Consider the following 55,005-nt stretch of genomic DNA (forward strand, 5'->3'; position numbering starts at 1 on the left):
GGTGTAGCGCTTGATGCCGTCTTTTTCCCATTCTCGGGTTTGCAGCTTACCTTCGATGTAAACTTTGGAGCCTTTACGTAGGTACTGGCTCGCCACTTCAGCTAGGCGGCCAAACATGACTACGCGGTGCCACTCAGTCCGCTCTTGATGCTGACCTGTTAGCTTATCTTTCCAAATTTCGCCGGTGGCCAGTGTAAGATTGGTTACGGCATTTCCATTGGGTGTATACCGAATATTTGGATCGCTGCCCAGATTACCGACTAAAATTGCTTTGTTAACGCCACGGCTCATTAAGTGCTCCATAATATTTGAGTTTGGATAGTAAATAAGGTAGGAGAGTATTAAAGGTTGAGTGCATTTATTTTTTCTTATGGTAGAGGTGTGTAATGGATAAAACTCTTAATGAAGGCTTTCTATTAGTAAAATTTTTCAAGGAGAAAAAATATAGAGACTTGTTAATTAAAGGGAAAATGCATATGAGATCACCTGAGTACTATAGAAAAAATACCTTGCCTGGTGTTGGTGATCCTAATGAGTCATCTATTTTTTCTATTAGAGAGAAAATCTCAAATGATAAAAAACCAGTTATCAATTTTGGATTAGTTGATAATATTTCTGGAAAAGTATCTCCGCCATTTAAGCTGATTTTTAAAAACCTTACTATGTATGATGCAGCTGTAGTGAATGGATGGATTCAGTCGTGGTTTTTAATTCCTGCAAAGTTTAGTTGCATTAATAAATTTAACCTTTTTAAAAATAATATTGAACGAATGAAAGAGGAGTTTGGTCAGTATGCCGCAATTATAGATGGAGAAGATTTTTCCAGTTTTTATAAGTTACTAGAAAAAAATTGTAGTGATCGATTAAGTTTTAGTATCGTAAAATATAGTCCTGACAGAACAGAGCATAATATTTTTTGTAAGAGTGAAGATTACTCCTATCAGAATGAGTTTAGGATAGTTATGGGGGAGTGTCCTATAATGGAAGAGAAAGATAAGGAGTTTATGGTTAAGGATGGATTTAGTAAAATTATAAGTAAAAGCCGCTATTTGCAGGCAAAATTACCTTCAGGAAAATATGAATATATTAAAATTGGTATTTAGTTAGGAGTGTTTCAGATTTAAAAGGTGCTAACTACGTACCATAAAAAAGGTAAAATAATGGCGGTCCAGCCGATTAACCAGATCAAGGTTATGCGGCAGACAAGGGAGAACATAGTCATTTTTTAATCTTGCTTAGAACTTGATTCCCTCACAAACGAGGGAGCCTGTTAATGTTTCTTGGGTTGCAGACCATTTTGCTGACGTCAGCAGAATGGTCTACAGATAGGTGCTTTTTAGGGCTGCCAGCTATAGATCAGCAGCTCTTTTGCATCAATAGGGCGCCCGCCCACTGTGTAAGAGGTTGTTAAAGGCTCCATGTGGAAGTCTTTAAACAGCTCACGAATGTCGGGGTGGTCGTTGATGCTGAGCAAGGCTTTTCCCTGCAGATTACGAAAGGTTTCGGCCAGCATCTCGTATTGCTCCCAACCGAAGTCAACACCGTAGCCGGCTACTTTCCAGTAGGGTGGATCGCAATAAAAAAAGCTAAAAGGGCGGTCATAACGCTGTATGCAGCTATGCCAATCTAAGTGTTCAATACACACCTTGCTTAGTCGCAAATGAGCTAAAGAAAGCTCTTCTTCAATTCGCAACAAGTTAATGCGCGCACCGCGAGCAGGATCTACGCCAAATGTTTGACCAACATTTTTACCACCGAACGCTAGTTTCTGCAGGTAATAAAAACGAGCTGCTCGTTGAATATCGGTGAGTGTGTCTGGGTGCTCGAGCTTGAGCCACTCAAACATTTCACGGCTAACGAGGCTCCAGCGGAATTGCTGAATAAACTCTTGCAGGTGGTGGCGAACCACGCGGTAAAGACTAGTTAGCTCACCGTTTATATCGTTGATGACTTCAGCCTTTGACGGATCTTTCATAAACAGCATGGCGGCTCCACCAGCAAAAGGCTCGATGTAGCTTTGGTGCTCGGGGAATTTGGGCAGGATCTGTTTTACTAGGCGACGTTTGCCGCCCATCCAGGGGATTATAGGTTTTGCCATTGATTGCCTCGTTACTCATGCAGTGCTTAACTCAGCACTGGGTTGGAAGCTCGAGGCCTTCGTATTTAATGCTTTGCAGCGTGGGCACTTTATCTGAAGCTGATAATTGCCGTCTGCTAGAGCGAGTAGTCTGTTGCATTTATAGCAACGGATTGATTTTAACTTATGGCTGTATGTATTCACAGTGCTTGTTTTATGTTACCTTGGCCTCGCACTTGCGCAGGTGTGAGAGGCTTCGGCTGGTTAGCAGCGCTAACTGCTAATTGGTGATCTAGTAGGGCACCCCTAGCGCCTTACTGGATCGCCTCTCTTCAATTAACTGCCAATCAGCTGGTCGCTATTAGTCAATTTCGCTACGAAAATTTCAAACCAACAACCCCAGCAATGATCAGTGCAATGCTGATTAAGCGGCCAATACTGTTACTTTCATTTAAGAACAGAATACCAACAATTACAGTGCCTACGGCGCCTATGCCAACCCAGATACCATACGCAGTCCCCATAGGTAAGGTTTTCATAGCTATACCCAGTAGCCAGAAGCTTAGACCCATAGTGGAGAGGGTAAAAATAGAAGGCAAAAGCTCAGTAAAGCCATTGGTATGCTTTAAACCGAACGCCCAGATCACTTCACAGAGACCAGCAATTATTAAAATAAACCAAGCCATATGTGCTCCTTATAGCTAGGGTCGTCCCTAGTAAATAAAGAGCGGTGAGGTCGTCCTCACATCATGAAGAGCTTACTTATAGCTTAGAAAGTATAAGTGTACTCATTGTCTGGCAACTCAATAGGCTGAACATGCTCTAAAAGCAAGAGGTCATCAAACTTGTAGCTCAGCGTTCGAATTTCAACTTTTTGAGGCTTATTTATTCTAGGTTGGTGTACAGCCTCTGTTTTCTTAGATGGGGGTTGAGGGAAGCGGTTCCTTGCATTTACAAGACTTTCACTAGCACATACCAGTACTACGAGGGCCGGCAGCGCGACCATAATCTTATTGATCATTATGTACTCCTCCATGACGCAAAGCGTGTTTTATCAGCTAGATAGTAAGCGCTTAGCTGCTTACCACCGTATTGATGAAAGCAAGCCTAACTCTACTTAGTCTCACGCGAGATTAAAACACCTGTATTGCGACTTTATGTGAAGAGTTCTATGCCTTTAGTGTTATTAAGCATATTTGCACAGTGTTCATGTACAAACTTAACTTAAATGTGCGTTTTTAGTTGGTTGGGCTGATGTTACTCATACGTTTTTTATCGAAAGCGTCTATGTGATCGCTATTTTAGTGGCTTTGAATTGCTGGATTGCCCAGATGATAGCGTGCATGCACCATATATAATGATAGGTGGGTTTTACAGGCCTAGAGAGATCACAAATCTCTAACTCGAATCCGGCTTCATGTTCATCCCAGTTTCTTATTGATTCTACGTAGCTGTACTCATCATCGAAATCGAACCCGTCAACATAAGTGACGGCGACTGACTCTTTGTCAGGAGTTAGCTCTGCATGTTTTACTATCTCGATAATGTCTTTTTTTGCAGTTTCTTGGCAGTATTCTGAAGCAACTCCAGCGACCAGTTTTTCTGTGTAATAGCCAGCATTATCAATGTTTTTGAAAAACTCAAACATGTCGTGAATGCGCGAAAAAACAAAGGTGCCCATATCGCCGCTGATGCATAAGTGACCGGGCCATGTGGTGATAAAAAAGTGTAGGTTCGAGCAGTTTGGGTTTTCAAATTTCAGTGAGCGATTTACGCCGTTGTCAGAAAGTACCGTCATTCGGTGACTTTCTACATCCTTTAAAAAGGTTTCTGTTGTTGGCTGGCTCATAGCGGCCTCACTATCTTGCATGGAAAGTAGTGCAGATTTCTTGTGGCCACCTCGGACCAGTTGCGTACGCCTTGTTTGGTTTCAAAAATATAGCCACCTGGCACCGGCCAAAAGACTAGGCCATCGTTAGATTTTTGAGCTTTGATAACGTGGCGTTTTTTGTGGCCGTAGTAGATGTCGTGCTTACTCAGTGGCATTTTCGGCCTCCTGCCGCTCGGCTTGAATGCGGCGGTATATCTCTTCACGATGGACAGGAATGTTTTCTGGAGCATCGATGCCAATGCGAACAAACTGACCTTTCACAGCTAAAACTGTGACTGTAATATCATCGGCGATCTTGAACGATTCGCCAGAGCGGCGTGTAAAAACAAGCATAGGAATATCCTTATTTCAGATGGGGAAAGGAGGGTGCTGGTTACGCCAGCGACTCGGTTTATATGATCACTGCTAGAGCAATTGGCTTCGCCCTCGATTGACCGTGTGATCTTGATCACCCCGTTATCGCACGTTTACGGGGCTGCTCACTGGCCTTTTGACGGCGTGCTGAGCGAATTAGTAATGCAGTGGCAGGCGCTGATCTCCTGCTTTAGTAGGTTACTCATCTCATGCGCGTCGCATTGCCTACCTCAGTCGTGCGTTTAAAATTACCTGCCAATCAGCCTTGGCATTCACTGCATTGGTAAGCGTAATGTTGACACCTGCCAGCGCCTATGCCGTCAGAAGCATAGCCGCCAAGCTTCCACTTCATTCAGCCTTAACCGTCCGAGGGTTTTACGCTCTGCGTTAAGCTATGTCTTTCAGTGCTACTGGGTTCCGACCATTACGCTTATCAATACACACTGGTTACGCCAGTGACTCGCCTCGATCGCGCCTGCTGAGGGAGCAGAGGACTCAAGCGCTTGGTGCTTATTAGTCTTGCTGTGCGCTACCCTAGGGGTGACTTACCTGCGCTAACACGGCAAGCAAAATCCATTTAGGCGAACACCCGCGCCAGATCTTTTCTTAGCTAATCTGGATCAGCTTGCCGCTCCAGTGTTTGTTGTATGATTGCCGCAGTTCGTCGGGGCATACGTTGTATCGGTCACTGATAACGGATAAGGCATGATCGAAGTCTGCGCCGTCGTCTAACTGAAAATTGACTGCTAACACTGCCTGCCCAAGCAGGCGCTTATAGCTAATGGCCACTGATTCGTGACTGGGTACCGCTGGCGCTGGCTGTGCGGCGGCTGGCTGTGATACTGGTTTACTAAAAACCTCGGTAACCGCTTGTTTGATAAAGGTTAAAGCTGTTGGTGCAAATAGTGGTACATGAGTAATAGCTGTCATGGTAAATGCCTTTTAATGAATGCGGGTATGAAAATTGAGCTGATTTTGGTGAGTTTTAAGTCTTTTAAAGGTTTATATAGGGAGTAGGCCTGATATAGAGCTTATATCTTCAGGCTAGGCTCTAAGGTGGATACTTATGATAGAACTACAGTTGTGGTATCTTTATAGTTTAATATCTGTTTTTTCTTGCTTTTAGTGGCTTTCATTTTGTAAAAGGATAGTTTAGTGAAAAGAAAAAATGTCATAGAGTATGCTTTAGGTTATGCTAATAACTATATTTTTATGTGTTCAGCCTATCAGTTAATGTCAGAATGGAAGGTTGCTGAAGAAGATCAGAAACATTTAGATAAGTGCCATATATATATAATAGCTACTCGCCCAAAACCATATTTTGTTTCGCATAGTTTAAAATATGCAGATGGAAAGCTTTCAGGGAAAATTGGATACAAAATTAAAGGAGCTGAATATTTTATCGATTTTGATCATATGCCATTTGAATTAGCAGATGATGCTATAGAGTTTAAATGTGAATATCCATTTCAAGAAATATGGACATATAACGCTGCAGGTGAAAGAGTTCGTTATTATCCTGTAACTCATATTGCTTCATTCATAAAATCACTGAACAGAGATTTAAGCTTTCGGCCTTCAGATGATGTAATGAGTAAATTTGAAGTTTTGTATATTGGGCAGGCTATTGGTCGAGGTGATCGTTCTGCTCAGCAACGCTTGAATAGTCATTCTACTTTTCAGAAAATCATTACTAGGTCAGCGCATGAAACTCCTGACAATGAAATAATTATATTCATGCTACAGTTCGAAGATGACCAAGTGTTTACAACTATGGATGGCCAGGCTAATGATGAGGTCAAATCTAGAGATAAAAGTGATGTTAAGCGATTAATGGAAACTATTTATAACCCTCCTAGCAAAAAACAGAAAATCGCATTAATTGAAGCGGGGTTAATCCGTTATTTTCAGCCTCATTATAATGAGATTTTTAAAATAAAATTTCCTTCTACTAAGCATAAGGTTTTAAAGTCTTGTGAGAAGCTTGATGTGTCAGCTTTGTTAGTTTCGCTTAACACATCAGACTTTGGCTTTACATTGTGGTCACCAGCAGTAGCTGCCAGTGATAATCATATAGCTAAATTCGATCTTGTAAACTTACAGGATCGTATGTCATTTTTCAGTTTAACAAATATGCCAGAGTTTCCTGGGGTAATTAAAACTGAAAGCTGATTTTTTGCAGTTGTTTTTTAGAATCAGGATTAGTTATTAGGTGAGAGTATAGGCTTGCCGTGGTGCGTGACGGGTTATCGTGACACGAGCGATGCGGTTGGTTGGCTGGCTTTCGCTGGGCACCAACCACGCGCCTACTGCCAAAGTTAAGCAAAGCTTGGCAATAATGCCGCGTGCCATTGCTTCAACACATACGCCGGTGACAGAGCGCTTACCGCCCAGCTTTACTTTTGCTAGGTTGACGTGTTTCTCTACTGTTCTTGGGCTTATCGCCATTTCGCGGGCTGCTTCTTTTGCGCTGTATTCGTTTGCCATGTAGAGCAGTGCTTTAAGTTGTTGGTCGGTTAGGTTGCTACTAGGCAGACCTTTAAAATCACCGATAACTATTTCGTGCTTTTCCATAAAACCTCCGTGATTTAGCTTTCCAAAGCACCCTGTTGCCAAGGTGCTTCAGTAAAGCGTTTAAAGATGGCCTCAGTTACTAGCGCCACTGTGGGCTGGGCGCGTGATTAGATCCCTGCAGCATTTGCTGTCTGCTGTGCCCGTACAGCGGTTTATCTATCCAGCGGGCAGGGAGCATTAGCAGGGCAACCGGTTAAACCGTTTACCGCTATCAGCAAGCTGAGGGAGCGGTAGGCGTGAATAACTAGCAGGCAGATTCGTCTGCAATAGCTGGTACCAGAGCCAGCATGGCCGTGAAAATTTATTACTCGCACTGTGCTCGTGGTGGTTCGTTACTGAACGCTGAGGATTCACGGGCGAGGGTTCCAGATTGTGTAAAGAGCAAACAGCTTGTTGGGCTGTGTTGCGATAAATTATGGATAAACCCATAAAGCGTGTCAAGGGTTTACCCATAAAAATATGGGTTTGCTCTTTAGGTTTTGAATTTCAGGCAATAAAAAACCCACCGCTGAGGGTGGGTTTGGAGGGGTTATTTGTGATTAGTCTGTTTCGTGTATTTCAAAAACTAAGCTTTGCATGCTCAAGAAGTTTAGGATGAAGTAGCACATGCTTATGATTAACAGTACAGCGCAAAAAATATCGAGCGCGGGTTGCACGTGTAGAATGACACTACCTAAGTTTAAGGTAACATTACTACTAATCGCCTGAACAGCAGTAAAGCCTGTGGTGGTAATGCCAAATACCCATAAAAAGTTTGTTCTTAAGGCGATAACTTTATTTTTAATGTTGTTGTAGATGTTTTTATTTTTTATTTTCTCGGGATTAAAGGTGCAAATAACGCCCATGCCAATCGAGAACATGATGCTCGCTGTGGTGTACAGGGTGCTAATATAACTTTTATCCACTGGTATTTTTAAGGGGTACAGCGCAGCAGATAAAATTATAGATAGCCCTAGGAAGTATAGTGCTTTACGCATTTCTCTCGAGCTCAATTATGTATTTTCTCATCTCTTGCTCCAGCTGCCTCTCGTTAATCCGGTTTTTTTCTAGTTCCTCTATATAGACAACTTTGGATTCAACTATATCTTTCCCTGAGTAGATAGTCGATGAGTTGCGGCGCTTAACTTGATAGTTATCTAAGTCTGCTACTGGCTTTAAAATGGCGCTATAAGCTTTTTTTAGGGCTTCTGGGTCATTTTTTTTAGGCTTTCTAAATTTTAGTAGTAACTCAGCAGAAACCATCTGCTCAAGCTGCTCTTCGCTTATATTTGGAGTGTCAGTAATGAAGTTTTTTACAGCCTCCAAGCTTAAGTGCCTTAGCAAGCGAGTAAGTTTGTGGGTTTTTTCATTTTCGCCTTCGCTTTGCGCGTTTATTGGATCTCTTACCTTTATGTTTTCAATGTCAGAAAGCTCAGAAATTTTTTCGCTGTTTATTTTTGGAGTGATTTCATAAAGATCGTTAAGGAACCAGTTTAAATATGTTTGCAGACCCTTAATAGTGATGTTGCCAGGCAGAGTGGTAACAATGTGGTTTTTGTATGCTGTAAAGTAAAAGTGTCTTTTGTAGATAACGCCAGGACCAAGTGGGTTGTCTTTTATATCGTCAATTTTGAAAGTGTTTTGCTCAAACAGAGCCTTGTCAATATGCTGAGCGTTGTCATCTATTGAGGCTCTCAGCAGTACGCAAAAAACAGGCATATCTAAGCCATCTTGAGCTTCGTAAAAAGAAATTAAATCCTGCTCTTGGCTGGACTTGTCAGACATATTTAAAAGCATTGCTCTGTCAGTGACTATTGAGCTGCTAAGACGATTTTTAAGCTTTTGAAATAAATCACTATGTGCTTGAGTTACAGAGCTGTTTACAATCTCGAATGCGCGTAAATTTATACTTTTAGTGGACATATCCAGCTAATCCTCCTGTTTTATTTAGCGTTCCTTTGCTGCTGTTTATGCTATAGCTGTGGTGTTCGCTAAGTGTGTTCGTGTTCTTTCTTGGCGGGAAAAATCAAAACAAATCCAGCCTTGCTATCACTACGCCACAAATCGTGGCATTTCCGTTTATTTTGATCATTTGCTCTGGCCATGCAGGGTTTAGCGCTTTTAGATAGCGCTCTTCGCCCTCGATAATGAGCTGCTTAAATGTAGCCTCGTTGCTGTCATCAAGCTTTACGACCACTAGCGAATTGTGGTCTGCGCATTTTTCTGGATCGACAAAAATAATATCGCCATCAAAGAATGATTTGCGGCTGTGCGGGTTTTCCATTGAGGCACCGCGTACTTTTAGTGCAAAGGTGTGCTCGCTATGTGGCACAGGGCAGTAGTAGTAGGTTTCCACTGGCTGATACAGGTTTATTTCTTGCCAGTTTCCTGCCTGGACCCAGCTAATGAGTGGGACTTTATCTTTTAGTTCTGGTCCAGAAAAAACATTTGCTTCGCTATCTTTCGGGCTGCCTTCTCCCGTAGCGAGCCAGTTGGGGCTTACTTGGCATGTTTTGGCTATTTGCGCAATGTAGCTTGTTGACAGTGATTTGCCTCTTTCAAGGTCAGAAATACTTGTCTGATCAATGCCTACACGCTCGGCTAACTGGGCTTGAGTTAATCGAGCTTCTCTACGCGCTTGCTTTAGTCGGTCTTTAAATTCCATCGGCCAAATATATGGGGCGTTCCATATTCTTGCAAAGGGGTTTACCCGTATGTAAAATATGGAAAAACCCATATTTAGAGTGTTTAAATTTGAATATATATCAACAGCTGGTTAAACATTTTAATAGCCAGCTTGCTACTGCAGCTGCATTAAATGTTGACCAAAGCACTGTATCTGGCTGGGTTCGCGGAAAGCACGGCATGAGCGCTATAACTGCGATTAAAGCCGAGCGTTTAACTGGCGGGGCCTTTAAAGCAACTCAACTTTGCTCCGAGCTTTCTGAGCTAGCCAGTGCTGAGATGAATTTTACTCAGAAGCAAGCCAAGTAATAAGTCGGTAGTTAGCTACTGAATAGATAAACAGTATTTGCAGACGAAAAAAAAGCCCCGTCCGACGACTAATCTAAACGGGGCTTTATGCACATAGCAGGGACTATTATGCACAAAGCGATAATACCAAGCAATCACACAGAAGTAACTATGAGCAGCCAGCAAATTGCTGAGCTGGTGGATAGTCGGCACGATAGTGTTAGACGTACCATCGAGCGTTTGGCTGGCGCAGGTGTAATTCAACTCCCACCGTTGGTGGAAGTTAAAAATCATCTAGGTCAGCAAGTTCAAACCTATCTTTTTAGCGGCGTGACAGGTAAGCGTGACTCGATTGTAGTCGTTGCCCAGTTGTCACCCACATTCACCGCCCGCTTGGTGGACCGTTGGCAAGAACTAGAAGCGCAACTGGCCAAGCCTGTTATTCCCACCAGTTTTGCTGAAGCATTACGCCTTGCAGCTGATCAACAAGAACAGATCCAGCAGCTGGAGCTTACCAATCAACAGCAAGCCAGCCGAATTGATGCGCTAGAACAATTGCTGGCAGCCGGTGTAACTGCGCCTGACTTTTGCCGCCGCTTAAATGGCGTTAACACAATGGAAATCAACGCCTACTTGCAGCGTGCTGGCTGGTTGTTTGACTCGGGCAATGGGCGCAGCCGCTGGCGTGTTGCTAGCTATGCTCGCGACAAGTACATGGCCGAGCAAGCAGTAGAAATTAAAAGCGGCACAGCAGATGCATTTAGCGCAGTTAAAGCTGTATTGCTTAAAGCTGGCGCCCAACGACTACTCAAACTTTATTTGAGCAGCAAGTTACCTATGAAGCGCAGCTGGGACGGCGAGCTAAAGCATAACTTAGTTGGCGTGGTGGGGGTGGTAGCATGAGCATGATTTTAATGGCTAAAGCCATGCAGCTAAAAGTGGGGAATCCTACGCGTAAACTGGTGCTACTAAAACTGGCTGATAACGCCAATGATCAAGGCGAGTGCTGGCCGTCATACCAGAATATTGCTGACCATTGTGAGATTAGTCGCCGTTCGGTTATTGCCCATATTAACGCCCTCGAAGGGGCTGGGCTACTGCGTAAAATAATCCGTAAAGGCACCCATCATGGCAACGCCTCAAATATCTTTGTTTTATCGTTAGATGGTGAAAAATCTGCACCACCTAAAACTAAAAATACTAATGATTTAGCTGGTGAAAATAATTCACTACCTAGTGAATATATTTCACCCCCTAGTGAACCAGATGCACTAGGGGGTAGTGAACCACGTTCACCCAGAACCAGTCACTCTTTTGAACCAGCCATAGAACCATCTATTGTCGGGCAACCCAACACCGCCGCAAAAGTGATTAAGTATTTGAATCAGCGCACCGGTTCAAAGTTTAAGCCTGTTAAGTCAAATACTCAGTTGATTAACGCACGGCTCAAAGAGGGCCACAGCCTAGAAACAGTTATTGCGGTGATTGATCGTAAGTGCGCCGAGTGGCTTAACGATCCAAAAATGAGCGCATATCTTCGCCCAAGCACGCTGTTTAGCGCCAAGAATTTTAATAACTACGCTGGCGTGATTGATAAGCCGCTGGCACCGCAAAGTACTCAGGTAGCTGATGATCTGAACGACACCAGTTGGATGAATGAACCGGAGGGCTGGTTATGAGAAGCGCCTTACAAGTAACCCAAAGCGTAATGCTGGCACCTGAACGGTACGCAACCCAGCCAGCCAAGCCGATTAGTGCAGTAGCCGATCATGAGTCGGGCTTAGTGGTTAATCGTTTGTTTCGTGAACTAAAAGCCATTTTTCCAGCATGGCGCAACGCATGGCCAACCGCTGAGGATGAGGCAGCAGCTAAGCGCAGCTGGACCAAGGCGTTTATTTCTGTGGGTTTAACTCAGCTGGAGCAGATCCACTTTGGTGTTGAGCAGTGCCGACTTAGTGGCCGCCCGTTTATGCCGTCCGTGGGCGAGTTTATCCAGTGGAGCCAGCCAACACCAGAAATGCTAGGGCTGCCCAGCGTTGAACAGGCATATCGGCAAGCGTGTGCCTTGGCCCATCCAGCCGCAGACCGCTCCCAAGCCCATGCCGCTGTTTTTCATGCTGCCAGCGAGACGGGATTGCACTTGTTGGCCAGTCAGCCCGAGTCGGTATCACGCCCAGTGTTCGATTATCACTATGGACTTGTGGTGAAAATGGTCATGCGGGGTGAGCCGCTGACTGAAACACCCAGAGCGCTACCTGCCAAGCCTGCCGAGCCAACTGATCAAGATCGCGAAAAAGGCGCCCAGGTGTTGGACGCTTTGCTTAACAAAATCAAGGGGAAACGATCATGAAGTGGAATCCGCCAACGAGCGCGCCGAAGTGCGGCGAGCAAATCATTGCCGATTTCGGCAGCCCATTCGGCTTGGATCTGGCTGTATGGGATAAGCACAAAAAAGCATGGCTTACGCCACAGCTTGGTTGGAACTTTGAGGTAAAAACGGGCAAGGAGTACCCGAGCTATCAGAACGAATACCGATCTAATGAAGATTTAGTGCGCTGGGCGCGCATCGAGGCATTTGAATGAGCAAAACCGTAGTTGTAAACCTGAGTGACGCTGAGATTAAGCGGCAAATGATGGGCGCAGCGCATACTTTGCGCGATGCCCGTTATCCTGGGGTGCGCTTTCGGTTTTTGACTGATCGAACACGGGGGAGTTGGTTTTTAATTCAAGGTGGCAAGTGGCAGCGGTTGGGAGCTTATCCGCTGCTATCTGCAAAACAAGTATTAGGTACTTTGCCTGAGCTTTTAGCGCGTAAAGCCGCGAATCTAGATCAGCGGCTTGAGCAAGGTGAGTGGCTGCATTGCGAGGGGCTCCTTAGCTGGTATCGCGACCGTGTGTTGCGTAACCGTAGCCTAAGCCTAAAGCGCAAAGCATCTGTTGAGACCATCATCGATAAGCACTTGCTGCCGTGCTTGTCTGGCGTAGCGATTGACTCAATTGATCGTGAGGTGATTGACCGACAGCTTGTATGGCCATTGCAGGAAAGCTACTCAGTTAGTTACGTGCGTCAAATCATGCGGGTCGCGCAGCAGGCATTTGCTCAGGCACTCAAGCTGAACATGATCCCTGAAAACCCACTGGCGGGCTTCAAGTTTGCAGAGTTTGTGCAGGCTAGAGAAAAGCCCAAGGCAGGCCGCTTACGCCCAACTGATTTACCTGAACTCATACAGCGACTGCAGCAGTGCTATAGCGAGCGAGTAGAGCAAGGAATGCTTGCCCTGATTATGTTGATGCATGGAACCCGTATTGGTGAAACACGCTTAGCTCGGTGGCGTGATATTAGCCTGGGCGATCGGGTGTGGTTTATTCCAGCAGAGAACACTAAAACCCGTGCAGAGCATGTGCTTCCACTGACTGAGCAGGCCTGCCAGTTATTGGTGGCTTATCGGGAGCGGATGGTGGGCCGTGATGCAGATTATTTGTTTGTGGACGGCATGGGTCAATTGCTGAATGAACGGCAAGCCAGTAGCGCATTTAAATGGATGAGCGGTGGCGATTGGAGCAGCCACGACCTACGAAAACTGGCTCGCACCTGCTGGGCAGAACTAGGTGTTGATTACTTAATTGGTGAGCGTTTGTTGAATCACCAGATGGGGGTTTTAGCGCAGACCTATGTATTGACCACCCAAGAAGAACTCAAGAGAAAGGCATTAGAGCAGTGGCATGAACGCTTAGATGAGTGTGGGTTATCTGCCTTTCAATGCGAGACAGGTATTAGATAAAGCATTAGCGGTTTTAGGGTTAAAGCCTGATTTGATGCGGGGTTTAGCATTCTAATGAATTTGCAAAGTAAGAGGCGGTAAGGCATGCAGTTTGAGCTAAAAAAAGTAAAACCTTGCCCTGCGTGTGGTGGCAGTGGTCGAGTGCGCGGCATGGTTTTAACGCTAAGTTGCCTAGATTGCGAGGGCTCGGGTTATGCCCTGATTAAGCCAGATCCAAAGCAGCGGGTTGAGAATGGATTGGCAGCGCAGCTGGGTGCTGAGCTGCGGTCGGCGATGGTGCGTATTTATCAGCTTGAGGCTGGCCAGCGAAAGGGTGAGCCGGCAGTGCATTCGGTTAACCGGTACGGTGCGGGAGGTAGTAGTTATGTCGGCGATTAAATGGCGGCCAGTGCGCGGCGCTCACAACGTGTTTGAAACCGATCGGGGGTACATAGTTGCGAAAGTGAATGTGGCCGAAAAGTACGTTTATACGGTTACAGCACCAGGCGCTAAAGAGTCGTTTGCTTATCTTGGAAGTCGTGAAGAAGTAGTGAAAGTGATTGAAGAGCACATGAAAGGAGAGGCTGAGTGATTTATTTAGAGTTGCCTTGGCCACCGCGTGAGCTTAGCCCGAATCATCGTGCGCATTATCAAGCTAAGGCTAGAGCAGTAAAAAGCTACCGCCGGTTATGCATGGCCTTTGCTTATAACGCCCGCCAAGAACTGCCGGCGGGCAAGCTGCTAATGAAAATTGAGTTTTGCCCACCAGATCGCCGCGCCCGCGATGATGACAACATGCTGGCCAGCTTTAAGGCTGGGCGAGACGGCATTGCTGATGGGCTCAAAGTTAACGACAACCGCTTTGCTACTCAGTTTGAAGTGGGTGAGCCGGTTAAAGGTGGTTTGGTAAAGGTTTTAATTGAGGTGGTTAGCTAATGGAGTTAGAGCAAGATATTGTTCCTTTAGTGATTCGCGCGCTGGCTAGTGACACTTTAATGGCGGGATCTGCATCCATTAAAGATATTGATATGCCACGCAGTACGAACCCAGACCAGTTAACTAGGCATGATTTATTTGTAGATTCCTGCATGTTTCACGCCCGAATGCGTAGAGTGCTGAGCCCGATTGAGTATGCAGTACTGGTTGCTAAGTACTCCCCGTGCTTCAAAGCAAAGTTGAAAGCAGCAAGTGAGTTGGCTGCACATATAAAGTCCCCGGCACCTGCGCGCTTTAAACATACGGCGATTATTACTTGGGCGATACCTAAGCCGCGTGGTAATGCTAAGCGTGTGAGAGCGGTTGCTTTGCCCGATAAATGGTATCTTATGGACAATTGGTGCGATGAGCCAGTGCCAGTTAAAACGCAGGAAAGGTGGCGGCGTAAAATTCTGAATTTTTTAAATACTTTAATTAATGATGCATTTAGTGTACTAGCTTGGTATTAACTATGGATGAGTTTGTTTTTGTAGATATTGCAGGAAATATTAAGACATTTTTTAATGTTGAGTCTTTAATTGAGTTTATCTCGCGCGACATATCAGTATGGATGAATTTAGCGAAGAGAAAAGAGAAGCTGGAAGGCGGTAAAAAACTATACTATATAACTCCTAAAGATATTTATAGTTATTCAGATTCAAAAAGTGCTGGGCTGCCAGGTAGCTACTCAACATTTAGAGCGGACCTTTTAAATGACATTATGCATAATAAAGTTACAATTAAAGACTTAATTAGTATATATAGAGATGAGTTTGCTGGAGATCTTGTCTTTACAGGCACAAAAGCTTTTGAGGAGCTTGAAAGAATATTACTAGAGAATGAAGGTGTTAGAGAGGCAGAAAGCTTTATTCGTGGTTTAAAGCACTTAAAAAAAGAAATTGCAAGAGCGTCTAAAAATAATGAAGACGCAAGCGATCTTGGCTTTTTTGAAGATGGTTATCTTAGTTACTTGTCAAATAGACTTTTCTCATCTGAAAACATAAATTACTCGAAAGTTCTTTCAGATATTTCAAGACTTAAGAATAATATAAAATTTGTTGATGATGAAAAAATAAGGTTTTCTAAGGAAATATCTAACCTTCATAGTGAGTATGTTCGAGAGAGAGATAGTTTGCATCATACATATACAGAGCTTTTAAGGCTTGAGGCACCTGCTTCTCACTGGGGGAATTCAGCTAAAAAATATAGACGTGCAGGTGAGGTTTGGACAGCCTTTCTTATTATTAGTGTTGTGGTGGGTTTTATAGGGTTCTCTAATCTTTTTATGTATTGGTTAGAACATGGAAGTAAGGAGATTTCCTTGATTACAGCGCAAAGCGCTATTTTTATTATGCTAGGATCAGCTGCATACTTTTACTTTGTAAGAGTCTGTTCACGTATAATATTTAGCTCATTTCACTTGATGCGTGATGCTGAAGAGCGTGAGCAACTAACGCATGTTTATTTGTCCTTGATAAAGGATGGAAGTATTGATTCTGATGCGCGGGCAATTATTTTACAGTCACTATTCAGTCGAACTGATACTGGGTTACTAGGAGGTGATTCATCGCCAACTATGCCAACTATAGATATGTTAAAGGCAATGAAAAACGATAAATGATCTACTTGACTAAAGTGATCCAGTGAGCCAATATATCTCCATAGTGCGAATTTAGCGCATAACATATTTTAAACCCTAGCCATGCAAGTGGCTGGGGTTTTTTATTGCCTATCATTTAGCCCCGCGGGGTATCGAGATGCATAAAATGCCAGATAAAGATCTAGGGTTTTGGGCGAGCATTATCGCAACAGCCCGCGAACATGGGCTAATCATGATGCTCACCTTCATAATTTCATACTTACGAATCAATCTATATAGCGATGGCCGCAGCTGGAAAGCCGAGTTGCTGGAAGCGCTGCTAGGCACTTTCGTGATCATGATGGCTGCTAATGGTTTGCAAGCTTTGCAGATTAATGATGGCTGGGCTTGGGGAATGGCAATCTTCGTCGGATTGATTGGTATTGATAAGGCTCGAGCTTTAATTGAGCAAGTAGCCAGTAAGAAATTTGGGGGATAGCATGAGTCAGTCATTAAATGAGCAGCTTCTGGCGGCAGCTAACCTAACTAATGAGCTGCTAAGCACTTTAATTGAGCAGCAGGCAGCCTTGTTGTCAGCCTTAGCTGATGAGCACGGCATTGAGCCGGAAGAGATAGTCGCTCTAGATCTTGCTGGGCGAGTAATTGATCATGGCTAAGCTTGAAATGCATCGTAGCCGCTTAGCCACTTTAAAAAAGACTAATCAAAAGCTTCCGCAGATAAAAACCTGGGGGCGTGGCAGAGGTGGCCGAGCTTGGCGTAAGCTCCGTGAGCAAATTATTCTTAGAGATAAGCAAATTTGTCAGCATTGCGGACTTCTCGCATTAGAGCCTGAAGTAGATCACATTGTGCCTTTAGCCGCAGGTGGGACAGATGCTCCAGATAATCTGCAAGTGCTATGTAAGTCACCCTGTCATGCGAATAAGACAGCACGTGAGAGCCGCGGAGACTTTAGCTAGTCGTTGATATTTCTTCTTTTTTTACTTTATTTGAGGGAGGGGGGTGCCAAAAGTCTAAAACCTTGGCCCTGTGGATACCGACCCCTAACTCATTCGCATATTTTTTCCCGTTTTTGAAATATGTTAAGTCTGTTAAGTTTCAGCTATGGGGGGCTGCATGGCGCTGACTTCCAAAAAGAAAAAATTCGCTGATGCTTTACTCGCAGGGAATACACAGAAAAATGCTGCTGTAATCGCTGGATACAGTGAAACATCTGCATCACAGGCAGGATCTAGGCTTTGTAAAGATCAAGATGTTGAGGCTTATATAAAGCGTGTGAGAGCAGCAAAAAGCTCTATAAGTACGCCAAAACAGGTCTCACAAAAAGTTAACATTCATGAGCCAAAAGTTAACAAAAAAGTTAACAAAACTGATGAAAATGTTAAGTCTGACTTAACAAGTGTTAACGCGGAAAATATAGGTGCTTTTTCTGATCCAAAAGATTATTTGCTACATGTAATGAATGATGAGCTCGAGGAGCCTCGATTACGAATTGATGCAGCCAAAAGCTTGATGCCTTATGTGCATGGGAAGGTTGCAGATCAAGGAAAAAAAGAGGCTAAACAAGAAAGAGCTAGGCATGCAGCTAAGAAATTTGCACCGAGTGCCCCACCTAAGCTAGTTGTAAATAATGGTGGTGCTAGATGAAGTGGAGTACAGCGTGCCTAGACTGGGAGAAAAGAATTGTTGCCGGTGAAAGTTTAATACCACTTGAGCCACTGTTCCCAGAAGAAGCCGAAGCTGGGCTTTCTGTTTTCAAAGAACTGAGAATTGTTGACGCACCAGGTAGCCCGATGATTTCAGAATCTTGTGCGCAATGGGTTTTTGATTTTGCGGCTGCTGTTTTCGGTGCTTATGACAGTGAAAGTGGTAGGAGGCTAATACAAGAGTTTTTCCTTCTTATACCTAAAAAAAACTCTAAGTCGACAATTGCAGCAGGGGTGATGCTAACAGCTTTAATTCGTAACTGGAGAGAGTCTGCTGAATTTATTATTTTAGCTCCTACTAAGGAAATTGCAGATAACAGCTTCATTCCAGTACGGGATATGATCCGCAAAAATGATGTTTTAACTGATCTTTTGCATATCCAAGAACACACGCGAACGATCACCCACCTTAATAATAATGCCACGTTGAAAGTTGTAGCCGCAGATGGTGACACAGTTGGTGGTAAAAAAGCCGTGGGGATTTTAGTTGATGAAGCTTGGCTATTTGGCAAGAAAAGCAAAGCAGAAGATATTATTCGTGAAGCCACAGGGGGGTTAGCTTCTAGGCCTGAAGGGTTCGTCATTTTCTTGACTACGCAATCAAACGAACCACCTGCCGGCATTTTTAAAAAGAAGCTGATGTATGCACGGGGAGTTAGGGATGGACGAATCGATGACAATCGTTTCTTACCAGTCTTGTATGAGTTCCCTAAACATATGATCGATGCTGGTGAACACAAGAAGCCAGAAAACCTAAAATTAGTTAATCCAAATCTTAATTACTCAGTAGATAGTGCTTTTTTAGAGCGTGGATATAAGCAAGCACTAGAGGATGGGGCTGACTCTCTCATTGGTTTTTTAGCTAAGCATGGCAACGTTGAAGTTGGTTTAGCCTTGTTATCTAACAATTGGTCTGGTGCAGAGTTCTGGGAGCAGCAGTCCGATGTGGAGTTGAGCTTAGAAGATATTATTGCTGAGTGCGAAGTGATTGATATTGGAATTGATGGTGGTGGGTTAGATGACCTCTTAGGGTTATATGTAATTGGGCGTAGTCGGCAAACGCGTGAGTGGTTGGGGTGGGGCCATGCATGGGCCCATGAGAGCGTATTAACTAGAAGAAAGGAAATAGCTTCGAACCTCATGGACTTCTCTGAAGCAGGAGAATTAACAATCGTTAAGCGTGTGGGGGATGATACGGAAGGAGTTGCAGAAATAGCTTACCGCATTTACTCCGCAGGCCTGCTCGATAAGATTGGGATGGATCCGGCGGGTATTGGCGGAGTGTTAGATGCCTTGATTGAGCGCGGCATTCCTCAAGAACTAATTGTAGGGGTTAGCCAAGGTTGGCGCTTGGGCGGAGCTATTAAAACTCTAGAACGAAAGCTAGCAGAAGAAACGTTTTGGCATGCTCATCAATCACTTATGAATTGGTGTTGTGGTAATGCCAAAGTGGAGCCTAGAGGCAATGCGATTCTAATTACAAAACAAGCCAGTGGTAATGCCAAAATTGACCCATTAATGGCTGCTTTTAATGCTGTTTCTTTACTCAGCGAAAACCCTGTTGCCAGTGAAAGTGTTCATGACTTTATGGCTGCTATCAGAGATCCAATTTTATGAATTTAGCCTTGTTTATTTTTCTGACGAGTGCGCTATTGGGCTTTGTCCTCTTAGTAGGTGGAGTCTATTTATTAGCAGGTATAGCTTGGGCGTTAATTACTGGTTCGTTAAGCATGTTTTGCATAGCTGGCTTCATTAAGCGAGGCATGTCAAATGGCTAAAACGTTTTCACAAACATTACTAGCATCGCTTTCTAAGCCCGTTACAGGTCAAAAGCGTTGGGTATCAGGTTCTGGTTGGTGGCCAGGCAGTTCTAGCAAACCAGTATCTGTTGATTCCGCATTACAAGTTTCAACTGTATGGGCATGTGTTCGATTGATATCAGAGACTATTGCGACCTTACCGCTTGGGATCTATAAAAGAAAAAGTGATGGGGGACGTCAGATTGATCCAAGCTTTCGTGTTCATGACTTGATTAGTAACAGCCCTAATCAGCGCATGACAGCAGTAAATTTTTGGGAGGCAGTTGTTGCTTCCATGCTCTTTAAAGGCAACGCCTATATTGAGATTAAGAGATTAAAAGACTTACCAGTAAGCTTGAATTTGTTACAAGCTGATAATGTGAAGTGGTTGGAAGAAGAAAGTAGCTGGGTTTATACAGAAAAAAATAAAAAACGATCCATAGCCTTCAGCAACTTGATGCATATTCCTGCCTTTTCTTTAGATGGAATTAATGGCTTATCTCCACTGAGATATGGGGCTGTTGTAATTGGCTCAGCTATATCAGCAGATAAAGCTGCCAGTAGCACTTTTCAAAATGGCTTGATGCCTACAGTGGCATTTAGTGTAAATCGCGTATTAACAAAAGAGCAGAGAGATGATTTTCGTGAATATGTTGAAAAACTATCAGGTGCCATGAATGCTGGGCGATCTCCAGTTCTTGAGTCTGGAGTAGAGGCTAAGCCGATCGGCATTGATCCGGCAGATGCTCAGCTATTAGAGTCACGGGGCTGGAGCGTAGAAGAAATCTGTCGTTTTTTTCGGGTGCCTCCCTGGATGGTTGGGCATACAGAAAAAAGTACCAGTTGGGGAACTGGTATTGAACAGCAAATGATTGGCTTCTTGACGTTTACTTTGGCTCCTTGGCTTGAGCGAATTGAGCAAGCTATCAATAAAAATCTTCTCACAATAGTTCAGAGGCAAACTCATTATGCAGAGTTTGCCTTAGAGGGACTGTTGCGTGCAGATAGCCAGGCGCGAGCTGATTTTTACGCGAAAATGACTACTAACGGTATTTATACTCGTGACGATTGTAGAGTTAAAGAAAACCTACCGCGAGAAGGCGGTAATGCATCTAAGTTAACTGTACAAATGAACATGACGACCTTAGATAAGCTGGGCGCTCAAAATGATGAGCAAGCAGCTAAAGCTGCCTTAAAAAGCTGGCTTTCCGCATCGGAAGATTAATTAAGGAGCAACTAGCAATGCCCAAATTTGAATTAAATCCTAAGGCCTTAGCAGCATGGAATCCTCATATTAAAGTGGCAGCTGAACAAAGTGTGAACACTATTACTATGTTTGGCGTGGTAGGTGATTCATATGACTACTGGGGAGAAACCAATAAAGGGATTACATTAGCAAGGGTAGATGCTGCATTGCGCAGCATTGGAGACAACGAAGTGGTGGTGTATATCAACAGTCCAGGCGGCGATATGTTTGAAGGGATTGCAATCTATAACCGGCTACGAGAGCACTCTCAGAAAGTGACTATTAAAGTTATTGGGTTAGCAGCATCAGCAGCGTCTATTATTGCAATGGCAGGGGCTGAACGCCTAATAGCTAAATCTGCATTTTTAATGATTCATAACTGTTGGTCTAATTTTGTAGGTAATCGTAATGATCTGCGTGACATTGCGGATCAGTTAGAAGAATTTGATATCTCGATGCGAGATGTCTACATCGATGTGTCCGGTATGTCAGAAAGTGAAGTCACTGACCTCATGGATAAAGAGTCATATTTGTCAGGAAGTAGTGCAGTTCAAAAGTCTTTGATGACAGGTGTGTTGCAGGCAGAAGAAATTGCTACAGATACTGCGCCTGCTAGCCAAGCACAAGCCTTTCAAAATATAAATGCTGCACTTGCAGAAGGAGGAGTGCCCTACAACCAACGCTTGAAAATGCTAGCTGCAATTAAAGATAACTTTTGGGGGCAAGAATCAGAGATTAGCCTTCATCCAACTACTAAACAAAAATCATCAAATGCTGCTGCTGAATTATTTATGAGCTTTTCAGATGGCTTAAAAAGCTTAGCATTTTGATCAGTCGAAACCTTACATCAAAATTCAATTTAAACCGCCAGTTAGGCGGTTTTTTTATTTAAGGGTAATAACTATGCCAGGTTTATCTGTTGAAGCTGTACGAGAAGAAATTAGCGCGACATTAAAAAAAGTAGGGGATAAATTACGTACCCAAGCTGAACATACAAATAAAGAACTAGAAAAGTATGGTCGAATGGGCGAGGAGACTCGCGCCAGTGTTGATAAGCTTTTAATGGAGCAAGGAGCCTTACAAGCACGCTTAAATGCTGCTGAACAGGCTATTGTGGCTCATGATAAAGGCCATCAAGAAGACGGCCAGATGACTTTGGGTGCACGATTAGTTTCAGCGGAAGCATTTACCCAAGTTAACTCAAGCTGGCGCGGTATTCATCGTGTATCTGCACCTCGTAGCGAAATTACGACGGCAACAGCCGGTGAACTCGTGCAACCAGATCATCGAGGATTAATTCTTCCGGCACAGCGGCGGATGACTGTACGTGATCTTATTATGCCAGGCGAAACGTCATCGAATGCTATCGAGTATGTGCAGGAAACGGGCTTTACTAATAATGCTGGTGTTGTTGCAGAGGGTGCTCAAAAACCGTACTCAGACATTGCGTTTGATCTAGTTACAACGAACGTACGAACGATTGCACACCTGTTCAAAGTTAGTCGACAGATGTTAGATGATGCACCTGCACTGCAAAGTTACATTGATGGGCGTGCCTCTTACGGCTTACAACTAGCTGAAGAAAAACAGCTTTTGTTTGGTGATGGGACTGGTCAAAACTTAAAAGGGATTGTACCAAGCGCACAAACATTTAACGCAGAGTTTGAGCCAGAGATGCAGACAGTAATTGACCGGGTTCGACTGGCTTTGCTGCAGGTGGCTTTAGCAGAGTATGCCGCAGATGGCCTTGTTTTAAACCCAGTAGACTGGGCAATGATTGAGACTACAAAGGACAAAGAAGGGCGCTATATCGTAGGTAACGCCATTAATGGTGCAACGCCAACTCTATGGAATATGCCTGTTGTTGAAACGCAAGCAATGACAAAAAGCAACTTCTTAGCTGGCGCATTCGGTATGGGGGCTCAAATTTTCGACCGTATGGAAATTGAAGTTTTGATCTCTACCGAAAATGATAAGGACTTTGAGAAAAACATGGCAACTATCCGTGCTGAAGAGCGTTTAGCTTTTGCAGTATATCGCCCAGAAGCATTTGTTACTGGATCCACAGTAATCACCCCATAAACCGTTTTATGTCTAGCGCTAGGCTAATGCTTAGCGCTGTAGAGGAGATATAAGTGGATATTAAGTGTGAAGCTTTACGACCTTTTTTATTTGAAAACCGAGTGCTGAAAGTAGGGGAAGAGTTCATCACGCGCAAAGGTCACGCTCTTGATTTAGTCAATACACACCTAGCTGTATATGTAGATGGCACAGCATTAGAGGAGCGAGAGGATGAGCATCAGTCTCAAGCAGTTAAAGAACCACCTACGTCTCGAGCTGGACGATCAGGACGAGGACGAAAACCTTCAACTAATACTGACAGCAGCAATTGATTATGCCTCTAAGTTTTTAGGGAGGCCTATTCCGTGGGAAGACAAACTTCCAGCGAGCGTCACCAGCGCGGTGCTCTTAATAGCAGCCGATCTTTATCTTAATAGAGAAGCAACAACACCATCGGGAATGAAAGAAAACCCTTTGGTAGAGAAAATGCTGCACCCCTATCGTATAGGAATAGGGATATGAGAGCTGGGCGATTAAAGCATCGAGTGATGATACAGAAGCAAGTTAGGCAGCAAGATCCAGAAACTGGTGCAATGAATCTAAGCTGGAAAAACTGGAAATCATTATGGGCTTCAATCGAGCACTTATCTGTTAAAGATAGTTTTGCAGCTCAAGCAGCTGGTGCTGAAACAGTAGCTAGAGTAGTGATTAGAGCTGGGCCAAAAATAGAACCAGGGGGGCGTATTATTCACGGAGACCATGTTTTTTCAGTAATAGGCGCTATTCCTGATGCTATATCAGGGAGTCGGTACTTAACTATTTTGGTTAAGGAGCATACATGAGTCAGCCATTTAAATTACAAGGTGTAGAAGAGGTGCTTGCTAAGCTTGAAACAGTTAAGCAGGAGGCTAAAGGTAAAAGTGCACGATTTGCTTTGCGTAAAGCCGCTCAGCTAGTTCTAGCTTCTGCTAAAAGCGGTGCTCAAGCAGTAGATAATCCAAAAACGCCCAATAATATTGCTAGCAATCTTGTTATTCGCCTCGATGGTAAACGCTTTAAAAAAACGGGAGACCATCTATTTAAAGTGGGGGTGTTAGGAGGTGCTAAGCAATATGCAGAAACAAAGGATAACGTGCGTAAAGGACGTGTAGGAAAGCGATATGCAATAGGTGGAAGCAAGAAGAATCCTGGGGGAGACACGTTTTACTGGCGTTTTTTAGAGTTTGGAACTGCCAAAATGCCACCTAAACCATTTATGCGCAAAGCGTTGGCCAGCAACATTGATAGTGCGACACAAGAGTTTTCTTTGCACTTTAAGCGAGCAATTGATCGTGCAGTTAAGCGAGCTGAAAAAGGTAAAACTCAATGATGCCACCACTATTTAAAGTTTGTGCAAGTAACCCGCATGTAGTGCGGGTTTTTGGTTTAAATCCAGTAAGAATTTTCCCTTGGGGGCAAGCTTTCGATGAGTCTGGGCTGATACCTAAAACGCCATATGCAGTATGGAGCGTAATAAATGGCACAGGACAGGCGTATTTAGAAAATCGCTCAGATTTGGATGAAATAGATACGCAAATTGATGTGTATGGGGAAAGTGAAAAAGTAGTTTTACAGGCTGCTGAAATTATCAGACAGGCAATTGAGAAAGAGAGCTACGTCACTAGCTTTGTGCCATTGGGCATTGATCAAGAAGCGCAGCTCTTGCGTTTTACTATGACAGCCACATGGCATGTTCCTAGACTATTTAGTTAATAAAATTAATAACCTGAGGGGGTTGTATGGCTATTCGTACGCAAGGCACTCAGCTATATGTGCTGTTACCAACAAAAGATGGTGCTGAAGTAATGGAGATTGAATGCATTTCAAACTTTTCTGGTGGAGGTAATCCAGCTGACCAGTTGGAGGATACATGTCTAAAGTCGAATGTTAAGAAGTTCCTTAAAGGGCAGCGAACACCAGGACAAGCTACTTTTGATGTGAGTGCAGATCCAAAGAAAGACTGCCACCATAAATTATATGAATTGTCTGAGAGTGATGAAGAGCAGCATGAAAATTTGCCGTTCGCACTGGGTTGGTCTGATGGTAAGGCAGACCCTACAGTGGCAGCAGATAGCAAAAGTTTTGAGTTGCCAGATAGTCGAACTTGGTTTTTGTTTGAAGGGTATGTTGCTGATTTTCCTTTTGACTTCCAAGGGAACTCAGTCGTTAAGACTGCGTGCTCTGTGCAGCGAACAGGTAAAGGACGCTGGATTCGTAAAAAATAATAAACTCGTTATGGGACATCCGTAATTCAACTCAGAGGCAACTATGAGCACACCACTTACCTTGGCCAGCTTGCAAAAAGCTGGCGCTTTTTTACAAGATCCACTTGTAGAAGAAACTATTAGTTGGACGAATAAAGAGGGAGAGGAAATCCAAAATACTATTTTTGTGAAGCGAGCAAGTTTTGCAACACTAGTACACGAATTTCGTCCTTTGAACTCAGAGCAAAGCGAGCTGGATCAGCATTTAGAGGCAGTAGCTCGGCGGATTGCATTTTTCATTACAGATAAACATGGGCAGCCAGTTTTTACGACTGAGGATGTACTTGGAAGTGAGAAGCAAGGCCCTATTTGTGAGTCACTTACTGCTGCTCTATTAAACGCAATTACTAAGGTTAATTTGTTGGGAAAGAGCCAGAGCTCAAGCCAGAAGAAGAAATCTGGCATGAGCTAGTTCTTAATGGGGTAGGTGGTAATACTATAGCTGAAGCAAAATCCAGAATAAGCTATCCAGAGTTTTTAGCATGGTTAGCTTACAGGGATAAAAGAGGCTCTTTGAATATAGGTCGAAGAGTCGAGCAGGCAGTGGGCCTCTTGAGTAAGCTTCTGTTGGATATGAACCAAAAAAATGATTTAAACGCGGTTGATTTTATGCCGCACGAAAATATCCGCCTTGAGCTTAGTGAAGAAGAGAATTTGATGTTAGCGATGCAGCGTTGGGATTAAATTCAAAGCTTTCTGCGTATGCCTTAGACCAGTTGGGCGTTTGACAGGTAACAATTCTGTATGGTGCGAGCCATACCGCCTGCGGCGACGACTAGCCTTACTATCATAGCTATGCCGAACCCGCAGGTTTTTTATTTAAGTGGCTTTTATATATTGAATGTAGAGTCGTTGTTATAAAAATTACTTTTAGGAGTTCAAAGTATCTATTACATAATTTATAATAAATAAATGTCTAAATAACTAAGGGATTTTACAGTCATGAGTATCAATATTTTTTCTGAGCTTTTGAATTTTTCATTTTTTGTTATTTTATTGGCTTTATTTATAGGGATTTTTTATTACCATTACTGGAACCGTTATCGCCGCTTTCCTACCTTTGATGAGTATAAAAAAGAAAATCCTGATTGTGCTAAAGGTGGAAAAATTAAATGTCACTCTTGCTCAGGTACGCATATTCAATTTAAGGGGCTCTCTAATGCTACGGATCGCCGAAAGACCCATTATTGTGTAACTTGTGGATCACCTTTATATCGAAGCTATCACTAACCGGTATTTACCTAGTAGGGCTGGCGCTGACGTTCTGCAGCACTTCAAGGCGGGTATAATATTGGGATGTAAAAAACATCGATGAAGGTTGATTTAACCCTAAAATAAGCTTGTTTAGATTTGTTGAAAACAAGAGACACGGGCGAGTAAGAAGCTAGGGTTCAGCAACTGAAGCGAAGCCAATTTTTAGCTAGCCTAGCCCAAGGCTAAGCTATTTAGATTATTAAGGTAAGTGCTTGCATGATATGTCTCCGTGACGACCAATTAAGGCTCACCAGCAAAGTGACCAAGCAATGGGTGGCGAGCTATGCACAGGTTGGTCGACCGAGATCACGGACCCGGCACACCCGAAGGTGTCCTGCGCACAGCCCGCCATAAAGCAGGCACAAAAAAACCGCTATAGCGGTGATGTGCACCGTGAGATATTCGGGCGACCAAACCCGATCACTGAATTTGCAGTGACGCGCGCACTTTATGCATGCTCGTGGATTGTTGTCAATCCTAGTTATATAGCTAGCAGGATCTAGGTGAGTTATATTCATCAAGCATTATTTACATATTATTGGGGAGTGAAAGGAATGCAGTGTCCAAAGTGTGATTATGAGCCGACTGATTATGAGCAGAAAAGAAGCAAGGATCAGTGCCCTGAATGTGGGGTTTATTACGCTAAGTTTGATGCGAAACAGGAAGCTAAGATAAAGGCAGAGAGCGAGCAGTCTCAGACGAAACTGACTCAACCCACTCCGTCGTACCAGCCAGTTAACAGAATTAGCATTAAAAATGCTAACCCAGTTGTAGTTGTTGATATTGAGATGACATTCTGGTCAATGGTTGTGTTTATGGTTAAGTGGGCGTTTGCATCAATCCCTGCATTTATCATTATTATGGCAACTGTCGTTGTTGCTTCTAACATTTTAGGTGCGCTTATTGCTGGTTAACTTTTATATATTTACAACACCCGCTTCGGCGGGTTTTTTTATGCCTGGAGTAAACCATGAGCACTAGATCGCTAGGTCAGTTAACTCTTGATCTTATTGCAAAAGTTGGCGGTTTTACTGAACCCATGGATAAAGCGGCTAGAAATGCACAGAAAAATGCAAAAGACATAGAGAACTCAGCAAATAAGGTGAAAAAATCTTCACTCGCTATGAAAACAGCATTGGCTGGTGTAGCTGCTGGGATTACCGCAAGTGCCTTTTCTGGTTGGATTAAAGGTTCGATTGATACAGCTAATGCTGCTTTAGATGTTGCTACTAAATTAGGCACAACCACGAATGAGTTAAGCAAGCTGCGCTATGCCACTGCTCAAAGTGCAGGTATGGCAAATGGCGAGTTTGATATGGCTCTTCAGCGAATGACGCGAAGAGTTGCTGAAGCAGCCAAAGGAACTGGGGCTGCAGCTAAATCAATTCAGGAGTTAGGGTTAGATGCTCAACGGCTCTCCAAGCAAGACCCAGCAAAAACCTTTGTAGAGATTGTTGATGCATTATCTGAGCTTGATGAACACTCTGAGCGAGTACGCCACTCTTTTAAATTTTTTGATTCTGGCGGAGTAAAGATTGCAGCTGCTGCAGCTAGTGGTAAAGGAGCGATTAGTGATTTGGCGGATGAGGCAGAGCGTTTAGGTGGAGTCATTGATCATGATTTCGCCATTGCTGCGACTGAGTTTAATGCCAACTTAGGAAAAATGTCTCTCATTGGACAAGGTTTGTTTAATGAAATGGCTGCTAGATTGTTGCCAACATTGAACAAGTTGTCCGATGCGCTAGGCAGTGGAGGATTAAAGACTGTCGTTGATCAAGTTGTTAGTGGTACAGAAGTTCTAGCTGGCCTATTAATGACTCGCATGGTTGCATCGCTATTAAAAACAGGCGCCGCAGCATTAGTCGCTTCTAAGGATTTTGTCAGTCTGACAGCTAGCGGAGTACGAGCACAATTAGCACTGGCTGGCACTGAGCAAGCTTCACGTAAAGCAACTTATGCACTAACTAGCTTAACTGTAACCGCCCGCGCTGCTAATGCGGCACTTGGGTTGGTTGGTGGGCCAACAGGCTTAGCTTTACTTGCTGGCTATGGCCTGTATAGCTTTGCTTCTAGTGCGAAGCAGACACGTGAAGATTTACAAAGCTTAGTGCCAGTGATGGATCAAGCGTTAGAAAAGCTATCCACGATGGGAAGAGCAGCTCAGCTAGCTGAGTTAGATAAAAAACGTGAAGAATTAAACTCGGCAAAAGCTGAGCTTGAAAAAAGTTTAGGTAATACTGAGCGAGAAATTGAGCGTCGTTTAGCTTTTGCTTATAAGTCTGGGCTTAGCCCAGATGTTAGTGGTGGAGTTGCTGCATTAGAAGCTATATCCAAAGCCAGTAAAGATGTGCGAGCAAACGTAGAGGTCGACTTTGATGCTGTTGTAAGAGCTATTGAACAAGCCGACGACGTGTCAGAGCGTGGGGCTAAAAGTTTTATTGGCCTCATTGCCCAAGTGCAAAACATGATGGGTCCTGTGCGTACGCTAGAGCAAGATTATAAGCGAATGGAAGAAGCAATTAATGGGGCAACAAGTGCAGCGAATATAAGTAGTCATGTTCTAAGCAGTGTTGGCGAGCTGTATACAAAAATGTCGGGCGATTTGCAGGAGCGGATCGCTTTACTAGGCGTTACCAGTGAAGCAGAACGCTTTGCAATTCAGTATCGCTTAGGAAAGCACTCAGAGCTTAGTGAGAACGAGGCTGAATTGCTTAAGCAAGAGTATGCAAAGTTAGATGCTAAAGCAGCATCTTTAAAGAAACAGCAAGAGGTAGAGCAGGCAGCGCAACGTTATCGTAGTGAACTAAAAAATCAGAATAAAGAGCTTGAACGAGCAAAAAAAGCATTACTTAGTCAGGTAGAGGCGCTTGAAGATCAGGCTAAAGCACTTAATTACACAAGTGAGCAGTGGACGTTATATAAATTGTCCCGCGATGGTTTGGATGAGGCTGATCTAAGACGAGCTCAATTAGCACTTGAGCTAACTAACGCTTATGAGAAACAAAAAGAAGCACTAGAGCTTATTAATTCGCTAGCCAGCCAAGAAGAGAAGTCTTTGCATCGGTTGAAAGAGCGTAAAACGTTATTAGATGAAGCTGCGTTAGCTACCAATAAATATGCACTTTCATCTAAGGATTATGCGAAAGCAATAACAGCTATTTCAAAAGACTTGATAGTTGAGGCGCCTACGTTTGATGGGTTAGACGCATCGGTAGGGGGGCCATCCGGTGAACTGCTACGCGTAGCAGACGCTGAGTCTAAGCTACGTGAATGGCATGAGAAACAGCGCTTAATACAAATGCAAGCTTATGAGCAAGGCTTAATTGATAAGCAAACTTATAGCGATCGATTAAGTGAAATTGATGAAGAAAATAGTAAAAAGTTGGCAAGTCTTCAAAAAGCATCAACCACCGCAACTTTAGCAACGTATGCCAGCATGACAGGACAAGCTGCAGAGCTATTGCGTGAGCTAGGACAGGAGGGCAGCATTGCTTACAAAGTAATGTTTGCTGCAAGTAAAGCGGCCTCAATGGCTCAGGCTATCATTAATACAGAGCAGGCTGCTACTGCTGCGTTAGCGATTGATCCTACCGGAACGCTAAGCTCTTGGACCCGCGGATTAGGTTATATGTCGGTTGGTATGATTGGTGCACAGACACTTGCAGGTATGGCACATGACGGTATTGACAAGGTTCCAGAAACAGGAACTTGGTTATTACAGAAAGGCGAGCGGGTCACCACGGCTGAAACCTCAGCAAAACTTGATCGTACCTTAAACAAGGTTCAGGAAAATACGGCAAGCCGCGTTGGTGGAGATTTTCACTTTACAACTGATATTCATGTGACAGCGGGTGTGGGCGTTTCCGAAAATGATGCTCGTCAGCAAGGAATGCAAATCGCTGAAAGTTATGCCATGCAGTTTAAACGGGCAATGCTTCAAGAGATGCGTCCGAATGGAGTGTTATTTAACTTTGTTAAAGGCGGATAGTGCATGAAAGTTTTTGAGTGGAATTTGCAGTCAGAGCCATCAGCGACAGAGCGTGTTTCGATACGCAGTGTTAGTTTTGGAGATGGGTATGAACAATCAGTTGCTGATGGTTTAAATCCAATAGCTAAAGATTGGGATCTACGATTTAAAGGAAGGATTAGTTTAATAAGAGCAATCGATACCTTTTTAGCTGAGCATATTGGAAAAGCGTTCTTATGGGAAAACCCTTTGGGTGATCAAGGAATGTATAAAAGTGAAGGTAAAAATATTGTGATGCATACGGCAAATATTGCAACGCTAACCGTCAAGTTTAAACAGTGCTTTCATCCTTAGCCTAGAGGAGTTCTTATTGATGATTACAGCAGATTATCAGTTACTAGAGCCAGGAGCTGAAGTACAACTGTTAGAGGTGGATTGCACTGGTTTCGGTGGTGATATGTTGAGATTTCATGCTCATGATGCTGGCCCTATTATTTGGCAAGGACATGTATATCAGCCGTGGCCATGCGCTTTAGAGGGGGCAGAGTTGACAGGCCACGGTGCTGCTCCCACACCGACATTATCGTTAGCCAATGTTGATTTAAGTATCACGGCTCTTTGTTTGCACTTTAATGATTTAACTCATGCAAAAGTTACTATTAGAGAAACGTTTTCACATTATTTAGATGCTGATAACTTTCCGAGCGGCAATGCTAAAGCAGACCCTGAGCAAGAAGCTATATCAATTTGGTATATCGATCATAAGGCATCTGAAAACGATGAAATGGTTGTTTTTTCATTGTCTTCTCCTGCAGATCTAGATGGGCAGATGTTGCCAGCTAGGCAAATCCACAGTTTATGTCAGTGGGCGATTACTGGTGGCTACCGGGGGCCTGACTGCGGTTATTTAGGAGCTGCAAAGTTTACTGAGACAGGGGAGGTAACAGATGATCCTGCGCTAGATAAATGTGGAGGGTGTCTACATGACTGTAAAAAACGGTTTGGTGAACATGAAGAACTGCCATTTGGTGGTTTCCCAGCCTCTTCTCTAATTAGGGCTTAGTATGCGTAAACATATTTTTAAAGCCATTTGTCGTCATGCTGAGCAAGCTTACCCAAAAGAGGCATGTGGCCTTATTATCAAGTCGGGTCGGGCGCATCACTATTTTCCTTGTACTAATATCAGCTCAGAGTCAGGTGATGAGTTTGAAATAGCACCTAGTGAGTACGTTTTAGCTGAAGCTCAAGGTGAGATTATTGGGGTTGTACATACTCATCCTGATGAAAGTAGTCGTGCATCTATCGCAGATATTGTGCGCTGCAATGAAGGTAACTTACCTTGGTATATTTTGAGTTGGCCAGAGGCAGATTTAAATATTATTCAGCCCCTTACAGGCATTCCACCGTTAGAAGGGCGCCCATTTGTTCATGGAACAAGATGTGACTGTTATGGCCTGATCCGAGACTTCTATGCATTGGAGGCAGGCATAGAGCTGCCAAACTACTTTCGTGAGGATGAGTGGTGGGAAAAAGGGCAAAACTTATATTTGGACTTATTTGAAGAGACTGGTTTTTTAGAGGTTAGTAAAGGCTCGCTTCAACGAGGTGATTTGATAATTATGCAGGTTGAATCGAAAACAGCTAATCATGGAGCCGTTTATTTAGGTGATGGCGTAATTTTGCATCACTTATATGGTCGAATGAGCGGAAAAACAGTCTATGGTGGCTATCTATATGACCGAACAATTAAGTGTGGCAGACATCGTTTATGGGAGGCTTAAGTGGTTACTATTTTATTATCAGGCTCTTTAGCTAAACGTTTTGGACGCCGCCACAAGCGCTATTTAGAAAGTGGAACACTACGAGAAGCTTTATCTGCTTTGCAGCAGACAGTAGAGGGATTCACTGAGTTTGTTAGGGAAAGTGATTTAAAAGGCATTCGTTATGCGATTTTCCGTAATCGAGAAAACATTTCAGAAGAATGTTTCTCACTAGCTGGTAGTCACGAGATTAGGATTGTTCCTGTTGTTTCGGGGAGAAAAAAAGGCGGTGTAATGCAAACAGTATTAGGCGGTGCGCTAATAGCTGCTGCGGCAGTGATGACCGGTGGGGCGTCTGCAGCATTTACTGCAGGTGGTTTGTGGGGTGGCGTAGCAATTATGGGGGCTTCATTAGCTTTAGGTGGTGCTATGCAACTATTAAGTCCTCAGCCCAAAGGTTTGAAAGGTCGTAGCGCTCCAGAAAATACTCCTTCGCATGGATTTGGTGGTCCAGTAAATACTGTTGCACAGGGATACCCTGTCCCTGTGCCTTATGGTGAGCGAGAAATTGGCGGTGCCGTCATTAGCGCTGGAATTTATCCCGAAGACAAAATGTAGCTTTCAATATTACTAAGACCCTCACATCGATGAGGGTTTTTTTATGCCTAAGAGAAATATCATGACTGTATCTGCAGTACTTAAAGGTGCAAAGAAAGGTAAGAAAAAACCACGTCAACCAGTAGAACATCCTGACACTGCACGCTCGGTTGCTTATGCTCGAGTTTTATTAGCTTTAGCTGATGGTGAGGTGGATCCAGAGATTACAGGTAAAAATATTTTACTAGATGGAACACCCATTCTAGATGAGCAGGGAAATGAAAATATTCCGGGTGTTAAGTGGGAGTTTCGGCCAGGTACGCCTCATCAGCTGCATATTGCAGGTATGCCTGTCGTTGAAAATGAAATTGGATTGGGCGTAGAACTCAAAAGTGACTCGCCTTTTGTCAAAAATATTACTAATACTCAGTTGTCAGCTATACGTCTACGTTTTTCTTGGCCGCAGCTATATGAGCAGCTAGGTAATGGTGACGTTGTTGGTTACAAAATTGTATATGCAATCGATATCGCGATTGATGATGGAAATTACCAAGAGGTTGGAAGCTATGTTATCAATGATAAAGTTACTACTGAATATCAGCGCTCTCACCGCATAGAGCTACCTAAAGCACTGACTGGCTGGCGGGTTCGAGTAAGGCGTTTAACACCTAATAAAGTAGGTGGCAAAGTAGCTGATACTATGCAGATTATTTCGCTAGCTGAAATTGTTGATGCAAAGCTTCGTTATCCCCATACAGCGTTATTATTCTTAGAGTTTGACTCAGCCCATTTTTCAGGGACAGTGCCCACAGTATCTGTTCGTAAAAAATGGAAACTAATTCGTGTTCCAAGCAATTACGATTCGATAGCTCGTACATATGATGGAGTATGGGATGGTAGTTTTGTATGGGCATACACAAATAATCCTGCTTGGATTTGGTACGATTTAGTACTTTCTGAACGTTATGGGTTAGGGCGCTGGATTAAGGCTAGCCAAGTAGATAAGTGGTCTGTCTATCGTATTGCACGTTATTGTGACGAATTAGTTCCAAATGGCAAAGGGGGTATGGAGCCACGTCATACCTTTGACTGTGTTTTTAATGATAGAAATGCAGCCTGGTCAACGTTGCGAGATATCGCAGCGGCATTCAATGGAATGACTTATTGGAATGGTGCACAGATTGCATTAGATGCTGATATGCCGCGCGCTGTTGAGTACGTTTATACCAATGCAGATGTAAAAGATGGACAGTTTCAATATGGCAGTCAAAAAGCAAATACTAAGCACTCTATTGCTTTAGTTTCATATAGCAATCCAGATAATCATTATGAGCAAGAGCCGGTAGTAGTTTCAGATGATGGCATGATTCGCCGTTATGGTATTAATCAAGTAGAAGTTACTGCTATCGGCACTACACGCGAGAGTGAAGCTCAGCGTCGTGGCAAACAACTATTGCTAACTAATAAGTTTGATCGAAGCATTTCTTTTGTGACTGGCTTAGAAGGGAAAATACCAGTACCAGGAATGGTTGTAGCTGTGGCTGATGAAAAGCTAGCTGGTCGTTCGATTGGTGGGCGCATATCTGCTGTAAGTGGACGCAAGATTACACTTGATCGTGAAGTTTCCGCCTTAGTGGGGGATAGACTCAAGCTTAACTTACCAAGTGGGCGCGCTGAGGCTAGAACTATTAGCGGTATTAAGGGGCGAGTAGTAACTGTAAACACTGTTTATAGTGAAGAGCCAAATGAGCAGGCTGTTTGGGTTTTAGAGCCCCTAGAGTTAAAGCTGCAGCAGTATCGAGTGCTGCGTGTAAAGCGTGCTAGCGGTTCTATAGAACATACTATTGAAGGCATTCAATATGAGCCAAGCAAATTTGAGCATGTAGAGCATGGTGCACGTCTAGATGAGCGGCCGATCACCGTGCGTCCACCAAGTGTTCAGGTGCCGCCAAAAAATGTAGTAATTAGTAGTTTTAGTACTGTCCATCAAGGCCAAGCAGTTACAACATTACGTGTGCAGTGGGAGCAAGTAGAAGGTGCTATTGCTTATGAGGCGCTGTGGCGAAAAGACAACGGTGACTGGGTTGCAGTACCTCGTACTTCTAGCCTTGGGTTTGAAGTGACTGGTGTATATGCTGGTAAATATGTTGCACAAGTCAGAGCAGTAAATGCTGTAGATGTACTGTCTTTGCCATCTTTTAGTGAAGAAACTTTAGTTAAAGGAAAGCAAGGAACCCCACCTCATGTTGCATTTTTAAAAACAGAATCTTTGGTTTTTGGTATCAAGTTGAACTGGGGGTTCCCAGTGCAAGGTGCACTTGATACTGAGCGAACAGAACTGCAGTACAAAGCTCAGAGTAATGAAGAGGTTCTTAGTTTAGGAAGTTTTGCCTATCCAGCAAACACGCACACATTAACAGGGCTTGGGGCTGGGCAGATATTTAACTTTAGAGCTCGTTTAGTTGATCGATCAGGAAATATTGGTCCGTGGTCAAATTGGATTTCAGGAGAGTCCAGTGCAAAGGCCGAAGAAATTTTAGACTACCTGTCAGGTGAAATTAATGAGACTCATCTTGGTAAGCATTTAAATGAAAAAATCAGCTCTATTGATCAGATTGATGAGCATTTAAAAAGTGTGGAAGCTGGTTTACAGCAAACTGAACAACTTTTACATGAAAAGATAGATTCGATTGATGCTCTCGAGTATGGACTGAAAGATCTTGATGTTGCTATACAGGAAACTGAAAAGCAATTGGGAGTTTTGGAGGGCAGTGTTGATACTAAGCTTGAAATATTTAATAAGGAGCTAGAAGAGCAGCTTTTTACTCTCAAGGAAGAAATAGAGAGTTTAGAGCAGTCAGGTCTATACGATGCTGAAATTGAATATTTGGCATCAGAAGTAGTGCTTTATGAAGGCGCTGTTTATAAAGCTAAGAAAGTCACAAAAGGCAATTTGCCAACCGATACCGTCTTTTGGGAGAAAATTGGTGACTACTCTTCAATTGATAATTTGGTAGGTGCTCTTGCAAGCCAGCTACAGGTTATTACTCAAAAAGTTAGTCAACAAGGAGAAGAGATTGCTACGCAAAGTGGCTCAATTACTAAACTATCTTCTAGCTTAAAGGTTGCCAATGAGAAAGCACAGCAAGGTATTGACGATGCCAAGGCTGCTAAGCAACTAGCAGAGACAAAAGCTGATGCCGCTGCAGTAGCAGCATTAGATACCAAAGTCACTCAGCAAGGGCAAGACATTGCATCGCAAAGCAACTCATTGACCAAGCTGACTGCTGACTTAAAAGCTACGGACAGTAAAGCACAACAAGGTATTACTGATGCGGCAGCGGCCAAAAAGCTCGCCAACACCAAGGCCGATGCCACTGCAGTAGCAGCGCTAGATACCAAGGTGACTAAGCAAGGGCAAGATATTGCATCGCAAAGCAGTTCATTAACCAAGCTGACTGCAGACTTAAAAATTATGGATGGTAAAGCAGAGCAAGGAATTGCTGATGCGGCGGCTGCCAAGAAACTGGCTGGCACCAAGGCCGATGCTGCTGTGGTTCAGGCATTGGACACCAGAGTGACTCAGCAAGGTCAAGATATTGCTTCGCAAAGCCAATCTGTGACGAGTTTGAAAGCTGCGATAGATGCTCTGCCTAATACAGGCGTAAACCTTTTAGGCGCAGAGGCATCAATGGCTGCGACTATGGATGGCACATCTATGTTCAATGCCAGTCGAGAGTTGTTGGAGATAGGATCCGGGGTTGGTGTTTTAGACGCTGCTCTTAAATTTAAGCCTGATACTGCTGATAAAGTGGCGCTGTTTAGGTATTCACGCAGCGCTAATACTTGGGCAAACATTGAAGAAGAGAAAAACTACATTATCTCCGCTTATGTCTTCAGTCCCATCAATAAGCGACTACAAATATTAGGCGTAATGGCTAATTCAGAAACGAATCCGCCGTGGTTTAATCGTTACCCCGCTGAAACTTCAGAGCGTTTTTCAGAAATTACGGGTGGTGAATGGACGAGGGTTTCTGCTGTCGTCAATGCACCTAAGGATGCCGTGATTCTGGGCATGACAATTTATATCAACGAAGAAAACTCACCGATTTCGGAGGAGAATTTTTTGTTGATTAGCCGAGTCATGGTTGAACAGCAGGTCGGAGATAACCGTACACCTTCGCCTTGGGTGCCTGGTAAAGCAGATGCTGTGTTAAATGCGAACGCTTCAGCTTTGGCAGTATTAGATGCTCAGGTAACGCAGCAGGGTAAAGAGCTTATTTCTCAGAGCGGCTCAATAACGAAGCTTTCTTCTGACTTAAAAGTTGTTGATGATAAGGCTCAGCAAGGTGTTGATGACGCTACGGCTGCTAAGGCATTAGCTGAAACGAAAGCCGATGCCACTGCGGTTCAGGCGCTGAATACGAAAGTCATTCAGCAAGGTGAAAAGATTGCGTCGCAAAGCAGTTCATTAACTAAGCTGACTGCAGACTTAAAAGCTACGGATAGTAAAGCACAGCAAGGTATTGCTGATGCAGCGGCTGCCAAAAAGCTGGCTGGTACCAAAGCTGATGCCGCTGCTGTTCAAGCACTGGATACGCAAGTCACTCAGCAAGGTGAAAAGATTGCGTCGCAAAGCAGTTCATTAACTAAGCTGACTGCAGACTTAAAAGCTACGGATAGTAAAGCACAGCAAGGAATTGCTGATGCAGCGGCCGCCAAAAAGCTGGCTGGTACCAAAGCTGATGCCGCTGCTGTTCAAGCACTGGATACGCAAGTCGCTCAGCAAGGTGAAAAGATTGCGTCGCAAAGCAGTTCATTAACTAAGCTGACTGCAGACTTAAAAGCTACGGATGGTAAAGCACAGCAAGGAATTGCTGATGCAGCGGCCGCAAAAAAGCTGGCTGACACTAAGGCCGATGCCGCTGCGGTTCAGGCACTAGACACGAAAGTCACTCAGCAAGGTCAAGATATTGCTTCTCAAAGCCAATCTGTGACGAGTTTGAAAGCTGCGATAGATGCTCTGCCTAATACAGGCGTAAACCTTTTAGGCGCAGAGGCTTCAATGGCGGCGACTATGGATGGCACATCTACGGCCTATGCCAGTCGCGAGCTGCTGGAGATAGGCGCTGGGGTTGGTGCTTTAGACGTAGCTCTTAAATTCAAGCCTAATACCGAGGAAAAAGTGGCGCTGTTTAGGTATGCGCGCAGTGCTAATACTTGGGCAAACATTGAAGAAGAGAAAAACTACATTATCTCCGCTTATGTCTTCAGCCCCATCAATAAGCGACTGCAAATATTAGGTGTAACGGCTAGTTCAGAAGAGGGGTCTCGTACTTGGTTGAATCGTTACCCTGTTGAAACTTCAGAGCGCTTCCCAGAAATTACTGGCGGTGAGTGGACGAGGGTTTCTGCTGTCGTCGATGCACCTAAGAACTCAGCAATTCTGGGTATATTAATCTATATCAACGAAGAGAAATCTCCGATTTCGGAGGAAAACTTTTTGTTGATTAGTCGAGTCATGGTTGAGCAGCAGATCGGAGATAACCGTACACCTTCGCCTTGGGTACCAGGTAAAGCAGATGCTGTATTAAATGCGAATGCTTCGGCCTTGGCAGTATTAGATGCTCAGGTAACGCAGCAGGGTAAAGATATCCTTTCTCAAGGACGCTCCTTGACTGAAATATCCGTTAAGGCGAACAAAAATACAGCAGCAATCCAACAGGTATCTAGCGCACAAGCTTCTACAAGTGGAAAGTTATCTGTAATGCATAGCGTAAAACTTGCTGTTACAGCTGATGGCCGTTATTACGCAGCAGGCATGGGGATTGGAATCGAAAATACCCCTAGTGGAATGCAGTCTCAGATGCTTTTTAGTGCGGATCGCTTTGCATTTTTTAACAATGCTAATGGAAAAGCTGTGTCTCCTGCCGTTATTCAAGGGGGGAATATTTATCTAAATAACGCTTTCATTCAAAATGCGACTATTACATCAGCCAAAATAGCAGACTCTGCAATTACTTCTGCAAAAATAGCTAATGCTTCAATTACTTCTGTAAAAATAGCTAATGCTTCAATTTCATCAGCTAAAATTGGTAATGCCGCTGTAGACACATTAAAAATTGCTGGGCGAGCTGTAACTCTGCCATATAGCGTGATTATATCAAGTCAGTATATATGGAATGTAAGCCCTAATCAGTGGAGAGAAATTGCTCGATTAGTTGTTAGGCCCAGTGGAGCCACAGCGAATATCTCTTGTAGTGTTGAATCTTATATCGTGTCAGGGGGTGATGTATGGGCGCGTATGCGTTTACGACGTTTAGAGGGAAATAAAATTCTTTGGTCTGTAGGTGGGCATGTAGGTTTGATCATTCGGTGGGGTGAAGCAGTAATTTCTTCATTTACAGTTGAGGACTCCTACAGCGGCAGTACTGCAACTTATGTTTTAGAAATGGTTCGAGATAGAGACTTATTTAACCAAGGTGCAGTAGGAACTCGCTCTATAACTTATACAGAGTTCAAACGATGAAAATGAAAAAGTTTATTGTTTATGATTCCTTAGGAAAAATTTTAAGAACAGGAACATGTCCTGAAGAGGGCTTCGAAATTCAAGCTCAAACAGATGAGTTTGTAATGGAAGGGATGGCTATAGATTCTTTTGAGTATGTTCGTGATGGGAAAATTTTACCTCGACCGACCATGAATATACATTTAAATGGAACAGTGCTTGAAGGGGTACCAATTGGCTCAAAAGTCTATGTAGATGGTGAGTTTACAGGTATCTGCGAGTCTGGCTATGTAGAGTTTAATAAATCTACTCAAGATAGCTATCAGATTAAATTTTCATTATTTCCATATCTAGATAGTGAGATAACAGTATGAATTTAAATTTGCCTAGCAAGTATCAGGATCGTCGCATAATGGACTATCCTGAGCTTTCAGAGCAGTTAGATATGCTGTGGCATGGAATGAATAATAACCCTGAAAAGCGTATTGAGCCTTTCTACTCAGCCATTAAAAAAGTAAAGGATAGCCACCCTAAGTAAAAAACGAATGATTTTAAAACCCGCTACGGCGGGTTTTTTATTGTCTATAGAAAGGTAACCTAATGCTAAAAAATGTAATCCAGACTGCGATTGATCCGGCGCTGGCACTTTTACCTGCGCGTATGAAAAGTAAAAAAGCGGTAGTAATGATGCTAGCCATAGGCTTGCAGGAGTCTCGCTTTATTCATCGCCGCCAAATTAAAGGACCAGCGCGTGGCTTTTGGCAATTTGAGAAAGGCGGCGGGGTGTATGGTGTTTTGAATCATCATATGACTAGAACACTAGCTGCAGATATCTGCATTAAGCGAGGCATTCGATCTGATAGTACAAGTGTTTACAGCAAGCTTGATCGGGACGATATCTTGGCAGCTGCATTTGCTCGGTTACTTTTATGGACAGATCCACGATCACTACCAGAGCTTGGTGATGCTCAGGCAGCATGGGATTTATACCTACGCACATGGCGTCCAGGTAAGCCGCATCGGCACACATGGAATGATCTTTATCAGCAGGTATTAAAAGCGGTGGCTGAGTATGAATAAGTCTATTTATTTAGGACTGTTGGCTAGCGCGGTTATGTTTGCGGCAGGCTGGACGGCTAGTAGCTGGAAAAAAGATAAGCAAATAGCTCAGTTGGAGTTAAGCCACGCTAACTATTTGCGCGGTCTAGCAGAGCATAACGCCAAGGTTATTAATAATCTATTTAGCGAGGCAAAGGCTAAGCAACAGGCACTAACTGAGCTTGAACAAAAGCACTATCAGGAGTTATCACATGAACAAAAAGCTAATCAGCAGCTTATTACTGAGCTCGCTAGTGCTAAGCACCGGCTGTCAGTCCGTATCGAGCCAACCAGCTGCTCCAGTGTACCCACCAACACCGAAACCATCGGTTTGGATGATGCAGCCGGAGCCCGAGCAGAGCTACACCCAGCAACTGCAGCAGATATTTTCCGAGTAGCAGCACAGGCTGATGAATGCCGGGCAAAACTAACAGCGCTACAAGAATTTGCTAATCAGCTTTAAGCACCTACACTAAGAAATAACGAATCTTAGCGAGGTGATATATGGATATTAAGAAGCTAGTGACAGAGGCTAAAAGGCTAATTCCCGACCATTATGATTATGCGCAAAACTGGCTTGATGACATAAAGGATACGGCTGGTTTCGTGGAGGGGCCAGAGCAAGCTATCAGATACTTCATGATGGGAATGTTTTTAGCCGGTGCGATTACCATTGTTCAGCTTGAAGAGTTTGAGGTGATGGTAACGGGAATGAATAAAGTTTTACATTAACTCTAGGCGTAAAAAAGCCCCAGTTAAGGGGCTTCTTTCTAGTAAAACAATGCTGCCCAAATGCTGCCCAAATGGAGTTAAAACCACTCTAAACGGGTATCATTTTTGGGCATTGTAAAAACATAAGTGCTTGATTTTACTAGGTTTGTTTGGTGGAGCCGGGGGGATTTGAACCCCCGTCCGCCAGCACTCTGCTATCGGTTCTACATGCTTAGCCTTGTCTATTAAGTTAACCCTAGGCGACCCGACGGGCAGGGTGCTTTGGGCGAGTTGTGTAATATTTAGCTGCTTGGTCCACAACATACCGCACAGCGATTCTGTTCTATCTGACAATCACTTCGAGTTTACAGACATCCTCTAATGATTGCTGGCGCCGAAGCATCCAGAAGGGAAGGGCTAAGGCCGCTTACGCAGCTAGAGCGTATTCCCCATAAGTTTCGTCATTGGCAACTATAAAAGTTACAACAGTGGATTTACGAGTTCTGTTACCAACTCGGCATGCCCCTCAAGTTTTGTATCCGGCGTCGAATCCTAATCGGCCCCAGTCTTACAAGACTATTAGGTGAAGCTGATGATACAGGAACCATTTGTAAAAGTCGAATTCTATTTGGTTTCATGATTAATTCATAGGTTGCTGCTAAAAGCAAGGCAAGGCTTGAAATAGTAAAATAAGCCCATAAATAGTAGGTATTCCTGGTGAGCTTTTAGGAACGATTGAGCAAGCTCACCTTATTTTCAAATTTGAGGCAGATTATGCGTATAGATCGTTTTACCAGTCAGTTACAAATGGCTTTGGCGGATGCACAATCCTTAGCTGTAGGTAAGGATAACCCGGCAATTGAACCAGTTCATTTATTTAAAGCACTGTTGGATCAGCAAGGTGGGTCGGTTCGGCCCTTGTTGATGCAAGTGGGCTTCAATATGCAAAAGTTGACCAGTGACTTAAATCAGTTACTTGAGCAACTGCCGCAGATTCAACAACCTACCGGTGATGTCAACCTTTCGCAAGATACCGCTCGCTTGTTGAATCAAGCCGATCGATTGTCACAGCAAAAAAATGACCAGTATATTTCCAGTGAATGGGTGCTGCTAGCAGCGATGGATAGCAACACGGCATTAGGTAAAGTGCTGTTAGAGCAAGGAGTCACAGCAAAAGCGCTAGAAAATGCGATTAGTAATTTGCGCGGTGGTGAAACCGTGAATGATCCTAATGCTGAAGAGTCGCGTCAAGCGCTGGATAAGTACACCATCGATCTTACCCAGCGTGCTGAAGAAGGTAAGTTGGATCCTGTGATTGGTCGTGACGATGAAATTCGTCGAACCATCCAAGTGCTGCAGCGTCGTACAAAAAATAACCCTGTGTTAATTGGTGAGCCAGGGGTTGGTAAGACGGCGATTGCTGAAGGATTGGCGCAGCGCATCGTCAATGGTGAGGTGCCCGATGGTTTAAAAGGTAAGCGCTTATTATCGCTAGATATGGGCGCGTTGATTGCCGGAGCAAAGTTTCGTGGTGAATTTGAAGAGCGCCTGAAAGGCTTGCTCAATGAAGTGGCTAAGCAAGAAGGCCAAATCATCTTATTTATTGATGAGCTGCATACCATGGTCGGGGCGGGTAAAGCTGACGGCGCGATGGATGCCGGTAATATGCTAAAGCCTGCCTTAGCGCGTGGTGAACTGCACTGTGTGGGAGCTACCACGCTTGATGAATATCGTCAGTACATTGAAAAAGATGCTGCTTTAGAACGTCGTTTCCAGAAAGTATTGGTGGATGAGCCGAGCGAAGAAGACACTATTGCGATTTTGCGTGGCTTAAAAGAGCGCTATGAAGTGCACCATAAAGTAGAAATTACTGACAGTGCAATTATTGCGGCGGCTAAGTTGTCGTCACGCTACATCACCGATCGTCAGTTGCCAGATAAGGCTATTGACTTAATTGATGAGGCCGCCAGCCGTATTCGGATGGAAATTGACTCTAAGCCTGAGGCGCTAGATAAACTGGATCGTCGCTTGATTCAGTTAAAAATTGAGCGAGAAGCACTGAAAAAAGAAACCGATGAGGCGACTAAAAAACGCTTAGCTAAATTAGAGCAAGAAATCACTGAGTTGGAACGTGAGTACGCCGACTTAGAGCAGATTTGGAAGGCTGAAAAAGCTGAAGTACAAGGATCTGCTCAGATCAAGCAAAAAATTGAACAGGCACGTCAAGACTATGAAATTGCAAGGCGTAGCGGTGACTTAGCGAAGATGTCTGAGTTGCAGTACGGTGTTATTCCAAAGTTAGAGCGCGATTTAGCTGAGGTGGATGAGCACAGTAAAACGGAAAATCAGTTGCTACGTAACAAAGTAACTGAAGAGGAGATAGCGGATGTAGTGTCCAAATGGACTGGAATTCCTGTTTCGAAAATGATGGAAGGCGAGCGTGAAAAGCTACTGCAAATGGAGTCTTTATTGCATCAGCGCGTTATCGGCCAAGATGAAGCCGTAACGGCCGTAGCTAATGCCGTACGCCGTTCTCGTGCTGGCTTGTCTGACCCTGATCGCCCTAGTGGTTCATTTTTATTCTTAGGTCCAACAGGGGTGGGTAAAACTGAACTCTGTAAAGCTTTGGCAGAGTTTTTGTTTGATACCGAAGATGCCATGGTGCGCATTGATATGTCGGAGTTTATGGAGAAGCACTCGGTGGCCCGTTTAATTGGTGCGCCTCCTGGTTATGTAGGCTATGAAGAGGGTGGTTATTTAACCGAAGCTGTACGTCGTAAGCCTTACTCGGTAGTACTCATGGATGAAGTGGAAAAAGCGCATCCGGATGTGTTTAACGTGCTGCTACAAGTGTTGGAGGACGGGCGCTTAACCGATAGTCAGGGGCGTACGGTTGATTTTAGAAATACCGTGATTGTAATGACCTCTAACCTTGGTTCTATGCAAATTCAAGAGTTAGTCGGAGACAAAGAGGCACAGCGTGCTGCGGTAATGGATGCGGTGGGTACGCATTTCCGTCCTGAGTTTATTAACCGGATTGATGAGTTGGTGATCTTTGAGCCTTTAGCTAAAGAACAAATTGCCGGTATTGCAGAAATTCAGTTGGGTCGGTTACGTCAGCGTTTAGCTGAGCGTGAACTACACTTGCAGTTAGGCCAGGATGCATTAGATAAGTTAGTAGCGGTTGGTTACGATCCTTTATATGGCGCACGCCCACTAAAACGCGCGATTCAACGCTGGATCGAAAATCCATTAGCGCAAGCGATTTTAACTGGAGCATTTGCGCCGGGCAGTACTATCCATGCACAAGTGAAGCAGGATGAGATTGTTTTTAGTTAAGGTTAGCTAAGCAGGACAACTCTAAGTCTAAGGCCTGAGGAAACTCGGGCCTTTTTTATGCAATAAAACGGAGCTGAAACTAGTCTAATTTGAGTAGTTGTTGGGGCACTTGATAGCTGTGCTGATTGACTAAATCAATGCCACAGTCGAGTGTTTCAATCCGACTTAAAAACTGCTCAATCATTCCTTTTCCCTTAAAGAACCGGCCATGTTGCGGCACGAACATTTCTACATTTAGCTGCCGGACCATATTGTCCTAAAGGTGGGGCACTTGTTTGCTAACCATATACGTTGATGAAAGCCTTGCATGCTAGGGGCGTGCTCAGCAAAGGATTCAACTGCAGGTTACCAACTGAGTGGAGAAAGTGTGCAGGTAAGGCGTTGAGGGTGGTATTGCCAAAGCAAAATTGAGTACCTGCATCGGGAACGGCAATCACTCGATCAGTAGTTTTAATGCCATGATTTTGGGTTAAGAATACAGCTGACAAGTGCGGCAAAAAGCGCGCCCACAGTTTGAAGGTAATCACTTTAGCTGGAGTATGGAGTAACCATCTATCCAGCGCAGCAATAATACCTGGATCTCGGTGCGAGGCAAAAATATAGGTTAGGCTGCGCGACGAAATATAGCGAGAAATTTCAATGTTTAATGGAGTAAAGGTTAGATCTCCACCGGGATCTAGTAAAACTGATTGGACTGAATAACATCTCCAGTGACTAAAACATTAAACATTGATGGCTACCATCATCAAAGAGAACAGCGGGATCGCGACGCGTCACAGCCTATGAACTGTAGTTTACTGGCAGCTAGTATGCTTTTTTCAGAAAAATATGGGCTTATGGATAACAACAGAGTTGTGATCAGGGTCACATTTAGTTGGCAGCGCTGCAAAGTATTGGCTAAGCAGCGCGATTGTTTGGTTATGGTTTGGCGGCAGCAAAGTGTTGTTGCACAAAGGCTACGCGTTGCTCGACACTTTCGGTTTTATCTTGACGTTTAAGCTCAGCAAGATGCTGCTCTACAGCATGGGTGCGCGTAGTTAAGCCGGCATTATTAGCGATTTGAATATTTAGCCCAGGACGGGCGTTAATTTCTAAAATTAACGGTCCTTGTTCTTGGTCAAGTACCATATCTACACCAATGTAACCAAGTCCACACAGCTCATAGCAGCTAGCAGCTAAGTGAATGAAGCCTTGCCAGTCAGGAAGTTGCACGCCTGCCACTGGATGTGTGGTGTCAGGATGCTTATTGATTTTGTTGTTAAGCCAAGTGCCTTCTAGGGTTTTTCCCGTGGCTAAGTCAACACCAACACCGATCGCTCCTTGGTGCAAGTTAGCTTTACCGCCTGATTGGCGGGTAGGTAAGCGTAGCATGGCCATAACAGGGTAGCCCATCAGGACAATGATGCGAATATCGGGCACCCCTTCATAGCTAATGCTTTTAAAAATGGGGTCGGGTTTGACGCGATATTCAATCAGCGCCCGGTCACGAGCGCCTCCTAGTGAGTATAGGCCAGTTAAAATACTGGAGATCTGATACTCAATTTCTTCGTGACTCATGATTTTGCCCGAGACGGTGCGATAACGCCCTTCAAAACGGTCAGCAATCACAATGATGCCGTCACCACCGGCTCCCTGAGCCGGCTTAATGACAAAGTCTTCATGGCCATTAATGATTTTGCTAAGTTGGGCGATCTCTTTTTCAGTTGAGATCACACCATACATTTCTGGGACCTTAACACCATTTTCTAGAGCGCGTTGCTTGGTGAGGATCTTATCGTCAACGATCGGATACAGACTACGTTTGTTGTACTTTAAAACATAATCGGCATTGCGGCGGTTAATCCCCATGATTCCCAGTTTACTGAGCTCGCGCCAAGTTTTTATTAGACCAAACATAACGGCTTAATCCTTTAAAAATGCTTTGAAGCGAAACAGTTCAGTTAAGCGATAACCACGGTAACGGCCCATGGCTAACATAAAGCCGACCATTACTAGCAGAACACCAGGGAAAGTGAAGATAAAGTAGGTCAACTGCGGAATCGACATTAGGTAATGCGCAAGTGTGGCAGCCACTAAAGTACCGATTGCAACTTTAAACGCATGGCCACCACCACGCTCTTCCCATGTAATTGAGAGGCGCTCAATAGTCATGGTTAAAATCACCATGGGGAATAACGCTACGGATAGTCCGCGCTCTAGACCTAGCTTATGGCTAAGCAGGCTAATAAAGGCGATTAACACCACCACAAAAGTTAGCACCACCGACAAGCGTGGCAGCATTTGTAATTTGAGGTGTTCTAGGTAGGAGCGTAAAGACAGTCCGAGTGTGGTAATAATGGTGAATAGCAAGATTCCAAAACCCAGCTGAGTTTCACGAAAGGCTAGTGCAATCAGAACCGGAGTAAAGGTGCCTAAGGTTTGTAAGCCACCGAGGTTGCGTAGAATTAAGATCACCAAAACGCCAATCGGAATCATGATCATGATTTGGTAGGTTTGCTGGGTTTTCAACGGCAAGCCATACAGCGAGTAATCTAAAAAGTCAGCGTCAGTGCTTTCACCCGCTAGCTTAGCTAAACGCATAGCATTCATTTCGCTGTTATTGAGGGTGAAGCTCACTTGCGGTTTGCTGCCGCCTTCGAGTGATAATAAGGGCGCGTCTCCAGTCCACCAAATGATTCGGTCGCTAGGTAAGCCTTGCTCGCCAGTCTGTGGGTTAAAGTACAGCCAGTTTTTACCATTAAAGCTACGTAGCCATAACTCGGGTGATTGTTCGGTATTGGCCACTAGGCGCAGAGTGTGCAGACGCTCCATAGGCACGTGGGCAATGGAGAGAATAAGATCAATAACTTCTGCTTTACGCTCGCTAGACGTATTGCCGCCAAGCAGTAATTTGACGTTATCGTCATTAGTATTGTTAACCCGCTTAATGGCTTCACTAATAAAGGTTTCTACGTCTGCAGAGTGTTGACGAATCGGTGCTAAAAGGGCTTCGGCAGCAATTTTTTCTGGGCCATCAATTACCGTTGACTCGCGATAAATTGGGCCTTTCGCTTTAGTTTGTTCACCACTGTAGCGCTTGGTCATAACTAAGCGGTAATACAGTGTTTGTTTGCCGCTGGCACGACGTGCCGACCAAGTTAGGCGGCGATTTCCTTCAGCCTGATTGACGCTCACTCCATAATTATGCGAGATAAAGCTTTCGTTGAGGCTGACATAGTCTTGATTCAGTGGCGGAATAAACATCTGCAGTTTAACTGGTTCGCGAGCGTGGGCTTGAAACTCTACACGCGCGTCAATATTCCATAAATCATCGGTTTCATCTTCAGTGACAGGAATATTGAGAACAAAAATTTGATAACAAGTCACCAGTACACCCAAGGTAACCAACAAGGTGATTAAAACTTTGAGGTGCATATTTAAAGAACGCATAGAATTACTCGGCCGATGATTGGGAAGAGGGTTTACACGCAGGCTCGCCTGCTACGTAGTTTTCACTGACGTCAACCAGTGCGCCAAACTGAGTGAGGGCGTTAGAGCCGATCAGTAAAGGAAACTTGAAGGCACTACGGTCAGTGAGATTGACTTCAATGGTGTGACGTTGGTTGCCCAAACATACCGGTAAATGCACGACCGGGCGGCGGGTATAGGTTTCCTCATCACCTTCTTCATCGTAATCATCCGAGCGACGTTTAATTTTACTGGTGCGCACTAATGGCAATTCTATTTTATTGTCGTGAGCTTCATCGATCGCAAGGTAAAATTCTACCCACGATTCGCCATCACGTTTAAATCGACGAATATCGCGGGCGCTTAAGGAGGCCGTTTGTGCTCCAGTATCGAGCTTAGCTTCCACCTTTAAATCAATAGCGCTAATACTTACTTTTTCATATAAACCATAAATGGTTTTGGTGTTTAGTTTCGTTTTAGGCGCTTGTTCCATAGGAGTACTTTCGGCCTGTGCCATGAAGGGCAGGCAAGCCAAACCAAGTAAAAGTATACGAGAGTATTTATTCATAACATCAATCTTGACTATAAAACCAAACAGCATGCAATAGGGGGTAAGTACATTTTTTTGCTAAAGCGTTCATCTTTTTTTGGAAATCTCGTCATTCTACTGCGCACCACATAAAATAACCATGTGCAGACTAGGGGGAGTGTTGATTATTTTTAAGCAGCATCAGTAGTTACTGCATACGCTGATAGAAACTGCCTAATACTGACACCATTAATAGCAATACCGCTAAGGCGATAAATGCAGCCGTTAGGCTGCTAAGCTGGGCTACTCCGCCAAGTAATGCAGGACCTGCTAGTACTCCGGCATAACCAATAGTAGTGGCTGCCGCTACGGCTAAATGGGTTGGCATGAGCTGTTGTTGGCTGAGTGAAGAAATCAACACGGGTGAGATATTGGCGCAGCCAAGTCCACAGATACCATAGCCTATCAGAGCAAGAGTCCAGTGTGGCGCGAGGATACTGAGGCCAATTCCTAAGGCAGCGATTAGGCCACCAAGTACCACGGTTTTTACTACGCCAAAATAGGCAACAATCTGACTGCCCACAAAGCGTCCTAGCATCACCATCAAAGAAAAACTGGCATACCCAAGGCCTGCTTGGCTGCTTAGCATCTCTTTTTGTTTGATTAAAAACAGTGCGCTCCAGTCCAGTACCGCGCCCTCTGCCAAATAAACGATAAAGCACATGCCGCCAATCAGCGCGACTAAAGAGGTTGGTTTCATAAAAGAGCTGCCACTGGCTTTGGTTTTGTCACTCAAAAAGCCTGGATACCCAAGCGTAACTGCAATCAAGAGCACAGCCATCATGAGTAATAAACTATATTCAATGGCTAAGCCTGCCACTAAACATAGGGTTAAGAGCAGGGCGCCACTGATCGTGCCTAAACTAAAAATACCATGTAGGTTAGGCAAAATTGAGCGTTTAAGGCCTTGTTCGACCACTAACCCCTGAATATTCAGCACTACATCTAATAAGCCAAGACTGCCACCAAATAAAAACAGTGCCAGCCCAAGCCAGTAAAGTGAGTGGGTGTAGTTCATTAAAAACAGCGCAATGAGCAATATTAAGGTGCTGCCAATAATGCAGCCGCGTATGCCAACACGTGAAGAGAAGAGTGCAGTCATTGGCATAAACAGGAGTGAGCCGATACCAATGCAAAGCAGCATTAAGCCAAATACCCCATCACTCATTGGAATTCGTGCACGTACATAGGGGACTAAGGGCGCCCATAGCGCTAAGCCAAAGCCTGCAATAAAAAAGCCAAGACGTGAGGCTTGCACATTGCGCGAAGTGATAGCAGTGGCAGAGCTAGAGTTTGGCATACAATTGAGAAAGGTTATAGTTAAAAATTAAAATGCCGCTAATTACTTAGCGGCATGGATGTGTAAACAGCAAAGACTAATCACTGGCTTTAGTTTTTAGTCCATAACTCTCATCGAGTGCGCCAATGTCTTGCTCGCCTTTAGGTGCATAGTCTTTAGGTGGTTGAGCGCTAGCAGTTAAGGTGCTAGTGCCGATACGTTCTTTCTTAGATTCGTTATCTTGTAGGCGAGCGAGGAGTTTTTGACGTGCTACCTCATCTAGGGTTAAGCGTTCAGCACCCATTGCCAGGTGTTCTTGCACATCTTGATAGTTTTGATTCAAGGTGTTCATCAGCGAAGCGGTGGTGTTGATATGGGTGGCCACATCTTCTTGGTATTGACTAAAGCGTAGCTGTAAGTCATCTAGTTGTTGCTGAGTTTGCGCGGGCGTCGACTGGCGGGCTTTAGCGATAATTAGCCCGATAATTAATCCCACAATAAAGGTTGCGCTTGGCAGCAGCCAAATTGGCATTAAGAATTCTGAATTGCCCACAAGATTTCCTCTCTTGATCTGACCTCGGTACAGGGGTGCCGCTCTAAAATAGCCTAAATGACTGATTTGCGCGCCATTCAAGGGAAATTATTTCAGCGGCTGCTTAGAGTTTGTTACCCTAGCGAGTGTACTAAAGAAGCTAAACGTTAGACTAGTACTTATTTAGTTGCCTGTTAGCCTCTGTATAAATCTGGCTAGCAGAAGCTAGGGCTGAGGAGATAAGCATTGAGTAACACAGAAATAGCTGTTTCAATTGCAGGTACAGTGGGGACGCTAGAAGGGCGCTATTTGGATCAAGGGGCCCAAGGGGTTGTTTTGATTGCTCACCCTAATCCGGTCAAGGGCGGAACCATGCAAAATAAAGTGATCACCACTTTACAGCGGGTTGCCCGAGATGCGGGCCTAACCACACTGCGTTTTAATTATCGTGGCGTGGGTCAAAGTCAGGGGCAGCATGATATGGAGCAAGGTGAAGTGGATGATGCACTTGCGGCGCTAGAATGGCTGCAAGCTAAATATCCTGTTGCGCCGGTGTACCTATTAGGCTTTTCCTTCGGTGGCTTTGTGGTGGCAGCTTTAGCTGAGCGATTAGCTGCGCAAGGTATTTCACCTCATCAGCTGTATATGGTTGCACCAGCGGTATCAAGGGTAGAGCCTGAAGCGCTAGCCGCGCTATCAACCCAGCTCACGGTTATTCAACCAATGGCCGATGAAGTGATCGAGCCTGAGTTAGTGCTTCAGTGGACACAGCAGTTATCTATTCCTCATGAGTTGATTCAGGTGGCCGGCTGCAGTCATTTTTTTCACGGGCAATTAACGGTATTAAAGCAATTAGTCGCAGAGCGACTTTAATGGGAAGAACGAGACAACATGACTAAACGAATTTTAACCGGTATTACAACAACCGGTACGCCGCATTTGGGAAATTACGCAGGTGCTTTACGTCCTGCAATTATGGCTAGCCGCCAAACCGATGCTGAGTCTTTTTATTTTTTAGCGGATTTTCACGCATTGATTAAATGTGATGATCCTGCACGAATTCAAAAATCTCGTTTAGAAATCGCTGCAACTTGGCTAGCAGCCGGTTTAGATGTTGAGCGCTCGACCTTTTATCGTCAGTCAGACATTCCGGAAATTCCCGAGTTGTCATGGATTTTAACCTGTATTTCTGCCAAGGGCTTGCTCAACCGAGCCCATGCTTATAAGGCAGCAGTGGATCAAAATCTTGAGCAGCAAGAAGACCCTGATGCAGGGATTAGCATGGGTTTGTTTAGTTATCCGGTGCTCATGGCAGCTGACATTTTAATGTTTAATGCGCATCAGGTTCCGGTGGGCCGAGATCAAATCCAGCACGTGGAAATGGCGCGCGATATTGGTCAGCGTTTTAACCACCTATTTGGCAAGGGTCAAGACGTGTTTACCTTACCTGAAGCCCTGATTGAAGAAGATGTGGCAACGTTGCCGGGGCTAGATGGGCGTAAAATGTCCAAAAGCTACGATAATACGATTCCGTTATTTTGCAGCGAAAAACAATTAAAAGACTTGGTATCGAAAATTGTCACAGACTCTAAATTGCCAGGAGAAGCAAAAGATCCTGACGACTCGCACCTGTTTACTTTGTATAAAGCGTTCGCAAGTCATGAGCAAGCACAGCAGTTGGCTGATGACTTGAGGCAGGGGTTGGCTTGGGGGGAAGCCAAACAGCAACTGTTTAACTTACTCAACCAGCAACTGGCAGAGCCTCGTGAGCGTTACCATGAGTTAATGAGTAAGCCGCAGGCGCTGGAAGATATTATGCAAATGGGGGCGGCGAAAGCACGTAAAATCTCGGTGCCATTCTTAGCAGAAATACGTGAAGCGGTAGGTTTGCGCTCATTTAATCAGAGTCTGCAAGTGGCGGTTAGCGGGACTAAGAAAAAAGCCAAAGCAGCAAAAGTTGTGAGCTTTAAAGATGAGCAAGGCTTTCGCTTTCGCTTGGTGGATGCTGAAGGACAAACCTTACTGCTCTCTAAGGGATTTAATGACGGGAAAACGGCAGGGTTAGTCAGCAAAGAAATTCAGTCAGGCACGGCGCTAGATTTACGCACCGATGCAGGCATTGTTAGCTTATGGTTTGCAGGTGAGGCAGTGGCGGAAACTGAAGCTTTAGTCAGTGGTGAGCAAGCTAATCAACGCATAGCGCAGATTCAAGCGGCTTTGCAGCCTGAAGAAGCTTAATTGGCAATGATTGAGGTTAAGGGGAAAGGTTAAACTTTCCCCTTAATAAAACGTTAATGTATTGCGCTGATTAAGAGCCGATTTGTTTCTCACGAATTTCCGCTAAGGTTTTGCAGTCAATGCACAGGGTAGCGGTAGGGCGCGCTTCTAAACGGCGGACACCAATCTCAACGCCACAAGCTTCACACCAGCCGTAATCGTTGTCTTCAATGATTTGCAAGGTTTCATCAATTTTTTTGATTAACTTGCGCTCACGGTCACGGGTGCGTAATTCAAGGCTAAATTCTTCTTCTTGGCTGGCGCGGTCGGCAGGATCAGGGAAGTTAGCCGCCTCATCCTTCATGTAGCTCACTGTACGATCTACTTCTTCCATGAGCTCTTTTTTCCAGCTAAGGAGAATTGAGGTGAAGTGAGCACGCATATTATCGCTCATGTACTCTTCGTCTTTGCCTTCCTGATAAGGTACAAATGCGCGGACTAAGTCGGTGCTTTGAGTTTTTGCTTTACTTGGCATACTGACGGCCTCTTTAGAACTTTGTAAATCCAATTTTCTAGATAGGTGATTGGCTTAACGAGTGTGTTTGACGCTAAATTCACTCAAAAAATCTTACCTAGCGCTTACAAGCGGGCGAACTTACCAGAACCGATCGCTAAGCGCTACTACTAAACGCAAGTATTCGGTAAAAGTGAGTAAGTGGGGCAAAACTAAAGACAGTGTTAGAATGCGTTGCTCAGTAATAGTTTCTTTTTATATAAGATAAGTTTTTAAAATTCAATACGTTAGTGGAAAGTAAGCAGCAAGCAAATGATTAAATTAAATAAGGCAAATCGCTATGGGTTATGTGGACTGTTGTTGCTGTTATTAGCAGGCTGCGCCCAGCCAACTCAGTCTCCTCGAGCCACCCTGTATGATTGCTGGGATGCCAGTGCCCGAGAGTTAAGTGCATGCAGCGATGCGGCATGTCGTAGTCAAAGCGTAGGCAATGCTAAAAACTGCGCGGCTAAAGCCCAGCCTGACCAAGCATTTTGTGCTCAGGTACCAGCAACCGTTGCGCTGCAGCAAGAAGTCTTAGCGCTCAGCTGTAAGCCTTATTTAGATGCCTTTAGCGAGTGCCAACAAGCGCTGCGGCATATTGCCGGCGCCTGTTCACGTTAATTGGCAGACTAAAGTGTGCGGGCGCTGAAGCTGTCGCACTGAGTAAGTTGTCCGCTAGTAAAACCTTGCTTAAACCAGCGTACCCGTTGGGCTGAAGTGCCGTGGGTAAACGAATCGGGAGTCACTTGCCCAGTGGCTTGATGCTGCAGGCGATCATCGCCAATAGCATTGGCTGCGTTTAAGGCGTCCTCTAAATCGCCGGGTTCAAGCCACGCATGGCGCTGTTGGGCATGGTGAGCCCAAACGCCGGCTAAACAGTCGGCTTGTAATTCTTGGCGAACCAGTAAGCCATTGGCGCCTTCTACTCGCTGTCCACTGCGCCGCGCTTGGTTGACCTGCGCGGTTACCCCCAATAGTGTTTGCACATGGTGTCCCACCTCGTGTGCAATGACATAGGCTTGGGCAAACTCTCCGGCTGCTTGAAAGCGAGTTTGCATTTCTTTAAAAAAGCTAAGATCCAAATAAACTTGCTGATCGGCAGGGCAGTAAAAAGGACCTACGGCCGAATCAGCAAAGCCACAGGCTGAGCGGATGCCGTGATTAAAGAGAATTAGTTTAGGTTCTTGATAGGTTTTGCCTAGCTGCTTAAATAATGTCTGCCAAGTGTCTTCAGTGTCACCAAGAATTGACTCAACAAAATGCACCTCTTGCGATTGTGTTGCGCTAGGAGTCGAAGGCGTGCTGTTACTGCTGACACCACCTTGCTGTAGCACTTGTCCAGCAAGGCTACCTAGGATCTGTAGCGGATCTTGCCCACTCATAAGGCCTAATACTACGACAATGGCGATTCCGCCTAGGGTTAAGCCTTTGCCGCCAACTGTCGTGCGGCCACGGTTATCTACCACGTTACGGCTTCGACGACCTTTGTTCCAGCGCATAGTGATTACCTCTTGTTTAAGTCGCCTGAGCGGGATTGTGCTGCTTGCTAGGCGTATAGAAAATAAAATCTTGGCGAGGTTCGCCAGTAGGGTCAGTTAAATTACTGAGAAAATCCCTGTGATCAGTTAAAGTAATCTTACTAAAGTCTAGTCAAAAGGTGTGTGTTGTGAGTGATGCCTTAACCGAAAGCACTGAGTTGGATCGTCAGTCGTTACGTCGAATGTTGTCCGCTATTTTGGCGCCAGAAAAACAACGGTTAGGCTTAGCGCTATTATTGGCTACGTTAAATGTGGCGCTATTCATTCTGCAAAGTGCGATTTTAGCGCATTTAATCGGTACGGCATTAACTAATTG

The 55,005-nt window shown here is 44.3% G+C and carries 65 protein-coding genes, 1 other RNA gene and 1 pseudogene (2 of these 67 only partly in view); 46 read left to right on the forward strand and 21 right to left on the reverse strand.

Going from position 1 to position 55,005, the window contains the following annotated elements:
* Positions 1-291: the 5' portion of a single-stranded DNA-binding protein gene (ssb, locus tag AKN87_RS01665; protein ID WP_053101745.1), read on the reverse strand. It extends 201 nt beyond the left edge of the window; the window shows 291 of its 492 coding nt (coding positions 1-291); the start codon lies at positions 289-291; its stop codon lies off the left edge, out of view.
* A gap of 95 nt (positions 292-386) precedes the next feature.
* Here ssb and AKN87_RS01670 point away from each other — a divergent pair, with 95 nt between their 5' ends.
* Positions 387-1,103 (forward strand): hypothetical protein, encoded by a 717-nt coding sequence (locus AKN87_RS01670; RefSeq protein ID WP_053101746.1) that lies wholly within the window; start codon positions 387-389, stop codon positions 1,101-1,103.
* 233 nt (positions 1,104-1,336) lie between these two features.
* Here the strand turns inward: AKN87_RS01670 and AKN87_RS01675 are convergent, their stop codons facing one another.
* The 7 genes from AKN87_RS01675 to AKN87_RS01705 all read right to left on the reverse strand — a co-directional run bounded on the left by AKN87_RS01675 (position 1,337) and on the right by AKN87_RS01705 (position 5,252).
* Positions 1,337-2,098: a DNA adenine methylase gene (locus AKN87_RS01675; RefSeq protein WP_053101747.1), complete on the reverse strand. Its 762-nt coding sequence runs from the start codon at positions 2,096-2,098 to the stop codon at positions 1,337-1,339.
* 15 nt (positions 2,099-2,113) lie between these two features.
* Positions 2,114-2,281 carry a Com family DNA-binding transcriptional regulator gene (locus tag AKN87_RS12030; RefSeq protein WP_080995472.1) on the reverse strand — a complete coding sequence of 56 codons (168 nt, stop codon included), beginning with the start codon at positions 2,279-2,281 and terminating at the stop codon, positions 2,114-2,116.
* Between the two features lie 170 nt (positions 2,282-2,451).
* Positions 2,452-2,763: a quaternary ammonium compound efflux SMR transporter SugE gene (gene sugE, locus AKN87_RS01680; RefSeq protein ID WP_053101748.1), complete on the reverse strand. Its 312-nt coding sequence runs from the start codon at positions 2,761-2,763 to the stop codon at positions 2,452-2,454.
* A gap of 83 nt (positions 2,764-2,846) precedes the next feature.
* Positions 2,847-3,098: a hypothetical protein gene (locus tag AKN87_RS01685; protein WP_053101749.1), complete on the reverse strand. Its 252-nt coding sequence runs from the start codon at positions 3,096-3,098 to the stop codon at positions 2,847-2,849.
* A gap of 264 nt (positions 3,099-3,362) precedes the next feature.
* Complete coding sequence (locus tag AKN87_RS01690) at positions 3,363-3,926, reverse strand: hypothetical protein (RefSeq protein WP_053101750.1); 564 nt, start codon at positions 3,924-3,926, stop codon at positions 3,363-3,365.
* Positions 3,927-4,109: 183 nt separating this feature from the next.
* Positions 4,110-4,301, reverse strand: a complete 192-nt coding sequence (gene csrA / locus AKN87_RS01700) for a carbon storage regulator CsrA (RefSeq protein ID WP_053101752.1) — start codon at positions 4,299-4,301, stop codon at positions 4,110-4,112.
* A 627-nt stretch (positions 4,302-4,928) separates the two neighbouring features.
* Positions 4,929-5,252, reverse strand: coding sequence for a hypothetical protein (locus AKN87_RS01705; RefSeq protein WP_053101753.1), 324 nt, complete (start codon positions 5,250-5,252; stop codon positions 4,929-4,931).
* Positions 5,253-5,477: 225 nt separating this feature from the next.
* Between AKN87_RS01705 and AKN87_RS01710 the strand changes: the two genes are divergently transcribed.
* Positions 5,478-6,494 carry a hypothetical protein gene (locus AKN87_RS01710; protein ID WP_053101754.1) on the forward strand — a complete coding sequence of 339 codons (1,017 nt, stop codon included), beginning with the start codon at positions 5,478-5,480 and terminating at the stop codon, positions 6,492-6,494.
* 36 nt (positions 6,495-6,530) lie between these two features.
* Here AKN87_RS01710 and AKN87_RS01715 read toward each other — a convergent pair whose 3' ends face one another.
* The 4 genes from AKN87_RS01715 to AKN87_RS01730 form a co-directional block, all read right to left on the reverse strand.
* Positions 6,531-6,896: a LuxR C-terminal-related transcriptional regulator gene (locus AKN87_RS01715; RefSeq protein WP_053101755.1), complete on the reverse strand. Its 366-nt coding sequence runs from the start codon at positions 6,894-6,896 to the stop codon at positions 6,531-6,533.
* Positions 6,897-7,435: 539 nt separating this feature from the next.
* A complete protein-coding gene (locus AKN87_RS01720) occupies positions 7,436-7,873 on the reverse strand; it encodes a hypothetical protein (RefSeq protein ID WP_053101757.1) in 438 nt (145 codons plus the stop codon).
* Entirely contained in the window at positions 7,866-8,798 is a 933-nt protein-coding gene (locus AKN87_RS01725; RefSeq protein ID WP_053101759.1) for a hypothetical protein, read from the reverse strand. Before AKN87_RS01725 ends, AKN87_RS01720 begins: the two co-directional genes overlap by 8 nt.
* Before the next feature lie 103 nt (positions 8,799-8,901).
* Positions 8,902-9,612, reverse strand: a complete 711-nt coding sequence (locus AKN87_RS01730) for a LexA family protein (protein WP_269414165.1) — start codon at positions 9,610-9,612, stop codon at positions 8,902-8,904.
* Positions 9,613-9,740: 128 nt separating this feature from the next.
* Here AKN87_RS01730 and AKN87_RS12555 point away from each other — a divergent pair, with 128 nt between their 5' ends.
* The 39 genes from AKN87_RS12555 to AKN87_RS01910 all read left to right on the forward strand — a co-directional run bounded on the left by AKN87_RS12555 (position 9,741) and on the right by AKN87_RS01910 (position 41,213).
* A complete protein-coding gene (locus tag AKN87_RS12555) occupies positions 9,741-9,869 on the forward strand; it encodes a hypothetical protein (RefSeq protein WP_408033271.1) in 129 nt (42 codons plus the stop codon).
* A gap of 150 nt (positions 9,870-10,019) precedes the next feature.
* Entirely contained in the window at positions 10,020-10,751 is a 732-nt protein-coding gene (locus tag AKN87_RS01740; RefSeq protein WP_053101764.1) for a Rha family transcriptional regulator, read from the forward strand.
* Positions 10,748-11,527: a conserved phage C-terminal domain-containing protein gene (locus AKN87_RS12280; RefSeq protein WP_053101766.1), complete on the forward strand. Its 780-nt coding sequence runs from the start codon at positions 10,748-10,750 to the stop codon at positions 11,525-11,527. The genes AKN87_RS01740 and AKN87_RS12280 overlap by 4 nt, the downstream gene beginning before the upstream one ends.
* Positions 11,524-12,198: a replication protein P gene (locus AKN87_RS01750; protein ID WP_053101768.1), complete on the forward strand. Its 675-nt coding sequence runs from the start codon at positions 11,524-11,526 to the stop codon at positions 12,196-12,198. Before AKN87_RS12280 ends, AKN87_RS01750 begins: the two co-directional genes overlap by 4 nt.
* A complete protein-coding gene (locus AKN87_RS01755; RefSeq protein ID WP_053101770.1) occupies positions 12,195-12,431 on the forward strand; it encodes a hypothetical protein in 237 nt (78 codons plus the stop codon). Before AKN87_RS01750 ends, AKN87_RS01755 begins: the two co-directional genes overlap by 4 nt.
* Complete coding sequence (locus tag AKN87_RS01760) at positions 12,428-13,630, forward strand: tyrosine-type recombinase/integrase (RefSeq protein ID WP_053101772.1); 1,203 nt, start codon at positions 12,428-12,430, stop codon at positions 13,628-13,630. The genes AKN87_RS01755 and AKN87_RS01760 overlap by 4 nt, the downstream gene beginning before the upstream one ends.
* 84 nt (positions 13,631-13,714) lie before the next feature.
* Positions 13,715-14,008: a hypothetical protein gene (locus AKN87_RS01765; RefSeq protein ID WP_053101774.1), complete on the forward strand. Its 294-nt coding sequence runs from the start codon at positions 13,715-13,717 to the stop codon at positions 14,006-14,008.
* Positions 13,995-14,201, forward strand: coding sequence for a hypothetical protein (locus AKN87_RS01770; protein WP_053101776.1), 207 nt, complete (start codon positions 13,995-13,997; stop codon positions 14,199-14,201). The genes AKN87_RS01765 and AKN87_RS01770 overlap by 14 nt, the downstream gene beginning before the upstream one ends.
* Positions 14,198-14,545, forward strand: coding sequence for a RusA family crossover junction endodeoxyribonuclease (locus AKN87_RS01775; protein ID WP_064496065.1), 348 nt, complete (start codon positions 14,198-14,200; stop codon positions 14,543-14,545). The genes AKN87_RS01770 and AKN87_RS01775 overlap by 4 nt, the downstream gene beginning before the upstream one ends.
* Positions 14,545-15,054, forward strand: a complete 510-nt coding sequence (locus AKN87_RS01780; protein WP_053101777.1) for a hypothetical protein — start codon at positions 14,545-14,547, stop codon at positions 15,052-15,054. The genes AKN87_RS01775 and AKN87_RS01780 overlap by 1 nt, the downstream gene beginning before the upstream one ends.
* 2 nt (positions 15,055-15,056) lie before the next feature.
* Entirely contained in the window at positions 15,057-16,205 is a 1,149-nt protein-coding gene (locus tag AKN87_RS01785) for a DUF6161 domain-containing protein (RefSeq protein ID WP_053101779.1), read from the forward strand.
* A 136-nt stretch (positions 16,206-16,341) separates the two neighbouring features.
* A complete protein-coding gene (locus AKN87_RS01790) occupies positions 16,342-16,662 on the forward strand; it encodes a phage holin family protein (RefSeq protein WP_053101781.1) in 321 nt (106 codons plus the stop codon).
* A gap of 1 nt (position 16,663) precedes the next feature.
* On the forward strand, positions 16,664-16,840 hold the full coding sequence (locus tag AKN87_RS12285) for a hypothetical protein (protein ID WP_158487636.1): 177 nt from the start codon (positions 16,664-16,666) through the stop codon (positions 16,838-16,840).
* Positions 16,833-17,141, forward strand: coding sequence for an HNH endonuclease (locus AKN87_RS01795; protein WP_053101783.1), 309 nt, complete (start codon positions 16,833-16,835; stop codon positions 17,139-17,141). Before AKN87_RS12285 ends, AKN87_RS01795 begins: the two co-directional genes overlap by 8 nt.
* Before the next feature lie 157 nt (positions 17,142-17,298).
* On the forward strand, positions 17,299-17,829 hold the full coding sequence (locus AKN87_RS01800) for a terminase small subunit (protein WP_053101785.1): 531 nt from the start codon (positions 17,299-17,301) through the stop codon (positions 17,827-17,829).
* Positions 17,826-19,505, forward strand: a complete 1,680-nt coding sequence (locus AKN87_RS01805; RefSeq protein WP_053101787.1) for a terminase large subunit — start codon at positions 17,826-17,828, stop codon at positions 19,503-19,505. Before AKN87_RS01800 ends, AKN87_RS01805 begins: the two co-directional genes overlap by 4 nt.
* 153 nt (positions 19,506-19,658) lie before the next feature.
* Positions 19,659-20,912 carry a phage portal protein gene (locus AKN87_RS01810; RefSeq protein WP_053102278.1) on the forward strand — a complete coding sequence of 418 codons (1,254 nt, stop codon included), beginning with the start codon at positions 19,659-19,661 and terminating at the stop codon, positions 20,910-20,912.
* Between the two features lie 17 nt (positions 20,913-20,929).
* Positions 20,930-21,763: a head maturation protease, ClpP-related gene (locus AKN87_RS01815; RefSeq protein WP_053101791.1), complete on the forward strand. Its 834-nt coding sequence runs from the start codon at positions 20,930-20,932 to the stop codon at positions 21,761-21,763.
* Between the two features lie 73 nt (positions 21,764-21,836).
* Positions 21,837-23,015: a phage major capsid protein gene (locus AKN87_RS01820; protein ID WP_053102279.1), complete on the forward strand. Its 1,179-nt coding sequence runs from the start codon at positions 21,837-21,839 to the stop codon at positions 23,013-23,015.
* Between the two features lie 210 nt (positions 23,016-23,225).
* Entirely contained in the window at positions 23,226-23,516 is a 291-nt protein-coding gene (locus AKN87_RS01825) for a head-tail connector protein (RefSeq protein ID WP_053101795.1), read from the forward strand.
* 26 nt (positions 23,517-23,542) lie between these two features.
* Entirely contained in the window at positions 23,543-23,836 is a 294-nt protein-coding gene (locus AKN87_RS01830; protein WP_158487773.1) for a phage head closure protein, read from the forward strand.
* Entirely contained in the window at positions 23,833-24,363 is a 531-nt protein-coding gene (locus tag AKN87_RS01835; RefSeq protein WP_053101799.1) for an HK97-gp10 family putative phage morphogenesis protein, read from the forward strand. The genes AKN87_RS01830 and AKN87_RS01835 overlap by 4 nt, the downstream gene beginning before the upstream one ends.
* Complete coding sequence (locus tag AKN87_RS01840) at positions 24,360-24,746, forward strand: hypothetical protein (RefSeq protein ID WP_053101801.1); 387 nt, start codon at positions 24,360-24,362, stop codon at positions 24,744-24,746. The genes AKN87_RS01835 and AKN87_RS01840 overlap by 4 nt, the downstream gene beginning before the upstream one ends.
* A 26-nt stretch (positions 24,747-24,772) precedes the next feature.
* Positions 24,773-25,258, forward strand: coding sequence for a phage tail tube protein (locus AKN87_RS01845; protein WP_053101804.1), 486 nt, complete (start codon positions 24,773-24,775; stop codon positions 25,256-25,258).
* A gap of 43 nt (positions 25,259-25,301) precedes the next feature.
* Positions 25,302-25,709, forward strand: a complete 408-nt coding sequence (locus AKN87_RS01850) for a phage tail assembly chaperone family protein, TAC (protein ID WP_053101805.1) — start codon at positions 25,302-25,304, stop codon at positions 25,707-25,709.
* Positions 25,710-25,849: 140 nt separating this feature from the next.
* Positions 25,850-25,981 carry a hypothetical protein gene (locus tag AKN87_RS12560; RefSeq protein ID WP_269429561.1) on the forward strand — a complete coding sequence of 44 codons (132 nt, stop codon included), beginning with the start codon at positions 25,850-25,852 and terminating at the stop codon, positions 25,979-25,981.
* 258 nt (positions 25,982-26,239) lie between these two features.
* A complete protein-coding gene (locus AKN87_RS12220) occupies positions 26,240-26,527 on the forward strand; it encodes a cbb3-type cytochrome oxidase subunit 3 (RefSeq protein ID WP_148561485.1) in 288 nt (95 codons plus the stop codon).
* A 527-nt stretch (positions 26,528-27,054) separates the two neighbouring features.
* The gene (locus AKN87_RS01860; protein WP_053101811.1) at positions 27,055-27,465 is read left to right on the forward strand and encodes a hypothetical protein; all 411 of its coding nucleotides are present in this window, start codon (positions 27,055-27,057) and stop codon (positions 27,463-27,465) included.
* A 56-nt stretch (positions 27,466-27,521) separates the two neighbouring features.
* Positions 27,522-30,539 carry a coiled-coil domain-containing protein gene (locus AKN87_RS01865; RefSeq protein ID WP_053102281.1) on the forward strand — a complete coding sequence of 1,006 codons (3,018 nt, stop codon included), beginning with the start codon at positions 27,522-27,524 and terminating at the stop codon, positions 30,537-30,539.
* A 3-nt stretch (positions 30,540-30,542) separates the two neighbouring features.
* The gene (locus AKN87_RS01870; protein ID WP_053101814.1) at positions 30,543-30,872 is read left to right on the forward strand and encodes a phage tail protein; all 330 of its coding nucleotides are present in this window, start codon (positions 30,543-30,545) and stop codon (positions 30,870-30,872) included.
* Positions 30,873-30,888: 16 nt separating this feature from the next.
* Positions 30,889-31,581, forward strand: coding sequence for a phage minor tail protein L (locus tag AKN87_RS01875; RefSeq protein WP_053102282.1), 693 nt, complete (start codon positions 30,889-30,891; stop codon positions 31,579-31,581).
* Position 31,582: 1 nt separating this feature from the next.
* Positions 31,583-32,299, forward strand: coding sequence for a C40 family peptidase (locus AKN87_RS01880; RefSeq protein WP_053102283.1), 717 nt, complete (start codon positions 31,583-31,585; stop codon positions 32,297-32,299).
* Positions 32,300-32,896 carry a tail assembly protein gene (locus tag AKN87_RS01885; protein WP_053102284.1) on the forward strand — a complete coding sequence of 199 codons (597 nt, stop codon included), beginning with the start codon at positions 32,300-32,302 and terminating at the stop codon, positions 32,894-32,896.
* 61 nt (positions 32,897-32,957) lie between these two features.
* Complete coding sequence (locus AKN87_RS12410; RefSeq protein ID WP_053102285.1) at positions 32,958-39,404, forward strand: phage tail protein; 6,447 nt, start codon at positions 32,958-32,960, stop codon at positions 39,402-39,404.
* Positions 39,401-39,757 (forward strand): hypothetical protein, encoded by a 357-nt coding sequence (locus AKN87_RS01895; RefSeq protein ID WP_053102286.1) that lies wholly within the window; start codon positions 39,401-39,403, stop codon positions 39,755-39,757. Before AKN87_RS12410 ends, AKN87_RS01895 begins: the two co-directional genes overlap by 4 nt.
* Positions 39,754-39,921 (forward strand): hypothetical protein, encoded by a 168-nt coding sequence (locus tag AKN87_RS12345; protein ID WP_199533071.1) that lies wholly within the window; start codon positions 39,754-39,756, stop codon positions 39,919-39,921. The genes AKN87_RS01895 and AKN87_RS12345 overlap by 4 nt, the downstream gene beginning before the upstream one ends.
* A 62-nt stretch (positions 39,922-39,983) precedes the next feature.
* Positions 39,984-40,463 carry a hypothetical protein gene (locus AKN87_RS01900; RefSeq protein WP_053102287.1) on the forward strand — a complete coding sequence of 160 codons (480 nt, stop codon included), beginning with the start codon at positions 39,984-39,986 and terminating at the stop codon, positions 40,461-40,463.
* Positions 40,456-40,944: a lysis system i-spanin subunit Rz gene (locus tag AKN87_RS01905; protein ID WP_053101827.1), complete on the forward strand. Its 489-nt coding sequence runs from the start codon at positions 40,456-40,458 to the stop codon at positions 40,942-40,944. Before AKN87_RS01900 ends, AKN87_RS01905 begins: the two co-directional genes overlap by 8 nt.
* Positions 40,945-40,985: 41 nt before the next feature.
* A complete protein-coding gene (locus tag AKN87_RS01910) occupies positions 40,986-41,213 on the forward strand; it encodes a hypothetical protein (protein ID WP_053102288.1) in 228 nt (75 codons plus the stop codon).
* A 150-nt stretch (positions 41,214-41,363) separates the two neighbouring features.
* Here the strand turns inward: AKN87_RS01910 and ssrA are convergent.
* Positions 41,364-41,756: a transfer-messenger RNA gene (gene ssrA, locus AKN87_RS12045) on the reverse strand.
* 210 nt (positions 41,757-41,966) lie between these two features.
* On the opposite strand from ssrA, the gene clpB reads away from it, so the two are divergent.
* Complete coding sequence (gene clpB / locus AKN87_RS01915; RefSeq protein ID WP_053099403.1) at positions 41,967-44,531, forward strand: ATP-dependent chaperone ClpB; 2,565 nt, start codon at positions 41,967-41,969, stop codon at positions 44,529-44,531.
* 79 nt (positions 44,532-44,610) lie between these two features.
* On the opposite strand, the pseudogene AKN87_RS12565 reads toward clpB, so the two are convergent.
* From AKN87_RS12565 to AKN87_RS01945, 6 genes and pseudogenes are all read right to left on the reverse strand, one after another.
* Positions 44,611-45,254: pseudogene (locus AKN87_RS12565) on the reverse strand (oxygen-binding di-iron domain-containing protein).
* A 195-nt stretch (positions 45,255-45,449) separates the two neighbouring features.
* A complete protein-coding gene (locus AKN87_RS01925; protein ID WP_053102289.1) occupies positions 45,450-46,427 on the reverse strand; it encodes an alpha-L-glutamate ligase-like protein in 978 nt (325 codons plus the stop codon).
* Positions 46,428-46,433: 6 nt separating this feature from the next.
* Positions 46,434-47,960, reverse strand: coding sequence for an osmotic stress tolerance membrane protein RloB (gene rloB, locus AKN87_RS01930; RefSeq protein WP_053099405.1), 1,527 nt, complete (start codon positions 47,958-47,960; stop codon positions 46,434-46,436).
* A gap of 4 nt (positions 47,961-47,964) precedes the next feature.
* Positions 47,965-48,495: an ATP-dependent zinc protease family protein gene (locus AKN87_RS01935; protein WP_231692575.1), complete on the reverse strand. Its 531-nt coding sequence runs from the start codon at positions 48,493-48,495 to the stop codon at positions 47,965-47,967.
* Between the two features lie 220 nt (positions 48,496-48,715).
* Complete coding sequence (locus AKN87_RS01940; protein WP_053102290.1) at positions 48,716-49,867, reverse strand: MFS transporter; 1,152 nt, start codon at positions 49,865-49,867, stop codon at positions 48,716-48,718.
* 76 nt (positions 49,868-49,943) lie between these two features.
* Entirely contained in the window at positions 49,944-50,399 is a 456-nt protein-coding gene (locus AKN87_RS01945; RefSeq protein WP_408033272.1) for a YhcB family protein, read from the reverse strand.
* A 225-nt stretch (positions 50,400-50,624) separates the two neighbouring features.
* On the opposite strand from AKN87_RS01945, the gene AKN87_RS01950 reads away from it, so the two are divergent.
* Together AKN87_RS01950 and AKN87_RS01955 are read left to right on the forward strand one after the other, a co-directional pair.
* Positions 50,625-51,251 (forward strand): alpha/beta hydrolase, encoded by a 627-nt coding sequence (locus tag AKN87_RS01950; protein ID WP_053102291.1) that lies wholly within the window; start codon positions 50,625-50,627, stop codon positions 51,249-51,251.
* Between the two features lie 18 nt (positions 51,252-51,269).
* Positions 51,270-52,616: a tryptophan--tRNA ligase gene (locus AKN87_RS01955; RefSeq protein WP_053102292.1), complete on the forward strand. Its 1,347-nt coding sequence runs from the start codon at positions 51,270-51,272 to the stop codon at positions 52,614-52,616.
* Between the two features lie 70 nt (positions 52,617-52,686).
* On the opposite strand, the gene dksA is transcribed toward AKN87_RS01955, so the two are convergent.
* A complete protein-coding gene (gene dksA / locus AKN87_RS01960) occupies positions 52,687-53,130 on the reverse strand; it encodes an RNA polymerase-binding protein DksA (RefSeq protein ID WP_053099409.1) in 444 nt (147 codons plus the stop codon).
* A gap of 291 nt (positions 53,131-53,421) precedes the next feature.
* Between dksA and AKN87_RS01965 the strand changes: the two genes are divergently transcribed.
* Positions 53,422-53,772, forward strand: coding sequence for a hypothetical protein (locus AKN87_RS01965; protein ID WP_053102293.1), 351 nt, complete (start codon positions 53,422-53,424; stop codon positions 53,770-53,772).
* An 8-nt stretch (positions 53,773-53,780) separates the two neighbouring features.
* Here the strand turns inward: AKN87_RS01965 and ypfJ are convergent, their stop codons facing one another.
* Positions 53,781-54,650 carry a KPN_02809 family neutral zinc metallopeptidase gene (gene ypfJ, locus AKN87_RS01970; protein WP_053099411.1) on the reverse strand — a complete coding sequence of 290 codons (870 nt, stop codon included), beginning with the start codon at positions 54,648-54,650 and terminating at the stop codon, positions 53,781-53,783.
* Between the two features lie 167 nt (positions 54,651-54,817).
* Here ypfJ and cydD point away from each other — a divergent pair, with 167 nt between their 5' ends.
* On the forward strand, positions 54,818-55,005 hold the beginning of the coding sequence (gene cydD, locus AKN87_RS01975; RefSeq protein WP_231692611.1) for a thiol reductant ABC exporter subunit CydD. It continues 1,576 nt past the right edge of the window; the window shows 188 of its 1,764 coding nt (coding positions 1-188); its start codon is at positions 54,818-54,820; its stop codon lies off the right edge, out of view.

Source organism: Thiopseudomonas alkaliphila, assembly GCF_001267175.1.
Taxonomy (GTDB): domain Bacteria; phylum Pseudomonadota; class Gammaproteobacteria; order Pseudomonadales; family Pseudomonadaceae; genus Oblitimonas; species Oblitimonas alkaliphila.

What these genes read in the sequence shown, in the direction of transcription:
- csrA (WP_053101752.1), bottom strand. Translation starts at nt 4,301, where the DNA reads ATGCTTGTTTTTACACGCCGCTCTGGCGAATCGTTCAAGATCGCCGAT.
- AKN87_RS12220 (WP_148561485.1), top strand. Translation starts at nt 26,240, where the DNA reads ATGAGTATCAATATTTTTTCTGAGCTTTTGAATTTTTCATTTTTTGTT.
- AKN87_RS01730 (WP_269414165.1), bottom strand. Translation starts at nt 9,612, where the DNA reads ATGGGTTTTTCCATATTTTACATACGGGTAAACCCCTTTGCAAGAATA.
- AKN87_RS01870 (WP_053101814.1), top strand. Translation starts at nt 30,543, where the DNA reads ATGAAAGTTTTTGAGTGGAATTTGCAGTCAGAGCCATCAGCGACAGAG.
- AKN87_RS01815 (WP_053101791.1), top strand. Translation starts at nt 20,930, where the DNA reads ATGCCCAAATTTGAATTAAATCCTAAGGCCTTAGCAGCATGGAATCCT.
- AKN87_RS01765 (WP_053101774.1), top strand. Translation starts at nt 13,715, where the DNA reads ATGCAGTTTGAGCTAAAAAAAGTAAAACCTTGCCCTGCGTGTGGTGGC.
- clpB (WP_053099403.1), top strand. Translation starts at nt 41,967, where the DNA reads ATGCGTATAGATCGTTTTACCAGTCAGTTACAAATGGCTTTGGCGGAT.
- AKN87_RS01675 (WP_053101747.1), bottom strand. Translation starts at nt 2,098, where the DNA reads ATGGCAAAACCTATAATCCCCTGGATGGGCGGCAAACGTCGCCTAGTA.
- AKN87_RS01925 (WP_053102289.1), bottom strand. Translation starts at nt 46,427, where the DNA reads ATGTTTGGTCTAATAAAAACTTGGCGCGAGCTCAGTAAACTGGGAATC.
- dksA (WP_053099409.1), bottom strand. Translation starts at nt 53,130, where the DNA reads ATGCCAAGTAAAGCAAAAACTCAAAGCACCGACTTAGTCCGCGCATTT.
- AKN87_RS01825 (WP_053101795.1), top strand. Translation starts at nt 23,226, where the DNA reads ATGAGCATCAGTCTCAAGCAGTTAAAGAACCACCTACGTCTCGAGCTG.
- AKN87_RS12555 (WP_408033271.1), top strand. Translation starts at nt 9,741, where the DNA reads ATGAGCGCTATAACTGCGATTAAAGCCGAGCGTTTAACTGGCGGGGCC.
- AKN87_RS01880 (WP_053102283.1), top strand. Translation starts at nt 31,583, where the DNA reads ATGCGTAAACATATTTTTAAAGCCATTTGTCGTCATGCTGAGCAAGCT.
- AKN87_RS01800 (WP_053101785.1), top strand. Translation starts at nt 17,299, where the DNA reads ATGGCGCTGACTTCCAAAAAGAAAAAATTCGCTGATGCTTTACTCGCA.
- AKN87_RS01895 (WP_053102286.1), top strand. Translation starts at nt 39,401, where the DNA reads ATGAAAATGAAAAAGTTTATTGTTTATGATTCCTTAGGAAAAATTTTA.
- sugE (WP_053101748.1), bottom strand. Translation starts at nt 2,763, where the DNA reads ATGGCTTGGTTTATTTTAATAATTGCTGGTCTCTGTGAAGTGATCTGG.
- AKN87_RS01810 (WP_053102278.1), top strand. Translation starts at nt 19,659, where the DNA reads ATGGCTAAAACGTTTTCACAAACATTACTAGCATCGCTTTCTAAGCCC.
- AKN87_RS01780 (WP_053101777.1), top strand. Translation starts at nt 14,545, where the DNA reads ATGGAGTTAGAGCAAGATATTGTTCCTTTAGTGATTCGCGCGCTGGCT.
- AKN87_RS01835 (WP_053101799.1), top strand. Translation starts at nt 23,833, where the DNA reads ATGAGTCAGCCATTTAAATTACAAGGTGTAGAAGAGGTGCTTGCTAAG.
- AKN87_RS12280 (WP_053101766.1), top strand. Translation starts at nt 10,748, where the DNA reads ATGAGCATGATTTTAATGGCTAAAGCCATGCAGCTAAAAGTGGGGAAT.
- AKN87_RS01865 (WP_053102281.1), top strand. Translation starts at nt 27,522, where the DNA reads ATGAGCACTAGATCGCTAGGTCAGTTAACTCTTGATCTTATTGCAAAA.
- AKN87_RS01760 (WP_053101772.1), top strand. Translation starts at nt 12,428, where the DNA reads ATGAGCAAAACCGTAGTTGTAAACCTGAGTGACGCTGAGATTAAGCGG.
- AKN87_RS01965 (WP_053102293.1), top strand. Translation starts at nt 53,422, where the DNA reads ATGATTAAATTAAATAAGGCAAATCGCTATGGGTTATGTGGACTGTTG.
- AKN87_RS01955 (WP_053102292.1), top strand. Translation starts at nt 51,270, where the DNA reads ATGACTAAACGAATTTTAACCGGTATTACAACAACCGGTACGCCGCAT.
- AKN87_RS01670 (WP_053101746.1), top strand. Translation starts at nt 387, where the DNA reads ATGGATAAAACTCTTAATGAAGGCTTTCTATTAGTAAAATTTTTCAAG.
- AKN87_RS12285 (WP_158487636.1), top strand. Translation starts at nt 16,664, where the DNA reads ATGAGTCAGTCATTAAATGAGCAGCTTCTGGCGGCAGCTAACCTAACT.
- AKN87_RS01935 (WP_231692575.1), bottom strand. Translation starts at nt 48,495, where the DNA reads ATGGCACAGGCCGAAAGTACTCCTATGGAACAAGCGCCTAAAACGAAA.
- AKN87_RS01715 (WP_053101755.1), bottom strand. Translation starts at nt 6,896, where the DNA reads ATGGAAAAGCACGAAATAGTTATCGGTGATTTTAAAGGTCTGCCTAGT.
- AKN87_RS01905 (WP_053101827.1), top strand. Translation starts at nt 40,456, where the DNA reads ATGAATAAGTCTATTTATTTAGGACTGTTGGCTAGCGCGGTTATGTTT.
- AKN87_RS01795 (WP_053101783.1), top strand. Translation starts at nt 16,833, where the DNA reads ATGGCTAAGCTTGAAATGCATCGTAGCCGCTTAGCCACTTTAAAAAAG.
- AKN87_RS01685 (WP_053101749.1), bottom strand. Translation starts at nt 3,098, where the DNA reads ATGATCAATAAGATTATGGTCGCGCTGCCGGCCCTCGTAGTACTGGTA.
- AKN87_RS01720 (WP_053101757.1), bottom strand. Translation starts at nt 7,873, where the DNA reads ATGCGTAAAGCACTATACTTCCTAGGGCTATCTATAATTTTATCTGCT.
- AKN87_RS01725 (WP_053101759.1), bottom strand. Translation starts at nt 8,798, where the DNA reads ATGTCCACTAAAAGTATAAATTTACGCGCATTCGAGATTGTAAACAGC.
- AKN87_RS01690 (WP_053101750.1), bottom strand. Translation starts at nt 3,926, where the DNA reads ATGAGCCAGCCAACAACAGAAACCTTTTTAAAGGATGTAGAAAGTCAC.
- ypfJ (WP_053099411.1), bottom strand. Translation starts at nt 54,650, where the DNA reads ATGCGCTGGAACAAAGGTCGTCGAAGCCGTAACGTGGTAGATAACCGT.
- AKN87_RS12410 (WP_053102285.1), top strand. Translation starts at nt 32,958, where the DNA reads ATGACTGTATCTGCAGTACTTAAAGGTGCAAAGAAAGGTAAGAAAAAA.
- AKN87_RS01850 (WP_053101805.1), top strand. Translation starts at nt 25,302, where the DNA reads ATGAGCACACCACTTACCTTGGCCAGCTTGCAAAAAGCTGGCGCTTTT.
- AKN87_RS01940 (WP_053102290.1), bottom strand. Translation starts at nt 49,867, where the DNA reads ATGCCAAACTCTAGCTCTGCCACTGCTATCACTTCGCGCAATGTGCAA.
- AKN87_RS01740 (WP_053101764.1), top strand. Translation starts at nt 10,020, where the DNA reads ATGAGCAGCCAGCAAATTGCTGAGCTGGTGGATAGTCGGCACGATAGT.
- AKN87_RS01840 (WP_053101801.1), top strand. Translation starts at nt 24,360, where the DNA reads ATGATGCCACCACTATTTAAAGTTTGTGCAAGTAACCCGCATGTAGTG.
- AKN87_RS12345 (WP_199533071.1), top strand. Translation starts at nt 39,754, where the DNA reads ATGAATTTAAATTTGCCTAGCAAGTATCAGGATCGTCGCATAATGGAC.
- AKN87_RS01910 (WP_053102288.1), top strand. Translation starts at nt 40,986, where the DNA reads ATGGATATTAAGAAGCTAGTGACAGAGGCTAAAAGGCTAATTCCCGAC.
- AKN87_RS01900 (WP_053102287.1), top strand. Translation starts at nt 39,984, where the DNA reads ATGCTAAAAAATGTAATCCAGACTGCGATTGATCCGGCGCTGGCACTT.
- AKN87_RS01790 (WP_053101781.1), top strand. Translation starts at nt 16,342, where the DNA reads ATGCATAAAATGCCAGATAAAGATCTAGGGTTTTGGGCGAGCATTATC.
- rloB (WP_053099405.1), bottom strand. Translation starts at nt 47,960, where the DNA reads ATGCGTTCTTTAAATATGCACCTCAAAGTTTTAATCACCTTGTTGGTT.
- AKN87_RS01755 (WP_053101770.1), top strand. Translation starts at nt 12,195, where the DNA reads ATGAAGTGGAATCCGCCAACGAGCGCGCCGAAGTGCGGCGAGCAAATC.
- AKN87_RS01705 (WP_053101753.1), bottom strand. Translation starts at nt 5,252, where the DNA reads ATGACAGCTATTACTCATGTACCACTATTTGCACCAACAGCTTTAACC.
- AKN87_RS01770 (WP_053101776.1), top strand. Translation starts at nt 13,995, where the DNA reads ATGTCGGCGATTAAATGGCGGCCAGTGCGCGGCGCTCACAACGTGTTT.
- AKN87_RS01845 (WP_053101804.1), top strand. Translation starts at nt 24,773, where the DNA reads ATGGCTATTCGTACGCAAGGCACTCAGCTATATGTGCTGTTACCAACA.
- AKN87_RS01805 (WP_053101787.1), top strand. Translation starts at nt 17,826, where the DNA reads ATGAAGTGGAGTACAGCGTGCCTAGACTGGGAGAAAAGAATTGTTGCC.
- AKN87_RS01830 (WP_158487773.1), top strand. Translation starts at nt 23,543, where the DNA reads ATGATACAGAAGCAAGTTAGGCAGCAAGATCCAGAAACTGGTGCAATG.
- AKN87_RS01785 (WP_053101779.1), top strand. Translation starts at nt 15,057, where the DNA reads ATGGATGAGTTTGTTTTTGTAGATATTGCAGGAAATATTAAGACATTT.
- AKN87_RS01750 (WP_053101768.1), top strand. Translation starts at nt 11,524, where the DNA reads ATGAGAAGCGCCTTACAAGTAACCCAAAGCGTAATGCTGGCACCTGAA.
- AKN87_RS01820 (WP_053102279.1), top strand. Translation starts at nt 21,837, where the DNA reads ATGCCAGGTTTATCTGTTGAAGCTGTACGAGAAGAAATTAGCGCGACA.